At 65.3% G+C, this 57,671-nt stretch carries 42 protein-coding genes, 3 other RNA genes and 1 pseudogene (1 of these 46 cut by a window edge); 17 read left to right on the top strand and 29 right to left on the bottom strand.

Translation table 11 applies throughout. The features are described 5' to 3' along the window. From ABQU90_RS13795 to ABQU90_RS13775, 5 genes are all read right to left on the bottom strand, one after another. Positions 1 to 198, bottom strand: partial view of a DUF484 family protein gene (locus tag ABQU90_RS13795; RefSeq protein ID WP_323521531.1) — the 5' end (the start) only. The gene continues 474 nt to the left of window position 1, outside the view; 198 of the gene's 672 nt are visible here — the first part of the coding sequence; the start codon lies at positions 196 to 198; the stop codon falls past the left edge of the window. Continuing rightward, positions 198 to 1,049 (bottom strand): diaminopimelate epimerase, encoded by an 852-nt coding sequence (gene dapF / locus ABQU90_RS13790; RefSeq protein WP_323521530.1) that lies wholly within the window; start codon positions 1,047 to 1,049, stop codon positions 198 to 200. Before dapF ends, ABQU90_RS13795 begins: the two co-directional genes overlap by 1 nt. After that, a complete protein-coding gene (lptM, locus tag ABQU90_RS13785) occupies positions 1,039 to 1,275 on the bottom strand; it encodes an LPS translocon maturation chaperone LptM (protein WP_323521529.1) in 237 nt (78 codons plus the stop codon). Before lptM ends, dapF begins: the two co-directional genes overlap by 11 nt. A gap of 39 nt (positions 1,276 to 1,314) precedes the next feature. Then, positions 1,315 to 1,713 carry a YbaN family protein gene (locus tag ABQU90_RS13780; protein ID WP_115552883.1) on the bottom strand — a complete coding sequence of 133 codons (399 nt, stop codon included), beginning with the start codon at positions 1,711 to 1,713 and terminating at the stop codon, positions 1,315 to 1,317. A gap of 443 nt (positions 1,714 to 2,156) precedes the next feature. Continuing rightward, on the bottom strand, positions 2,157 to 4,268 hold the full coding sequence (locus tag ABQU90_RS13775) for a S9 family peptidase (protein WP_323521528.1): 2,112 nt from the start codon (positions 4,266 to 4,268) through the stop codon (positions 2,157 to 2,159). A 109-nt stretch (positions 4,269 to 4,377) separates the two neighbouring features. Here ABQU90_RS13775 and ABQU90_RS13770 point away from each other — a divergent pair, with 109 nt between their 5' ends. Then, a complete protein-coding gene (locus ABQU90_RS13770) occupies positions 4,378 to 5,562 on the top strand; it encodes a pyridoxal phosphate-dependent aminotransferase (RefSeq protein ID WP_323521527.1) in 1,185 nt (394 codons plus the stop codon). A gap of 484 nt (positions 5,563 to 6,046) precedes the next feature. On the opposite strand, the gene ABQU90_RS13765 is transcribed toward ABQU90_RS13770, so the two are convergent. Together ABQU90_RS13765 and ABQU90_RS13760 are read right to left on the bottom strand one after the other, a co-directional pair. Then, complete coding sequence (locus tag ABQU90_RS13765) at positions 6,047 to 8,140, bottom strand: prolyl oligopeptidase family serine peptidase (protein WP_323521526.1); 2,094 nt, start codon at positions 8,138 to 8,140, stop codon at positions 6,047 to 6,049. Between the two features lie 69 nt (positions 8,141 to 8,209). Further along, positions 8,210 to 8,521, bottom strand: a complete 312-nt coding sequence (locus ABQU90_RS13760; RefSeq protein WP_055850542.1) for a hypothetical protein — start codon at positions 8,519 to 8,521, stop codon at positions 8,210 to 8,212. A gap of 376 nt (positions 8,522 to 8,897) precedes the next feature. Between ABQU90_RS13760 and ABQU90_RS13755 the strand changes: the two genes are divergently transcribed. Further along, complete coding sequence (locus ABQU90_RS13755; protein WP_323521525.1) at positions 8,898 to 9,467, top strand: lipocalin family protein; 570 nt, start codon at positions 8,898 to 8,900, stop codon at positions 9,465 to 9,467. A gap of 5 nt (positions 9,468 to 9,472) precedes the next feature. Then, positions 9,473 to 9,838, top strand: coding sequence for an ankyrin repeat domain-containing protein (locus tag ABQU90_RS13750; protein ID WP_323521523.1), 366 nt, complete (start codon positions 9,473 to 9,475; stop codon positions 9,836 to 9,838). 409 nt (positions 9,839 to 10,247) lie between these two features. On the opposite strand, the gene ABQU90_RS13745 is transcribed toward ABQU90_RS13750, so the two are convergent. Continuing rightward, on the bottom strand, positions 10,248 to 11,213 hold the full coding sequence (locus tag ABQU90_RS13745; RefSeq protein WP_104617524.1) for a helix-turn-helix transcriptional regulator: 966 nt from the start codon (positions 11,211 to 11,213) through the stop codon (positions 10,248 to 10,250). 277 nt (positions 11,214 to 11,490) lie between these two features. On the opposite strand from ABQU90_RS13745, the gene ABQU90_RS13740 reads away from it, so the two are divergent. Then, positions 11,491 to 12,291 carry a DUF481 domain-containing protein gene (locus tag ABQU90_RS13740; RefSeq protein ID WP_055850532.1) on the top strand — a complete coding sequence of 267 codons (801 nt, stop codon included), beginning with the start codon at positions 11,491 to 11,493 and terminating at the stop codon, positions 12,289 to 12,291. A gap of 432 nt (positions 12,292 to 12,723) precedes the next feature. Here ABQU90_RS13740 and hemC read toward each other — a convergent pair whose 3' ends face one another. From hemC to ABQU90_RS13700, 8 genes are all read right to left on the bottom strand, one after another. Further along, the gene (gene hemC, locus ABQU90_RS13735) at positions 12,724 to 13,638 is read right to left on the bottom strand and encodes a hydroxymethylbilane synthase (RefSeq protein ID WP_115552875.1); all 915 of its coding nucleotides are present in this window, start codon (positions 13,636 to 13,638) and stop codon (positions 12,724 to 12,726) included. Between the two features lie 30 nt (positions 13,639 to 13,668). After that, entirely contained in the window at positions 13,669 to 14,406 is a 738-nt protein-coding gene (locus tag ABQU90_RS13730; protein ID WP_055851383.1) for a LytR/AlgR family response regulator transcription factor, read from the bottom strand. 30 nt (positions 14,407 to 14,436) lie between these two features. Further along, positions 14,437 to 15,489, bottom strand: a complete 1,053-nt coding sequence (locus ABQU90_RS13725; protein ID WP_055850527.1) for a sensor histidine kinase — start codon at positions 15,487 to 15,489, stop codon at positions 14,437 to 14,439. A 4-nt stretch (positions 15,490 to 15,493) separates the two neighbouring features. Next, positions 15,494 to 16,162 (bottom strand): alpha/beta hydrolase, encoded by a 669-nt coding sequence (locus ABQU90_RS13720; RefSeq protein ID WP_115526996.1) that lies wholly within the window; start codon positions 16,160 to 16,162, stop codon positions 15,494 to 15,496. 250 nt (positions 16,163 to 16,412) lie between these two features. Then, positions 16,413 to 18,350, bottom strand: a complete 1,938-nt coding sequence (gene mdoH, locus ABQU90_RS13715; RefSeq protein WP_055850522.1) for a glucans biosynthesis glucosyltransferase MdoH — start codon at positions 18,348 to 18,350, stop codon at positions 16,413 to 16,415. Positions 18,351 to 19,101: 751 nt separating this feature from the next. Further along, positions 19,102 to 20,748 (bottom strand): M28 family metallopeptidase, encoded by a 1,647-nt coding sequence (locus ABQU90_RS13710; protein WP_323521521.1) that lies wholly within the window; start codon positions 20,746 to 20,748, stop codon positions 19,102 to 19,104. Between the two features lie 152 nt (positions 20,749 to 20,900). Beyond that, a complete protein-coding gene (locus tag ABQU90_RS13705; RefSeq protein ID WP_161964605.1) occupies positions 20,901 to 21,881 on the bottom strand; it encodes a GGDEF domain-containing protein in 981 nt (326 codons plus the stop codon). Positions 21,882 to 22,127: 246 nt separating this feature from the next. Continuing rightward, entirely contained in the window at positions 22,128 to 23,615 is a 1,488-nt protein-coding gene (locus ABQU90_RS13700) for a SulP family inorganic anion transporter (RefSeq protein WP_115552872.1), read from the bottom strand. Positions 23,616 to 23,826: 211 nt separating this feature from the next. On the opposite strand from ABQU90_RS13700, the gene ABQU90_RS13695 reads away from it, so the two are divergent. After that, positions 23,827 to 25,284, top strand: a complete 1,458-nt coding sequence (locus tag ABQU90_RS13695) for a cellulase family glycosylhydrolase (RefSeq protein ID WP_323521520.1) — start codon at positions 23,827 to 23,829, stop codon at positions 25,282 to 25,284. Between the two features lie 360 nt (positions 25,285 to 25,644). Further along, positions 25,645 to 27,777 carry a methyl-accepting chemotaxis protein gene (locus ABQU90_RS13690; protein ID WP_323521812.1) on the top strand — a complete coding sequence of 711 codons (2,133 nt, stop codon included), beginning with the start codon at positions 25,645 to 25,647 and terminating at the stop codon, positions 27,775 to 27,777. A gap of 616 nt (positions 27,778 to 28,393) precedes the next feature. On the opposite strand, the gene ABQU90_RS13685 is transcribed toward ABQU90_RS13690, so the two are convergent. Beyond that, positions 28,394 to 31,093 carry a PAS domain S-box protein gene (locus ABQU90_RS13685; protein WP_323521810.1) on the bottom strand — a complete coding sequence of 900 codons (2,700 nt, stop codon included), beginning with the start codon at positions 31,091 to 31,093 and terminating at the stop codon, positions 28,394 to 28,396. Between the two features lie 7 nt (positions 31,094 to 31,100). Beyond that, positions 31,101 to 31,176: non-coding RNA, sX9 sRNA (locus ABQU90_RS13680), on the bottom strand. A 516-nt stretch (positions 31,177 to 31,692) separates the two neighbouring features. On the opposite strand from ABQU90_RS13680, the gene ABQU90_RS13675 reads away from it, so the two are divergent. After that, positions 31,693 to 34,572, top strand: coding sequence for a M16 family metallopeptidase (locus tag ABQU90_RS13675; RefSeq protein WP_323514369.1), 2,880 nt, complete (start codon positions 31,693 to 31,695; stop codon positions 34,570 to 34,572). Positions 34,573 to 34,579: 7 nt separating this feature from the next. On the opposite strand, the gene ABQU90_RS13670 is transcribed toward ABQU90_RS13675, so the two are convergent. Further along, positions 34,580 to 35,047, bottom strand: a complete 468-nt coding sequence (locus tag ABQU90_RS13670; RefSeq protein ID WP_323521518.1) for a hypothetical protein — start codon at positions 35,045 to 35,047, stop codon at positions 34,580 to 34,582. 298 nt (positions 35,048 to 35,345) lie between these two features. Between ABQU90_RS13670 and ABQU90_RS13665 the strand changes: the two genes are divergently transcribed. After that, positions 35,346 to 36,263: a GAF domain-containing protein gene (locus ABQU90_RS13665; protein ID WP_323514370.1), complete on the top strand. Its 918-nt coding sequence runs from the start codon at positions 35,346 to 35,348 to the stop codon at positions 36,261 to 36,263. A gap of 383 nt (positions 36,264 to 36,646) precedes the next feature. Here ABQU90_RS13665 and ABQU90_RS13660 read toward each other — a convergent pair whose 3' ends face one another. Further along, positions 36,647 to 37,660, bottom strand: coding sequence for a hypothetical protein (locus ABQU90_RS13660; RefSeq protein ID WP_323521517.1), 1,014 nt, complete (start codon positions 37,658 to 37,660; stop codon positions 36,647 to 36,649). A gap of 222 nt (positions 37,661 to 37,882) precedes the next feature. Here ABQU90_RS13660 and ABQU90_RS13655 point away from each other — a divergent pair. Beyond that, a pseudogene (locus tag ABQU90_RS13655) lies at positions 37,883 to 38,260 on the top strand (DUF72 domain-containing protein); the annotation flags it as partial. 480 nt (positions 38,261 to 38,740) lie between these two features. Beyond that, on the top strand, positions 38,741 to 40,414 hold the full coding sequence (gene treA / locus ABQU90_RS13650) for an alpha,alpha-trehalase TreA (protein WP_115561196.1): 1,674 nt from the start codon (positions 38,741 to 38,743) through the stop codon (positions 40,412 to 40,414). Positions 40,415 to 40,940: 526 nt separating this feature from the next. Here the strand turns inward: treA and ABQU90_RS13645 are convergent. Next, entirely contained in the window at positions 40,941 to 43,040 is a 2,100-nt protein-coding gene (locus ABQU90_RS13645) for an NHL repeat-containing protein (protein WP_323521516.1), read from the bottom strand. A gap of 205 nt (positions 43,041 to 43,245) precedes the next feature. Here ABQU90_RS13645 and ABQU90_RS13640 point away from each other — a divergent pair, with 205 nt between their 5' ends. After that, complete coding sequence (locus ABQU90_RS13640) at positions 43,246 to 43,944, top strand: AIM24 family protein (protein WP_115552864.1); 699 nt, start codon at positions 43,246 to 43,248, stop codon at positions 43,942 to 43,944. Between the two features lie 51 nt (positions 43,945 to 43,995). Then, positions 43,996 to 44,071, top strand: a non-coding RNA gene (locus ABQU90_RS13635) — sX9 sRNA. A 174-nt stretch (positions 44,072 to 44,245) separates the two neighbouring features. On the opposite strand, the gene ABQU90_RS13630 is transcribed toward ABQU90_RS13635, so the two are convergent. After that, complete coding sequence (locus ABQU90_RS13630; RefSeq protein WP_055850483.1) at positions 44,246 to 45,157, bottom strand: CorA family divalent cation transporter; 912 nt, start codon at positions 45,155 to 45,157, stop codon at positions 44,246 to 44,248. A gap of 570 nt (positions 45,158 to 45,727) precedes the next feature. Between ABQU90_RS13630 and ABQU90_RS13625 the strand changes: the two genes are divergently transcribed. After that, positions 45,728 to 47,500: an expansin EXLX1 family cellulose-binding protein gene (locus tag ABQU90_RS13625; protein ID WP_323521515.1), complete on the top strand. Its 1,773-nt coding sequence runs from the start codon at positions 45,728 to 45,730 to the stop codon at positions 47,498 to 47,500. A 438-nt stretch (positions 47,501 to 47,938) separates the two neighbouring features. Here the strand turns inward: ABQU90_RS13625 and ABQU90_RS13620 are convergent, their stop codons facing one another. Continuing rightward, complete coding sequence (locus tag ABQU90_RS13620) at positions 47,939 to 48,154, bottom strand: hypothetical protein (RefSeq protein ID WP_323521513.1); 216 nt, start codon at positions 48,152 to 48,154, stop codon at positions 47,939 to 47,941. Between the two features lie 306 nt (positions 48,155 to 48,460). On the opposite strand from ABQU90_RS13620, the gene ABQU90_RS13615 reads away from it, so the two are divergent. Beyond that, complete coding sequence (locus ABQU90_RS13615) at positions 48,461 to 49,231, top strand: transporter substrate-binding domain-containing protein (RefSeq protein ID WP_323521512.1); 771 nt, start codon at positions 48,461 to 48,463, stop codon at positions 49,229 to 49,231. Between the two features lie 122 nt (positions 49,232 to 49,353). Here ABQU90_RS13615 and ABQU90_RS13610 read toward each other — a convergent pair whose 3' ends face one another. Then, positions 49,354 to 50,229: a DMT family transporter gene (locus ABQU90_RS13610; protein WP_055850474.1), complete on the bottom strand. Its 876-nt coding sequence runs from the start codon at positions 50,227 to 50,229 to the stop codon at positions 49,354 to 49,356. A 479-nt stretch (positions 50,230 to 50,708) separates the two neighbouring features. Between ABQU90_RS13610 and ABQU90_RS13605 the strand changes: the two genes are divergently transcribed. Further along, positions 50,709 to 51,560, top strand: coding sequence for a class I SAM-dependent methyltransferase (locus ABQU90_RS13605; RefSeq protein WP_115512657.1), 852 nt, complete (start codon positions 50,709 to 50,711; stop codon positions 51,558 to 51,560). Positions 51,561 to 51,626: 66 nt separating this feature from the next. Then, positions 51,627 to 52,160 (top strand): hypothetical protein, encoded by a 534-nt coding sequence (locus ABQU90_RS13600; protein ID WP_323521509.1) that lies wholly within the window; start codon positions 51,627 to 51,629, stop codon positions 52,158 to 52,160. 146 nt (positions 52,161 to 52,306) lie between these two features. Here ABQU90_RS13600 and ABQU90_RS13595 read toward each other — a convergent pair whose 3' ends face one another. Beyond that, positions 52,307 to 52,558 carry a hypothetical protein gene (locus tag ABQU90_RS13595; protein WP_323521507.1) on the bottom strand — a complete coding sequence of 84 codons (252 nt, stop codon included), beginning with the start codon at positions 52,556 to 52,558 and terminating at the stop codon, positions 52,307 to 52,309. A 386-nt stretch (positions 52,559 to 52,944) separates the two neighbouring features. Between ABQU90_RS13595 and ABQU90_RS13590 the strand changes: the two genes are divergently transcribed. Then, complete coding sequence (locus ABQU90_RS13590) at positions 52,945 to 53,487, top strand: hypothetical protein (RefSeq protein WP_115526978.1); 543 nt, start codon at positions 52,945 to 52,947, stop codon at positions 53,485 to 53,487. 4 nt (positions 53,488 to 53,491) lie between these two features. On the opposite strand, the gene ABQU90_RS13585 is transcribed toward ABQU90_RS13590, so the two are convergent. The 4 genes from ABQU90_RS13585 to ABQU90_RS13570 all read right to left on the bottom strand — a co-directional run bounded on the left by ABQU90_RS13585 (position 53,492) and on the right by ABQU90_RS13570 (position 57,177). Continuing rightward, a non-coding RNA gene (locus ABQU90_RS13585) (sX9 sRNA) lies at positions 53,492 to 53,567 on the bottom strand. Positions 53,568 to 53,703: 136 nt separating this feature from the next. Further along, positions 53,704 to 54,603, bottom strand: coding sequence for an NAD(P)/FAD-dependent oxidoreductase (locus tag ABQU90_RS13580; protein WP_323521506.1), 900 nt, complete (start codon positions 54,601 to 54,603; stop codon positions 53,704 to 53,706). Positions 54,604 to 54,706: 103 nt separating this feature from the next. Beyond that, complete coding sequence (locus ABQU90_RS13575) at positions 54,707 to 55,165, bottom strand: Rrf2 family transcriptional regulator (RefSeq protein WP_323521505.1); 459 nt, start codon at positions 55,163 to 55,165, stop codon at positions 54,707 to 54,709. Positions 55,166 to 55,308: 143 nt separating this feature from the next. Next, positions 55,309 to 57,177: a tetratricopeptide repeat-containing diguanylate cyclase gene (locus ABQU90_RS13570; RefSeq protein ID WP_407078751.1), complete on the bottom strand. Its 1,869-nt coding sequence runs from the start codon at positions 57,175 to 57,177 to the stop codon at positions 55,309 to 55,311. Positions 57,178 to 57,671: the final 494 nt, after the last annotated feature.

Here is a 57,671-nt window from a genome sequence, read left to right as displayed (position 1 = left end):
GTGCAGCCGCCGCGACAACTCGCGGTTCTTGTCGCGCAACACTTCCAGCTGATAGGTCGCCAGCGACGCGGTGGGGCCGTCGTCGCGCGGCACCAACAGGCTCACCGCCAGATCGGGGAATTGCTTGAGAAAGGTGGGATGGCGACGCAACCACGTTGCGACCTCGTGGGCACCGAACTTGTCCGTGTTGTCGCTCATCAGTTCCACTCTCCATCGAAGACGAACACCGCAGGACCAGACATCACCACGTCCTGTGCATCGGCGGGCCAGCGGATCCGCAACTCGCCGCCGGGCAACGACACGCGTACGTCGCGCTCGACGCGGCCGCGCTGCATCAGCACCACCGCAGCCGCGCACGCACCGCTGCCGCAGGCCAGCGTTTCGCCGACACCGCGCTCGAATACGCGCAAACGCACATGCGTAGGCTCCACCACCTGCGCAAACCCCACATTGACCGAATTGGGGAACGCCGCGTTTTGTTGCAGCAAGGTACCCACACGCTCCACCGGGGCGGCATCGACACGGGCCACCTCCAGCACGGCATGCGGGTTACCCATCGACACTGCGCCAAAGCGCACCGTCTCGCCATGCACGGGCAGTGCGTATTCGTCGCGCGCATGCGCAAACCCGGCCAGCGGAATCTGCGTGGGCTCGAACTGCGGCACGCCCATGGCCACCGAATAGGTTCCTGTATCCACGTGTTCCACCGCATGTGCGGTGACCGGGCTGTCGATGATGAAGCGCTCGCCCTGCGCGGTTCCATCGCGCACCAGCCAGGCGGCGACGCAGCGTGCGCCGTTGCCGCATTGACGCGCGGCCGAGCCATCGGAATTCCAGATGCCATAGGCGGCCACGGCGCCTTCGCTGCGCGGGGGCTCGATGGTCAGGATCTGATCGCAGCCGACCCCGAAGTGGCGGTCGGCCAGACGTGCTGCCAGCGCCGCGTCCGGTGGGGGCGTGCCGTCGCGCAGGTCCAGCACTACGAAATCGTTGCCGGCACCATGCATTTTGGTAAAACGCAGGCGCTCGCTGCGACCGTCAGCGCTCATTGCCGCTGCTAGCGGGCTGGTCGGTAGTGGATGCGGGCTTGGTGTCGGTCTCCACCGGCGCAGGCGCAGGCGTGGACTCATCCGGCGGCGGCGGCACGGGCTGGGCTTCCACCGGCACCGGCTTCTGCGGCATCACCAGCGGGCCCTTGTTGCCGCAGGCGGCAAGCAGGACAAAGGTCGCACCAACCAGTGCGAGACGAACGGAAGGTCGGGACATGATGCTCATGGAACGAAGTATAGCCAGAACACCCTGACTGCCGTGCGCTCAGTGCGGCGTTTGCAGCACGCGCGGCGGCGGCTCCGGACGCAGCCACAACCAGATCGCCACCACCGCCATGCTGCCGATCGACAGGCATTTCACCCAGAACACCGGCACGCACCACAACATGATGCCGGCGCAGATGGTCATCGTCAGCGTCGCCATCCACTTGGCCTTGCGACTGACCGCCCGATAGGTCTGCCACTCCACGATCGCCGGCCCGAAGCGCGGATGCGACAGCAGCCACCCATGCAAGCGCTCGGAGCCGCGCGACGCCGCCCAGGCCGAGATCAGGATGAACACGGTGGTCGGCAACCCCGGCACAAAGATTCCGACAATGCCGGTCGCCAGGCTGGCATACGCCAGCAACCACCAGGCCCAGCGAAATCGGTTCGGTCGCGTCATGCGCAAATGATACGACCAGAGCGGGGTGAGGTGGTCTGGCCTGCGCGTTGCTAGTGCAGCACTGCGGGTGCCGCTGGAGGCGTTGGCGATCTAGCTGCACCGTTCCGCGCGCCTCGCCAAACGCGGCACGGCACCCAAACTTGCTGCGCTCAGAAAAGCGCGCCTCTTCAGCCACGCGTGGCTGCGGGGATCAGCGTGCTTTCAAACGACTGGGGAGCAAGAGCGACAGCAACGAACCCAAGCGAAAGCTAAAGGCGGAAAGCCGAAGGCGGAAAGCCGAAGGCGGAAGGCGGAAGGCGGAAGGCGGAAGGCGGAAGGCGGAAGGCGGAAGCAAAGTACGGAGGACGGAAACCAACCGCCCCCCAACGCACTGCACCAACCACCAAACCCTCAGTCCGCTTTGACGAATCCCAACTCCCGACTCCCCAATCCCCGCCCCTCAGCTACTTGACGCCCAGCTGATCCAGCACAAACGCGTACGACTCCGCCAACTCGCGGTAACGGCGGAAACGGCCGGACTTACCGCCATGCCCGGCTTCCATGTTGGTACGGAACACGATCGGGGCCTTGCCGGTGTTGTCATCGCGCAGCTTGGCCACCCACTTGGCCGGCTCCCAATACTGCACCTGCGAATCCCACAGACCGGTGCCGACGAACATCGCCGGGTAGGCCTGCTTGCGCACGTTGTCGTACGGCGAATACGACAGCATGTAGTCGTAGTAATCCTTGGTTTCCGGGTTGCCCCACTCGTCGTATTCGTTGGTGGTCAACGGAATGCTGGCGTCCAGCATGGTGGTGACCACATCGACGAATGGCACCTGCGCCACCAGCACGCGATAGTCCTGCGGCGCCATATTGGCCACCGCGCCCATCAACAAGCCACCTGCGCTACCGCCGGACGCCGCCACACGGTCTTTCGCGGCGTAGCCCTGCGCGACCAGGCCGCGGGTGACGTCGACGAAATCGTTGAAGGTGTTTTTCTTGTGCAGCAGCTTGCCGTCGTCGTACCACTTGCGACCCAGTTCCTGGCCGCCGCGGATGTGCGCGATGGCGTACACCACGCCACGGTCCATCAGGCTGATCGCAGACAGATTGAAGGCCGGGTCCATCGACATGCCGTAGCTGCCGTACGCGTATTGGAACAACGCGGCAGTGCCGTCTTTCTTGAAGCCTTTCTTGTAGACCAACGACACTGGCACCTTGACGCCGTCGCGGGCCGTGACCCAGACACGTTCGGTCACATACTTGCTCGCCTCGTAACCGATCACCGGCTGCTGCTTGAGCAACTTGCGCTCGCCGGTCTGGGTGTTGAGTTCGTAGGTGGTGGCCGGAGTGGTCAACGAGGTGTAGCTATAGCGTAACCACGCGGTATCCGGTTCGGGGTTGGTCGACAAGCCCATCGAATACGCCGGCTCGTCCACCTTGACGTACTCGTGGCTGCCATCGCGCTTGAGCAGGCGCACGCGCTCCAGCCCGCCGGAGCGCTCTTCGATGGCGGTGAATCCATCGAACATCTCGAAGTTTTCGATATAGACGTTGTCGTCGTGCGCCACCCAGTCGGTCCACTGCTTGCGCGTGGTGGCATCGGTGGGCGCGGTCACCAGCTTGAAGTTCTCGGCGCCATCGGCATTGGTGCGGATCACCCAACGCCCATCGAAATGTTCCACGCTGTACTCCACGTCGCGCTCGCGCTTGGCCAGCAGCTTGAAGCTGTCCGGCTTGGCAGCCAGCGCATAACGCGTCTCCGACGACACCGTGCTTTCCACGCCGATGACGATGTACTTGTCATCGCGGGTACGCCCCATGCCCATGTAGAAGCTGTCGTCCTTCTCTTCGTAGACCAGCACGTCGTCCTTGGACGCAGTACCCAGGACGTGCTTTTTGACGCGCACGGTGAGCAGCGTTTCCGGGTCGTTTTCGATGTAGAACACCGTCTTGTTGTCGTCGGCCCAGACCACGCTCGGGGAGACGCCCTCCACGGTGTCCGGATAGACCTCGCCAGTGTCCAGATTCTTGAAGCGGATCGTGTATTGGCGGCGACCGATGGCATCGTCGGCCCAGGCAAGAATGCGGTTGTCCTGACTGACCTCCGCCTCGCCCACGTTGAAATAGCCCTTGTCCTGAGCCATCTGGTTGACGTCCAGCAGGATTTCTTCCGGCGCCTCCATGCTGCCCTTGCGACGCGCCTGGATCGGGTAATCCTTGCCGGCTTCGAAGCGGGTGTAATACCAATAGCCGCGTTTGCGATACGGCACGCTCGCATCGTCCTGCTTGATGCGCCCGACGATCTCGTTGTAAAGCGTGTCTTCCAACGGCTTGAGCGGCGCCATCACCTGGTCGGTGTAGGCGTTCTCGGCGTTGAGATAGGCCAGCATCGCCTTGTCTTCGCGCTTGTCGTCGCGCAACCAGTAGTAGTCGTCGTTGCGGGTGGCGCCAAACGGCGCTTTGACCACATGCGGGTGCTTGGCGACGTCTGGCGGCGACGGGGGAGCGGCAAAAGAGGGAGCGGATGTGGTCATCAGGCTGGCGATCAACAAGGTCAGGACAGGCTTCATCAGATTGGGGTCCGTTGGATGAACGCAATGCCATCCCAGCCACTGAGTGTGGAAGAGCCCGCCGCCAGGCGTCATGTGTCCTAGGTCATGCTGGTCTATCATCTTCGCAATGGACTCCTTGCTTTCGCCCGCGTCGGGCTACAGCCGCCGCAGCCAGGACATCGCGCCGTTCCATGTGATGTCGCTGCTGGCCCGCGCCAATGCGCTCGAACAGGCCGGTCACGATGTGATCCACCTGGAAATCGGCGAGCCCGATTTCACCACTGCCGCGCCGATCGTGGCCGCCGGGCAGGCTGCATTGGCCGCCGGCCATACCCGCTACACCGCCGCACGCGGGCTGCCCGCACTGCGCGAGGCGATTGCCGGGTTTTACGCGCAACGCTATGGCCGCAGCGTCGACCCGGAGCGGATCCTGGTCACGCCGGGCGGCTCGGGCGCGCTGCTGTTGGCCAGCAGCCTGCTGGTGGACCCGGGCAAACACTGGCTGCTGGCCGACCCGGGGTATCCGTGCAACCGGCACTTCCTGCGCCTGGTCGAAGGTGCCGCACAGCTGGTGCCGGTCGGGCCGGACACCGACTACCAACTGACCCCGGCACTGGTGGACGCGTGCTGGAACGCCGACAGCGTCGGCGCCTTGGTGGCGTCGCCGGCCAATCCCACCGGCAGCGTGCTGTCGCGCGCGCAACTGGCCGCGTTATCGCAGACCCTGCGTGTGCGCGGCGGGCATCTGGTGGTGGACGAGATCTACCACGGCCTGACCTATGGCCTGGACGCGCATAGCGTGCTGGAAGTCGACGACGGCGCGTTCGTCTTGAACAGTTTTTCCAAGTACTTCGGCATGACCGGCTGGCGCCTGGGCTGGCTGATCGCCCCGCCCGACGCGGTGCCCGAGCTGGAAAAACTCGCGCAGAACCTCTACATCAGCGCGTCGACCATCGCGCAGCACGCGGCGCTTGCATGTTTCACGCCAGAGAGCATCGCCATCTTCGAAGCGCGTCGCGCCGAGTTCCAGCAACGCCGCGATTATCTGCTTCCCGCGCTACGCCAGCTTGGCTTCGACATCGCCGTCGAACCGCAAGGCGCGTTCTATCTTTACGCCGACATCAGCGCGTTTTCGGATAACGCGCAGGCGTTCTGCGCGCATTTCCTGGAAACCGAGCACGTCGCCTTTACCCCCGGCATCGATTTCGGCTTCCACCGCGCCAATCAACACGTGCGCATCGCCTACACCCAAAGCCTGCCGCGGCTGGAACAGGCAGTGGAGCGTATTGCGCGAGGGTTACAACGCTTGTGACCGCAGATCGAGCACGTGCGGTGCTCGCACTTGAAGCGAACCCTGCGACGCAACGCATGCAATAGACACCACGTAAAAAGCCTTTCCAAGCACGACGTCTGTTGCGGTTGCTGCAATTGTTGCAGCTGCTGTTTAGGCTAAAGCTAGCGCTGTTGTAGCTGTGCTCATGCATTTCTGCTGTGCACTTGCGGTTGTTGCACTTGCTATTGCTTGTGACTTTCCTCGCCTTAAAGCGAGCCGAGCACAGGTATCGCACCGGATTGCGTCAGGCGACATGGTTTCGGTTACTTTTGCCGAAACAAAAGTAACCCGCGCTGCAAGGTGCGGAAGCCTTGCACTTGCTTGATTCTTTGGCATACGCCATCGCTCATCGAACAAGCGTCGGCTCAGCGCGCAAGCGTACCCTCATCCGCCCTTCGGGCACCTTCTCCCGAGGGGAGAAGGGCTTGCATCCAAAGCGCGCACTACCAACCGTGACGCTGCGTCAATCGGCCAACCGCTCCCACAGGAAGCTATACGCCAGTGCCGACATATGCGCTGCCTGCGCGTTATTGGCCGCGCCGCCGTGGCCGCCTTCGATGTTCTCGTAGTAGGTCACGTCCTTGCCCGCCTCGATCATCTTGGCCGCCATCTTGCGTGCGTGGCCCGGGTGCACGCGGTCGTCGCGCGTGGAGGTCAGGAAGATCACCGGCGGGTAGGTCTTCTTCGGGTCGAACAGGTGATACGGCGAGAAGGTCTGGATGAATTTCCAGTCGTCGGTATCCGGGTTGCCGTATTCGGCCATCCACGAGGCGCCCGCCAACAGATGGCTATAGCGCTTCATGTCCAGCAGCGGCACCTGCACCACCACCGCACCGAACAGCTCCGGGTACTGGGTGAGCATGTTGCCGGTCATCAGGCCGCCGTTACTGCCGCCCTGCACACCCAGGTGCTTGGTGGAGGTGATCTTGCGCGCGACCAGATCCTTGGCCACTGCGGCCATGTCTTCGTAGGCCTTGTGGCGGTTCTGCTTGAGCGCGGCCTGGTGCCAGCGCGGGCCGTATTCGCCACCGCCGCGGATGTTGGCCACCGCGTAGACGCCACCCTTGTCCAGCCAGGCGCGGCCCAATGCGCCGGAATAGTTCGGCGTCATCGAGATTTCAAACCCGCCGTAGCCATACAGCAGCGTCGGCGCGCTGCCATCGAGCTTGAGGTTCTTGGGGCGCACCAGGAAATACGGCACGCGGGTGCCGTCCTTGCTGGTGACAAAGTGCTGCTCGATGCTGTCCTTGCCGGCATCGAAAAACGCCGGCATGGTCTTGAGCGGCTGCGGCGCGCTGCCTACCTCGACCCAGGCCAGTGTGGTGGGCGTCAGGTAATCGGTGACGGTCAGCCACAGCGCGTCGCTGTCGTCGCTGTCCACGGCGCTGACATCGACCGTGCCGAATGCAGGCGCACCGACAAACGCACTTTTTTTCCAACCGTCCTGCGCCGGGGTGATGACGCTAAGCCGATTCTTGACGTCTTCCAGCACGTTCAACACCAGGTGCGACTTGGTCCATGCCACGCCGGCCAGCGAGGTGGTGTCGGTGGGTTCGAACAGCACATCGAAGCTGCGCTTGCCGGCCATGAAATCGTCAAAACGCGTGGCCAGCAGCGAGCCGGCCGTGTAGGTCTTGCCACCCACCGTCCACGGCTCGCGCAATTCCAACGTCAGCCACTGCCGCTTGACCGACTTGCTGGCCGAGTTGGGCACATCCACCTTGACCAGCTTGCCGTCGGCGCCCTTGAGATACAGCTCGTCGTTGTAGAAGGCCAGCGTACGGCTGACGAAATCGCGCTCAAACCCGGGGGTGTCATCGTGCATCGCCGCGATGTACATATCGGTCGGCTTGCCTTCGTAGACCACCGCAGCGGCGCTGAGCGGGGTGCCGCGCTTCCACTGCTTGGCAATGCGCGGGTAGCCCGAGCTGGTCATGCTGCCGGCACCGAAATCGGTGAAGACGTAGACGGTGTCCTGGTCGATCCAGCCCAGCCCGCCCTTGGATTCGGGACGGAAGAAGCCGTCCTTGACCCACTGCTTGCCGGCCAGATCGAACTCGCGGGTGACGTCGGCATCGGCACCGCCACGCGACAGCGCGATCAGGCAGCGCTGGTAGTCCGGGCGCAGGCAGTCGGCGCCGTGCCAGACCCAGTTCTCGCCCTCGGCCTTGTTGAGCGCATCCAGGTCCAGCACCGTCTCCCACTTGGGCGAGGCCTTGCGGTACTCGTCCAGCGTGGTGCGCCGCCACAGGCCGCGCTCGTGCTGCTTGTCCTTCCAGAAGTTGTAATAGAACTCGCCGATCTTCTGCACGCCGGGAATCTTGGCGTCCGAGTCCAGCACCTCGCGGATGCTGGTTTCCATCTGCTTGAAGGCCGGCGTGGTGGCCAGGCGGGCTTCGGTCTTGGCGTTCTGGGCCTTGACCCAGTCCAGCGGCTTGGCGCCGGTGACATCTTCCAGCCAGGCGTGGGGGTCGTTGGACACAGCGGTTTCCTCTGCAGAGACGGCGCCAGCGGTGATCAGGCCGGCAACCAGGCAGATCGAGGCGAACTTGGGCATGTATTTTTCCGGAAAAACCAATGCCGGAAAACCTACCACAGCCCTTTGCCCGGCCTCCCCTGCCGAAGGTCAGGCCGCCCGTGCCGGTGTCGCTGTCCGCGAAGCGACACGCCGACGCTGCGCCTGCGGACCACGCCGACGCGGCAAGGCCGGCCGCGCGCCCGGTCGGGTCAGCGTGGGCAGCGCGAAGCGGTGCAAGCTCCACCAGGCCAGCATCGGCATGCCCACCAGCCACAGCGGCAGCCAGCCGATCCACTCGCTGTGCCCACGCGCCGCCGGCCACACCAGCACCAGGGCAAGGCCAGCCAGGGCGATCTGCCGCACCGGGCGCAGCACCCGCGGATCGGGACGTTCGGAACGAGAGGAAGGACGATGCGACATGGCGGCACTCCGTGGCAGAAGGAATCAGGACAGGCCGGCAGAATTGCCTGTGTCCATCTCACCGATTGCGACCTGGCAGGCGAAAGGTTGAGCCGTGCGGGGTCCGGCGCTGCGGGATGTGCGTTGAGGCGGGGATTGGGGATTGGGGATTGAGGGATTGGGAGCGAAGACTGAGAGTGAGCCGCGCCGGCTTTCAACCCTCTGCAATACCGCCTTGCGCCGCACCGGCCGCGCCAGACCAACGTCCGTCGCGCTCCGGCCAGCAACGATCTCCTGCCGATGACGCTGTCGACGACGCCAGACCGGGCCGTTGACGCGAACTTGCCCCCTGCATGCGGTAGTGTGCTGCTCCTACTGCCCCTTTTGTGATGTTGCGATGCGCCTGACCGTTACGATCGCCCTCGCTTTTCTGCTCGTCCTTGGCCTGCCTGTGGCACACGCCAAGGACACATCCACCACCGAGCCGGCGATCGATCTGTCAAAGATCATGGGCACCTGGTACGTGATTGCGCGCATGCCCAATCCGGTCGAGCGCGGGCACGTCACCAGCCGCGACGAGTACACCCTGGACGAAGACGGCAAGGTGACGGTGCGCTATCTGTATCGCGATGGTTTCGGCGAGCCGGAAAAGGAAGTGAGCGCGCGCGCGTCGGTGGATGCGGAAAGCGGCAACCGCGACTGGCGAGTCTGGTTCTACAAGGTGATCCCGGCCAAGCAGCGCATCCTGGAAATCGCACCGGATGGCTCGTGGATGCTGATTTCCTACCCCGGCCGCGACCTGGCCTGGATCTTTTCGCGCAAGCCGGACATGAGCCGCGAGCAGTACCGCACGCTGGTCGATAAGATGCGCGACGACTATTCCATCTACACCGATAAAATCAAGCGCGTGCCGCAGCTGCGCGAACAGGTGGATCGTCTGGGGTTTGAGGTGCCGAATAAGCGTTAGGTCCCATGAAAACATTGCCGCAATTGCTTCGAGAGATCGAAAGCGTCGCCGACTTCGCAGAGATTGAAGTCGGCGACGCGAACACACGCGGCCTGTTCAACAACTATCCGTTGCACGTTGCGGCCGTTTGGGGCGACTGCGAAGCCATTCAATTGCTTGTGAGTGCAGGCGCTCGCATCAATCAGCGTGGCGAGCATGGGTTCACTCCGCTCATGGAGGCTGTCGCTCAAGATCACCAAGAGGCAGCGGCACTACTAATCTCATTGGGTGCAGAGCCTTTGCGCAACGACCATGGGCAGCTGCCGAGCGAATACGCACAAGTAGGCGGCAACAATCAATTAGCGGCCTATTTGGTGAAGCATGGGTTCTAACAATTCATTCAAACCGACGCGCCTGCGGCACGCGGCTTAATTCAGGCGTTAGGCCTCGATGGAAAGACTCAGTGCTCACTTATGCTGACGGATCGCCAATCCAAGTCGGAGACTCGGTTCTGCTGGAGCATGGTCAGACTCCAGGCACCGTTGTGCTAGTCGTCCTCACGACCGCCGAGATGGAGAGCATTGGTGTCGAGGAGCCAGGCGTCATGCTGCTTTCCCCACCATTCGGACGCGTCTACCTGCCAGAATGGTCCTTGCAAAATGAGCTTTTGCAGTTTGTTTCTCACGGGCCATCGGCCTAACAATTCATTCAAGCCGAACCCGCTTCGCGGGTCGGCTTAATTCAGGCGTTAGGCGTGATGGACCGCATCCACACGCACAACGACCCAACGGTCGGCCAAGCTCAGTCGTAATTGCTCAGCGCCAATGACAGCAGTGCCTTGGTCTGCTCGCGCAGCGAGACGGGTTCGACGATTTCCGCGTCCGAGCCATAATGCAGCACGTCCATCAGTAGCTCGCGCGAATTGCTGTATGGCAATTTGAGCTCGTAGCGGCCGTCGGGCAGAAAGCGGCCCTGCTGCTTGGAGTGCCAGTGTTCGTCGGCCACCCAGCGCGCGGCCTTGGCGCTGAACACGATGGTCGCCCAGCCCTTGGGCGCGCCCGAAAAGATGCCGTAGCTGGCGGCAAGTTGCTCATCCAGCTCGCTGTCGGGAACATCGCGCGGGGCGGTATCGAGCAGGCGCGCATGATTGATGCGGTCCACCGCAAAGCTGCGCACGCCATCGCGACCATGGTCCCAGGCATCCAGGTACCAGTTGTCGCGGTAATGGGTGATGCGCTGCGGGGACACGGTGCGCTTGGTCGATTCGTCGGTAGAACGCGCGCGGTAGTCGAAGCTCAGTTGCTTGCGCTCCAGCACACCGGAGGCCACGGTGCGGAAGCTGGCTTCGTCCAGCTTGCGGCCGCGATGCGGGATCACCCGCACCCGGTCCACCGGCCATTGCGAGACGCCGGCCTGCGCCGCCAGCAGCCCTTCGATGCGCTGCTGCAACGGCGCCAGCATCGAGGACAACACCCCGCCGCCGGTACGCGCGAGCAATTGCTGGGACGCCAGCAGGGCATGCAGTTCTTCCGAACTCAGCCACAGGCCAGGCAGCTCGAAGCGATCGCTTTCGCCGGACAGATAGCGAAAGCCCGATTCGCCGTCGCCTTCCACCGGCGCCATCAGCGCGTCGCGCAAAAACGCCAGGTCGCGATACACGGTGGCGCGGGAGCAGCTCAGCTCATCCTGCAGCCGCGCCACCGTGACCGGGTAGCGCGCTGACTTGAGCAGGCGATGCAGGGAGTTGATGCGTTCATAGCGGTCCATGCCCCGATTATGTCCGGTTCTTCGTGCCGCGGGGTGAGCGTCGCTATGCACTCCCGTGCAGAACAAGGCCCGTCCGCGTTGGTCGGCTTGCGCCGGTTGCGAAGACGCCGCGCGCCAGGCTTGCGTGGTGCCCGCGACCGGACGCGACAGCACACCCTCCGGGGCTAGCGCCAGAACCGCCAATGAAGCGCGGCATTCACTTGGTTATGACGTGCCGCACAGTCCGTTATCATGAAATCGCTTTCACCCTCCCGCCCTGCCCTCAAGCGAGCTGCCCATGTCCCGCCGTGCCCCGTTGTCTGCCCTGCTGCCGTTGTTATTGATCACGCCTGCCGTCTGGGCCCAGGCAGTTGCACCGACGCCAGTGGACCCTGCAGCTGCGCTGATGCCCTCCCCTTGGGGCGGCAGTAGCGGCGAGCTGGGCTATGCCGCTGCCCATGGCAACAGCACCACCGACAGCCTCAACGGCCGCGTGCGCCTGCGCTACACCGACGGCGACTGGATCCACAGCCTGGATGCCACCGCACTGCGTTCGAGCTCGGAGTACACCAATACCAACGACGACGGCAGTACCGAACGCGAGCGCCAGACCACCGCCGAGCGTTACACCGGCAGCGCCGGCAGCGCGTTGCAGTTGGGCGAGCACCGCCAGCTCACCGCCACCGGCCGCTACGAACATGACGACTTCGCCACCTACGATCGGCTGGCCACCTTCGGTATCGGTTACGGCACGCGCCTGATCAACGCCGACCGGTTCTATCTGGACGCGCAGGTCGGCCCGGGTATCCGCCGCGCGCATAACAGCGACGAAGACCGCAACGAGACCGGCCTGATCGGGCGCGGCCTGTTCGATCTCAAGTACACCGTCACCGACAACACCGATCTGATCAACACGCTGCTGGTGGAATCGGGCGAATACAACACCTACGCGCAGAACGATTTCGGCGTGCAGGTGAGCATGAACTCGCACTTCGCGTTGAAGGCCGCCTGGCAGATGCGTCACAACAGCGATGTCAGCGACGGCGACAAGAAGACCGACACGCTGACCACGGTGAACCTGGTTTACACGTTCAAGTAAGCGATTGGGCGGTTGTGGGGCGGGTTTGGTAGCGGGGGCGGGTTATCGGTAATGCGCTCGCGGCCGGGGCCGCTCCTACAGTGAGGTGGCGGCTGCCGGCGATTACGCAATTGCGTTCTCGTAGGAGCGGACCTGGCCGCGACGGGGCTTCCCCGGTAATGCCCTCGCGGCCTAGGCCGCTCCTACGATGCGGCGGCTGCCGGCGATTACGCAATTGCGCTCTCGTAGGAGCGGACCTGGCCGCGACAGGGATTCACCGGTAATGCCCTCGCGGCCTGGGCCGCTCCTACAGTGAGGGGAGCGGCTGCCGGCGACTATGCAATTACGCTCTCGTAGGAGCGGACCTGGCCGCGACAGGGCTTTCCCGGTAACGCCCTCGCGGCCGGGGCCGCTCCTACGGTGCGGCGGCGGAGGTGCGGCGGCGGATCGGCGTTACAGCTCGGCCAATAGCTGTGCGGCGCCCTTGTCGAACAACCCTTGTGCGACGCGGCGACCTAACTCTTCGGTGTCGTCGGGGCTGCCGTGCGCATCGGCATGGATCAGGCGGCCATCGCTGGCGCTGCCGACCATGCCCTGCAGGTACAGGCTCTCGCCTTCCCAGGTGGCGAACGCGGCCACCGGTACGTGGCAGCTGCCGTGCAACGCGCGATTCATCGCCCGCTCGGCTTCCACGCAGACCCGGGTGGCGGGCGCATCCAGCACGGCCAGCAGCGCGTGGATGCGCGCATCGTCGCCACGGCATTCCACTGCTACCGCGCCCTGTGCCGGTGCCGGCAACCATTCCGGCGCGTCCAGCCGCGCACTGATGCGCGCGTCAAAACCCAGCCGCTGCAGGCCGGCGCAGGCCAGCACGATGGCGTCGTAGCCGCCGTTGTCGAGTTTGGCCAGGCGCGTGTTGACGTTGCCGCGCAGGTCGATCAGCTCCAGATCCGGGCGCGCGGCACGCAACTGCGCCTGACGCCGCAACGACGAGGTGCCCACCCGCGCGCCCAGCGGCAGCGCCTGCAGGCTGGCGTAGAGATTGGACACCAGCGCATCGGCCGGGTCGCCGCGGCCCAGGATCGCCGGCAGCACGAACGGATCGTCCAGTTCCATCGGCACGTCCTTGAGCGAATGCACCGCGCAATCGGCCTCGCCGCGCAGCATGGCCAGCTCCAGTTCCTTCAGAAACAGGCCCTTGCCGCCGATTGCCGCCAGCGAGCGGTCCAGTACTTCGTCGCCGCGGGTGCTCATCGGCACCAGCACGACCTCCAGGCCGGGATGGTGCTGGCGCAGCGCGGCGGCGACGTGTTCGCTCTGCCAAAGGGCGAGCGGGCTCTTACGGGTAGCGATGCGGAGCGTGGTCATCCGGCCATTATCGCGGACCGGACCGGTAACTCATACATGACGCAGTTGATCGCGCAGGCTGGCCACGCAACGCCGGCTCACTTCCAGGGTCTGCGGCACGTTGCGCAGCACGGCGTGCACCTGGCCATCGCCGCTGCGGCGCAGCTCCACCAGCTCGTCGCGGGCGACCAGGCAATTGCGATGGATGCGCACCAGACGGTCGGCGAATTCGTCTTCCAGCGATTTCAGCGACTCTTCGATCAAGTCCTCGCCACGGGTGTGGTGGACGATGACGTACTTCTCTTCGGCCTGCAGGTAGCGGATATCGCCGATGGCGATCAGCCGCAGACTGCCACGCAGGCGCGCGCACAGATGGGTGCGCAATGGCCGCGGTGCGGCGCCGGGTGCGCGCCCGGCCAGGAACGTGGCCACTTTTTCCAAGGCGGCGGCCAGGCGTTCCGGGCGCACCGGTTTCATCAGGTAATCCAGTGCGGCGGCGTCGAAGGCGGACAAGGCATGCTGGTCGTAGGCGGTGCAGAACACCACCGCCGGTGGCGGCTGGCTCTGGCGTAGCAGCCGCGCGGTTTCCAGGCCATCGACGCCGGGCATGGCGATGTCCAGCAACACCAGATCCGGGTGCAGGTGTTCGCACTGCTGCAGCACCTGCTGGCCGTTTTCGGCCTCGCCGATCACCTCGACCTGCGGATGCTCGCCCAGCAGCATGCGCAGGCGCTCGCGCGCCAGTGGCTCGTCATCAGCGATCAGCACCCGCACTTGCGTGGCCGTCATGGACATCCCCCTCGCTGCAGTAACTCCCCGTCACGGCAGCGGCAATGTGATCTCGCAGGCATAGTAGCCTTCAGCCCAGCTGGCCGCCATCCGTGCCCCGGCACCGAACTGAAACGCCAGCCGGTGCGAGATGCTGGCTTGCGCATGCCCGGCCCCGGCAAGCAACGGCAGTTGGGTTCCCGGTTGCGGGGCCGGGTTGACGATGCGGATCTGCAACTGGCTGCCGCGCTGACGCAGCGACAGATACAGCGTGCCGCCCTCGGGCATCCGCGAGACCCCGTGCAGCACCGCGTTTTCGACCAGCGGCTGCAGCACCAGGCGTGGCATCGGCAGCTCCCACGGTAATGGCTCCTGGCGGTGCCAGCGCACCTGCAGGCGCTCGCCCAGGCGCAAGGACTCGATGGCCAGATAGCGCTCGGCCAGTTCGCATTCGGCGCGCAAGGTGGACAGGCCTTCGCCGGCGCCGAGCGCGGCGCGAAACAGATCCGACAGATCCAGCACCGCCTGCTCGGCCACCACCGGGTCGCGCCGTAGCAGGCTGGCAATCAGATTCATGCTGTTGAACAGAAAGTGCGGGCGGATGCGTGCCTGCAAGGCATCGGCCTCGGCACGCGCGTTGGCCTGCACCTGCGCTTCCCAGCGATCACTGACGTAGAAATAGCGCAGCGCCAGCGCGGTGATCAGCACCACCGTGGCCGCGCTGCCCAGGGTGAAGCGCCAGAAGCCGACCAATGGGCCAAGCGGCGCCTGCTCCAGTACGGCATACAGCGCGTGCACGATGCCGGCGCCCAGCATCGCCACCAGCGCGGCGATCAGCAGCGCGGCCAGCCCACCCAGCTTGGGCGGCAGCCGCGACAGCCCCGGCCGCAGCACGCACAGCAACACGGTGACCGCCAGCGCCAGCCATAACGCCAGGCCGCTGGCCGAGACGAAGCGCGACAAGGTGAGGCTGCGCGCGGCGCCGGCATCGGGCACCAGGGTCACCACCAGCACCACCAGCTCGGCCAAGCCCAGCATGGCGCCCAATCGCGGTAGCCGGCACAGGTCCGGCATCCAGGTGATCTGCGGGGCGCCGGTGGCCATGGGCTCAGGCGGCGGTGAAGCGCGCCTGCATCCAGTTGCGCAGCGCTTCGATTTCTTCCAGACAGACCTGATGGCCCATCGGGTAGGTCTGCCATTCCAGGTCGAAGCCAAGTGCGCGCAGGGCCTGCATGCTGGCCTGGCCGGCAGCGAACGGCACCACCGGGTCGGCGCTGCCATGCGCCATGAACAGCGGTTGGCGGATGGCGGCCGGCTGCAACTGGCTGGCGGCCGCTGCCGGGTCCGGCAGGTAGGTCGACAGCGCGATCAACCCGGCCAGCGGCACGCTGCGCTGCAGGCCCACGGCCAATGTCACCGCACCACCTTGCGAGAAGCCGGCCAGCAGGATGCGCTCGGGCGGCGTGCCACGCGCCTGCTCATGGGCGATCAGGGCTTCGACCTGTGCCACCGATTCGGCGATGCCGACCTTGTCGGCACGGCTGGCGAAATCCATGCCGACGATGTCGTACCAGCCGCGCATGCGCACGCCGTTGTTGATGGTGATCGGGCGGATCGGCGCATGCGGGAACACGAAGCGCAGCGCCGGCCACTGCGGGCGCACCAATTCCGGCACCATCGGCGCGAAGTCGCTGCCATCGGCGCCCAGGCCGTGCAACCACAGCACGGTCCACTGCGGGTTGGGTCCGGTCTCGCGTTCGATCACTTCCAGCATCATCCAGCTCCGCTTGGGGGCCGGGCATTATGCCTTGCGCACCGGCCCTGCCCCGATCACGTGGGCTCGAACGCGCCGGTCACCCGGATCGCATGCGGCGATTTGCCGTCGCGCAGTGGCCATGTGCTGCGCGCGGGTCGCGCGCTTCGGCAATGCAGACGCTGCCGGCGTAGCACCGGTAACGGCAACACAGCGTGGCCGGCGAGCAGAGGCGCAGCACGCTGGGTCCAATCGGGCCAGCAGGCCCAGCCGCTCAGATCAGCGAAGGTTCCAGCGCGGCGGCGCGGCGCAGTTCGGACGCACGCACCAGCACCTTGGGCGGGTCCAGCTCTTCGGGGATGCAGAAGATGCCGGCACGTCGCAGCGCCAGACCGCTGCGACGCAGCGAGGTCAGCGCCACCACCGGGATCGACACCGCCATGCCCACGATCACCGGCCCCATCCAGGCGGCCAGCGACGGCGAGACGGTGTACGCCACCGCGCCCATGAACAGGCCGAACACGGTCAGCCCGCCGTAGCTGCGCAACAGCGCCGGCCACGACAGCTTGCCGTCGTCGCGCACCTGCGCATCCCAACCGGAGTCCTTGCCGGCCAGCACTTCGAACACGCCGCGCGACTGCAGGTACATCACCACCGGCGCCATCAGCGCGGCCAGCACGGTTTCCAGCAGGATGCTCAGCAGCGCGCGAATGGCGCCGCCGCAGGCCTTCATCTCGCGCGGGTTGAGCAGCAACGCGATATAGCCCAGCAGCTTGGGCGCCAGCAGCACGAACATGGTGCAGATGAAGATCCAGATCGCATTGCCCTGGCTGCTGCCATGCCAGTAGCGCGCAGGCGAGAACGGCAGGTCGCCGGCCAGGTCGATGCCGCCGCCGGCCAGCGGAATGCCGATGCCGATCAGCATCAGCAAGCCCCACATCGGCGCGGTGAAGTAATGGCCGATGCCGATCAGCATGTGCATGCGGCTGATCCAGTGCAGGCCCTTGGCGCTCACCACCTTGGCGTGCTGCAGGTTGCCCTGGCACCAGCGGCGGTCGCGGATCAACAGGTCGGTGAGCGTGGGCGGGCCTTCTTCGTAGCTGCCCTGCAGGTACGGCACCATGTGCATGGCCCAGCCGCCGCGGCGCATCAGCGCCGCTTCCACAAAGTCGTGGCTGAGCACATGCCCGCCGAACGGCTTGCGCCCGCGCAACGACGGCAGGCCGGCGTGATCGGCGAACGCCTGGGTGCGGATGATGGCGTTATGGCCCCAGTAATTGCTTTCGGCGCCATGCCACCAGGCCACGCCGAAGGCGATGATCGGCCCATACACACGGCCGCCGAACTGCTGCATGCGCGCAAACAGCGTCTGCCCGTTGACCACGGCGGGCAGGGTCTGGATCAGGCCCACGTCCGGGTTGTTTTCCATGCCGGCGACCAGCCGCACGATGGTGTCGCCGGTCATGACGCTGTCGGCGTCCAGGATCAGCATCTGCGGGTAGCTGCCGCCGAAGCGGCGCACCCAGTCGGCCACATTGCCGGCCTTGCGCGCGGCATTGTCGGCGCGGCGGCGGTAGAAAATGCGGCCATGCCCGTCGACGCGGTCGCACAGCTCGTTGTAGACCAGTTCTTCGGCACGCCCGATGTGATCGCGGGTGGTGTCGCTGAGCACGAAGAAGTCGAAGTGCTCCAGCTGGCCGGTTTCGGCCACCGATTCGTAGATGGCCTGGAGGCCGGCCAGCAGGCGGCGCGGATCTTCGTTGTAGGTGGGCATCAGCAGCGCGGTACGCGAGCGCAGCGTGGGCAGCGGTTGTTCTGGGTCGATGCCGAGCTTGCGCCCTGCGCGCGCCACCACGGTGATGAAACCGGCCACGGCGCTGGCGAAGGACATCGCGATCCACGCGAACAGCAGCACGAACAGGCCAAGCAGGCAGCCTTCCAGCACGCTGACGCCGTCGGGCCACAGCACGCTGAGCATCACCCACACCGCGATGGAGGTGGTGACGAAGGTGCCGCCGATCAAATAGAAACGGCGCACGCCGATGCCGACCGGCGAGGTGCGCTGATGGCGCACCTGCAGGCTGCCTTCGCGCAGGCTCTGTTCGGGCATCGCCAACGGCGCTTCCGGTGGCAGCGTGGGCTGGCCGGCGTCGAGGGCGGATAGGGGGGGGATTGCAGTTGGTGCGGGGGGAAGGGTCACGGTGCCGTCCATCAAGGCTGCCCGTCGCACGCGTGCGACAGTGCGGTCTGCAGCGGGAGATCCATCCCCGCCACGCGTAGCGAGCGTACAAAGCGCGTCGCACGGGCAAGGTGCCCGGCGGCGTGCGACCAGGTCGCGGTATTGGCAGCTATGAAACCACTCCGATGCACAAACTCTCCTGGCGGCGACGCAACGTCGCGGCTCATCCTAAAGAATCGACCGTTAAAGGAAACGAAGGCCATCGTGCAGTCTTCGCCCCTCCCGACGAAGACCGCGCGGCAGACTACGCGGTAACGACCGAACGCAACCCCAACAGATTGCAGTCTGGGGCGCGTGCTGTCACGGCCTGCAAATCACGCAATGGCCGTTGTCAATGCAAGCGTTGTGCCATCCGTGGCACACAGCAGTGCAATCGGTTGCAGGATGTCTGGCGTGCCGGAAACGCGATGAAGCGGACTATCGAAGCGACGTGCTGCGCAGATCATGCCGCGTGGCGCGATCTCGCGTTGAGCTGCATGGCATCGGCGCGACGGTTGTTCGGCCGCTCTTGCGGTTTGCGCTGGAGCCATGACGCGCAGTGTGCTGCGGCGATGCTGCGTATCCAATCTCGCGCTGCGCTGCGGCCTGCCCCACGCCAGGTATCGCGTGCGACACACTCTCCGCGGCGCGGCCTTCTGCGTGCTGCGAGAAAGACGACTGCGGCAAGGATGGGAGCGGCGATGCTTGGTCGCGCGCTCCCGCCCTCCCGCGTCAACAGGGCTTACTAGCGCGCGGCCTCGCTGGCATCGCGGGTGGCGCGGAATTCCGAGTCGCTGCTCCAGTTCGGCCACTGGCGCGAATCGGCCAACTGCTGGCCCAGCGTGTACAGCAGGCCCAGATCGCGCGCGGCACCGGCGAAGGTCCAATCCGGCTTCCACTCATCGCCTTGCTGGTGATAGCGCTTGGCGGTGTAGTCGTCCGATGCTGCCTTGCCTGCGGCAATGCCGCCCACTTCCCAATCCTGCCCGGCCGCATACGACAGCGCCGGCACACCACGCTTGGCGAAGGAGAAATGATCGGAGCGGAAGAAATAGCCCGCCTGCGGCTTGGGGTCGGGCGTGTAGCGCAGCTTGGATTGTGCCGCCACGGTCTTGAGCTGATCGAGCAACTCGAGTTTTGCGGTGCCGTAGATGCCGAAATCGCGCGAAGGCACGAACGGGTTCATGCCGTCCATGTTGATCACCGCCACCGTGGTGTCCAGCGGATACAGCGGTTTGGAGGCGTAGAACTCCGAGCCCAGCAAGCCCTTTTCTTCGGCAGTGACCGCCAGAAACACCACCGAGCGCTCCGGCTTGGGTCCGCTGGCAAACCCGCGCGCCAGCTCCAGCAACGCCGCCGTGCCGCTGGCGTTATCCAGCGCGCCGTTGAAGATGGTGTCGCCGCGCGCGTCCGGCTTGCCCACGCCGATATGGTCCCAATGCGCGCTGTAGATCAGCGTCTCGTCGGGGCGTTTGCTGCCTTCCAGGCGCGCGACCACGTTGTGCGAGGTGATCACGTCGGACTTGACCTGGTAGCTGGCACTCAGGCCCTGGCCCTTGAGCTCGACCGGCTTGAAGCCGCGGGTCTGCGCCTGCTTCTTCAACGCATCGAAATCCAGCCCGGCGCGCTTGAACATCGCGGTGGCCAGATCGCGCTGGATCCAGCCTTCCACGGTGGGATGCGCGGCGCGCGGGTTGTCGCGCACCACGTCGAACATGGTGTTGGTGTTGGAGCTGGCCACAGTGTCCCAGCCATAGGAGGCCGGCGCGGTTTCGTGCACCACCAGCACGCCGAGCGCGCCCTGCCGTGCGCCTTCTTCGTACTTGTAGGTCCAGCGGCCGTAATAGGTCATGCCGGCGCCGTCGAAGGCGCCCTTGCCGGTTTCGAAGTCGGGGTCGTTGATCAGGACCACCGCGATCTTGCCCTTCAGATCCACGCCCTTGAAGTCGTCCCAATCGCGCTCCGGCGCCTTGACGCCGTAGCCGACGAACACCAGTGGTGCGTTGGCGATGTCGACCTTGGACGAACCATCCAGCGCGGCGCGGATGGCGATCTCCTTGCCTTGCGTCAGCGCCTGCGGCTTGCCGGCAGTGGCCAGCGCAAGCGTCGGTGCACCGACGATATCGGCGCGGCGCAACGGCACCGCCTGGGTCCACAGGCGCTTGCCATCCTTGAGATCGCCGCCAGGCTGCAGGCCCGCGTCGGCAAATTGCTTGCTCAGGTACGCAATGGTTTTTTCTTCGCCGGCAGTGGCCGGGCCGCGGCCTTCGTAGGCATCGGAGGCCAGCTCCTTGACGTCGCGCGAGATGCGCGCGCCATCGAACGTCGGCGCCTGCGCCATCACTGCGGTCGAGACCGCCATTGCCAAAAGTCCCACGGCAAGTCGCTTCATTGCATACCCCCAGATATCAGACAGCCCTGGAGTGTAGCCACCCGCGCGTGCAAGCGGCGGCATGTCGCGGGATGGCCGCCTGCGATGACCGAGCTGCGCCGGACCAGCTGTCGGCACGCCTGCACGCGGTAGGGCTAGGGCGATGCGCGCGCTTAAAACAGGTCCACGCTGCCGGTCTGTTGCATGGTCTGCAGCAATTGCCCGCTGGCGATCAGCTCGGCGTACACCACGGCGCGATTGCGGCCGTGCTGCTTGGCCCAGTACAGCGCCTTGTCCGCTTCGTCCAGCTGCTGGCTGATCAGGCGCCCGTGCGTCAGCTCCACGATGCCGGTGCTGAGCGTGACCTGCCCGACCTGCGGGAACACATGCTCGGCAACGGCAAGACGAAACCGCTCGAACAGACTGATCGCAACATCGCGCTCCACGCCACGCAGCACGATCACGAATTCTTCGCCGCCGAAGCGGAACAGCAGATCGTCCTGACGGAACGCGCGCTGCATCAATTGCGCGACCAGCAATAGCACTTCGTCGCCATACAGATGACCGAACGTGTCGTTGACACGCTTGAAATGATCGATATCCACGATGCCCAGCCAGACGCTTTCGTTGGCCGGCGTTTCTGCCCCGCCTGCGAACAGCCGCAGGATCACATCGTCGAAGGTCTTGCGGTTGCGCAGGCCGGTCAACGCGTCGCGCTGCGCGTCGTCGAGCAGGCTGCGGTAATTCTGGAAGAAGCGTGCAAAGCCCTGCAGCATCGCCTGTTCGGCGGCACCGGGCGCGCGTGCACCGCCCACCCGCAGGCAGGTGCGGATACCGCGCGCTTCCATCATCGGATAGACCAATAGCGCCTGGCCATTCTGGTGCAGGTGCACCACATCGCCGGGGCCATGCACGTCGACCAGCTGGGCGCGCATCTGCGCATCCTTGAGCTCAGCCACCGTCAACGACAAGCGGCCGTCGTCGTGCAGGCGGGTTTCGGCCATGGTGCGGCCATCCGGGGCAATGCGCAGCAGCGACAGCTCTTCGGCGGTGCAGAGCTCGCGCATTGTGCGCAACAGGCTCAGATCGAGCAGATCGGCATCGCGGATGGCGGTCATATCCACCATCCGTTCCAGCAACGGCGTGGCGCTCATTGGCGGCTCGGCCGGTACGCAGATGCAGACGCAGGCCCGCCTTGCCGGACACGGCGGGCTGGCGGACAACTGGAGTGGCAATGCGCAGGCTTCACGACAACGACCGGCAATCAGGATGCCGGTTCATCGGCGCCCCAGCCGCAAACTTGAGGTCGGCGGCCGCCAAGGCTCAGCGCGCGGCCAGCCGCCGCTGGTCAGCGGACACGCCCGCCCGCGACACCGCTGGGGACGGCTGCCCTGGAATGCTTAAGGCAACGCGGATTCCAGCGCGTCTTCGCCCAGCGCATGCCGCTGCATCAGCCGGCGGCTGCCGGCATTCAGGCCCTTGACCTGCACGTCCAGGTCGTGATGCCGCAGCCGCTGCACCACTTTGTCCAACGCCGCCACGGCGGTGATGTCCCAGAAATGCGCGCGGCTCACGTCGATCACCACGCCGCGGCCAGGCACCTCGCGCGCGTCGAAGGCGTCGATGAACACATCGGCCGAGGCGAAGAACACCTGCCCGCGCACGTTGTAGGTGCGCACGCCATCTGCGCCATCGCTATGCGCGATCTGCAGCAGCCCGGCCACCTTGAAGGTAAAGAACACCCCGCTCAGCACCACGCCCACTGCCACGCCGGCAGCCAGATTGTGGGTGGCCAGAGTCACCGCCACGGTGGCCAACATCACCACGCTGGAGGTACGCGGGTGGGTGACCACGGTGCGCAGCGAACGCCAGTCGAAGGTCTCGGCCGACACCATCACCATGATCGCCACCAATGCCACCACCGGCACCTGCGATACCCACGGCTTGAGCAACACCATCAGGATCAGCAAGAACACGCCGGCGAACAACGTCGACAGCCGGCCACGGCCGCCGTACTTCACGTTGCCAACGGTCTGGCCGATCATGCCGCAGCCAGCAATGCCGCCGAACAGGCTGGCGGCGGTGTTGGCGATGCCCAGCCCGGTGCACTCGCGGTTCTTGTTGCTGGGGGTATCGGTGAGTTCGTCGACCACCCGCGCGGTCATCATCGATTCGAGCAGACCCACCATGGCGATGGCCAACGCCGGCAACGCGATGATGCGCAGCGTCTCCAACGTCATCGGCACGGCCGGCCATTGCAGGAACGGCAGCGCATTGGGCAGCCTGCCCAGATCGGCCACGGTCTTCAGCGGCAGGTGCAGGGCGCTGCCGGCGATGGTCAGCAGCAGGATGCACAACAGCGGCGAGGGAATCGCCGACAGGCCGGGCACGCGCAAGCGCGGCAGCCCGTAGATGATCGCCAGGCCCACACCGAGCATCACCCAGCTGGTGAGGTTGGCGCCCAGCAGATGCGGCAGCTGTGCGGCGAAGATCAGCACCGCCAGCGCATTGACGAAGCCGGTGCGCACCGAGCTGCTGACAAAACGCATCAGCACGCCCAAGCGCAGCAGCCCGAACAGGATTTGCACCGCGCCGGCCAGCAGCCCGGCCGCCAACAGATACGGCAGCCCGTGCGCCGCCACCAGCGGTGCGGCCACCAACGCCACCGATCCGGCCGCGGCAGAAATCATCGCCGGGCGTCCACCGCAAAATGCAATCACGATGCCGATAACGAAGGACGCGAACAGGCCGACTTGCGGGTCGACGCCCGCCACGAAGGCGAACGCAATCACTTCGGGAATCAGGGCAAATGTTGCGACCGCACCGGCCATCAGTTCGCGCGCAGGTGAAGCACGCCATTGCGCCAGTTCGGCACGCAGGAAAGACATTGGGGGACACTCCGGGGACAAAAAGGACAGCCTGCGGACAGTGCGCAGCGACGATAGTGTGCGGGAAAGCGACCGCGCCCGCAGCCCACCTGTGATCTGTGCGCCAATGCGCTTTTCTGTGGCTGCGATCACGCCGCGCGACGCGGACGCAGACCAAGATGCCCCCCTCACCGCGCTCGGGTGTCGAGTTCGGTTATCTAGGGAGATCACCATGTCCATTTTCAGGACCGCAAGTACGCTCGCACTGGCCACCGCGCTGGCCTTGGCCGCCGCCCCGGCGTTCAGCTATTCCATCAGCAACAACCGGGTTGTCGACGACAGCGGCAAGGTGGTGCAGCTCAAGGGCGTCAACGTGTTTGGCTTCGAAACCGGCAACCATGTCATGCATGGCCTGTGGGCGCGCAACTGGAAAGAGATGATCAATCAGATGCAGGGCCTGGGCTTCAATGCCGTGCGCCTGCCGTTTTGCCCGGCCACGCTGCGCAGCGACACCATGCCGAGCAGCATCGATTACAGCCGCAACGCCGACCTGCAGGGCCTGACCTCGCTGCAGATCCTCGACAAGGTGATCAACGAATTCAACGCGCGCGGCATGTACGTGCTGCTGGATCACCACACCCCCGATTGCGCCGGCATTTCCGAGCTCTGGTACACCGGCTCCTACACCGAAGCGCAGTGGCTGGCCGATCTGCGCTTTGTGGCCAACCGCTACAAGAACGTGCCGTACGTGCTCGGCCTGGATCTGAAGAACGAGCCGCACGGCGCCGCCACCTGGGGCACCGGCAACGCCGCTACCGACTGGAACAAGGCCGCCGAGCGCGGTTCGGCCGCCGTGCTGGCGGTGGCGCCGAAGTGGATCATCGCGGTGGAAGGCATCACCGATAACCCGGTGTGCTCGACCAACGGCGGCATCTACTGGGGCGGCAACCTGCAGCCGCTGGCCTGCACCCCGTTGAACATTCCGGCCAACCGTCTGCTGCTGGCACCGCATGTGTACGGCCCGGACGTCTACGTGCAGTCGTACTTCAACGACAGCAACTTCCCCAACAACATGCCGGCCATCTGGGACCGTCATTTCGGCCAGTTTGCCGGCAAGTACGCGCTGCTGCTGGGCGAGTTCGGCGGCAAGTACGGCGAAGGCGATGCGCGCGACAAGGTGTGGCAGGACGCGCTGGTGAAGTACCTGCGCAGCAAGGGCATCAACGAAGGCTTCTACTGGTCGTGGAACCCCAACAGCGGCGATACCGGCGGCATCCTGCGCGACGACTGGACCACGGTGCGCCAGGACAAGATGACGCTGCTGCGCACCTTGTGGGGCACCGTGGGCAGCACTACGCCTACCCCGACGCCGACGCCCACACCAACCCCAACGCCTACTCCGACACCCACTCCGACACCCACGCCAACCCCGGGCACCGGCACCTTCAGCACCAAGGTCATCGTGGACAGCAGCTGGAGCGGCGGCGCGTGCAACCGCGTGCAGGTCACCAACACCGGTACCGCCAGCGGTACCTGGTCGGTGACGGTGCCGGTGACCGGCACGGTCAACAACGCCTGGAATGTGGTGTGGTCGCAGAGCGGCAGCACCCTGCGCGCAAGCGGTGTGGATTTCAACCGCACGTTGGCCGCCGGAGCAACGGCCGAGTTCGGCTTCTGCGCCGCAAGCTGATGTGAAAGGCGGTCGCGCGTTGCGTGGCCGCCGTCGTATCGCGCGTTCTACCGCCTGGATGTTCAGGAGATGGCGATACGCCGCGATTGATTGACCAAGCAAGTTGATCGATGTGTTGTGCCTGCGATCTGTCTAACGACAGCAGGCCTTTAGTTAGGAGCGCACCTGGGCGCGATGAGGCCTCATCGGTAACGCCGCATCGCGCCCGGGTGCGCTTCTACGTTGCATGGGCGCTGCGATTTTTATAAGCAGACGCTGCCGCAATCAGTGTTCAACCCGCATGTGAATCAGCCGTTATCCATGACATAGCGCCCTGCGCGGCGCGTTCTGGATGCTGTTGCCATGCCCGTTGTCTCCCTGTTGCGTCGCCATGTTGCCAATCTCCCGCTGACTCGCAAGTTCGTCCTGTTGTGCACACTGTTGACGGTGGGCGTGATTCTGCTGGCCGTTGCCGCGGCGCGTCTGCAATATCTGGATCTGGTCGAGGCGCGCAAACTCAGCGTCAGGACCGAGGTCGAGATGGGCCTCACGGTGATGCAGCATTACGCCGACAAGGTCAAAGCCGGCGAGCTCAACGTCGATCAGGCAAAAGAAGCGGCACGCACGACGCTGGCCGACATGCGCACCAACGATGGCGTGGATTACTTTTTCATCGTCGACCCGCAGATGCGCATCCTGATGCATCCCAAGCGCCCGGTCGGCACCGACATGTCCGATTACAAGAGCGATGCCGGGCAGTACGTGTATCGCGACATCAAGACCGCCATCGACAGCGGCGATGGCTTCAGCTATTATGACGCGCCCAAGCCGGGCAAGAAAGAGCAGCTCCCCAAGATCAGCTATGCCAAGACGTTTCCGGCGTGGAACTGGGTGCTGGTGATGGGCGTGTACGCCGAAGACATCCAGGTGCAGGCGTGGGGCTTTACGCGGACGCTGACCTTGATCGGCGGCGCTCTGGTGGCGATGGTGATCGGTCTGTGCTGGTTGATCGCCTCGGCGATGGCCGCACCGTTGCGCGCCGCCTCACGCACCGCCGAGGCGATTGCCTCCGGCCGCTTCGACAACGACATCCGGGTGGAATCGCGCGATGAAACCGGGCAGTTGATGCACAGCATGCAGCAGATGCAGAACCAGCTGCAGCGCTTCAACGGCGAGATGCAGACCATGATCCGCCTGCAGCAAGGCGAGAACATCGCGCACCGCATCCCGGAGGATTTCCCCGGCGATTACGGCAGCCTGGCGCATGGGGTGAACACGGTGGTGTTCGAACATCTGGACGCCATCAACGAGGCGATGGATGTGATGAGCGAATACGGCCGTGGCGATCTGCGCCGCGACATGCGCCGCCTGCCCGGCCAGCGCGCGGCATTGCATGAAGCGCTGGATACGGTGAAGAGCAACCTGTCGGCGATCAACAGCGACATCGCGCGTCTGGCCGACGCCGCCGCGCGTGGCGATTTTTCCGCACGCGGCGAGCAGTCGCGCTATCAGTTTGCGTTTGCGGAAATGGTGCAGGCCTTGAACCGTCTGATGCATCAGGCCGATGCCGGTCTGGACGATGTCGGCCGCATCATGGCCGCCATTGCCGACGGCGATCTGTCGCAGCGGGTGGAATCGCATTACGAAGGTGCTTTTGGCCGCTTGGCAAATGCCGCCAACCGCACCGCAATCCAGCTCACCAGCATCGTGCAGGGCATCCAATATTCGGCCGAGATGATCAATACCGCGGCCGGCGAAATCGCCAGCGGCAACACCGACCTGTCCACGCGCACCGAACATCAGGCCGCGAATCTAGAAGAAACCGCAGCATCGATGGAAGAACTGACCTCTACCGTGCGACAGAATGCAGACAACGCGCGCCAGGCCAATCAACTGGTCAAAGGCACCGGCGATGTCGCCGAAAGCGGCGGCCGCGTGGTGCAGCAAGTGGTCACCACCATGCAGGCGATCACGCAATCGTCGGCGCGCATTTCCGACATCATCGGCGTCATCGATGGCATTGCCTTCCAGACCAATATCCTGGCCTTGAATGCGGCGGTGGAAGCGGCGCGCGCCGGCGAACAAGGCCGTGGCTTTGCGGTGGTCGCAACCGAGGTCCGTGCATTGGCGCAGCGCTCGGCCGGTGCGGCCAAGGAAATCAAACAGCTGATTTCCGACTCGGTGGAAAAGGTGGAACAGGGCTCTGAGCTGGTGCAGCAGGCCGGCAGCACCATGACCGAGGTGGTCAGTTCGGTGAAGCGCGTGACCGAGATCATGGCCGAGATCACCGCCGCCAGCACCGAGCAGAGCGCCGGGATCGAACAGGTCAGCACCACGGTGATGCAGCTGGATGAGATGACCCAGCAGAACGCGGCGCTGGTGGAAGAAGCCACTGCGGCGGCGCGCAGCCTGGAAGATCAGGCAGCGGATCTGACGCGCGCGGTGGCCGTGTTCCAACTGGCACCGACGCAGCCTGCGTCGATGCAGCGCCATGGCGTCGGGCAAGCGGCGTAGCAAGCGGAATAGCGTGTGCGGGTGCGCTTCGCGCAACGCACCCTCATCCGCCCTTCGGGCACCTTCTCCCGAGGGGAGAAGGAACAGCGCAACACGCTTCGCTGTTCAAGCCCCTCTCCCACCGGGAGAGGGGTTGGGGTGAGGGTGCCCCATCGGCCGATATACGTCGACAAACAAAGATGCGCATTGCCAATCAGCACACGTGCATCATCAACCCAGAGGTCGATACATGTCACATCATCAGATGGGCATCGGCACTCAACTGATCAGCTCCGGCGCAGTCTGCGTGAACGCAGCGCTACCGCGTCGAACAGGCTGCGTAGTGCTGCAGTACTACCACTTCGTTTAGCCAAATAATGATGCGACACCACCGCCTGGAGCAGGCCGCGTGGTGATGCAATGCCATCACGTCAAGCAAGCCGCGTAGTAAGCGGGATGGCTTGCAGTTGCGCTTCGCTGACGTCCCCTCACCCGCCCTTCGGGCACCTTCTCTAGAGGGGCGAAGGAACAGCGCAACATGCTTCGCTGTTCAAGCCCCTCTCCCACCGAGAGAGGGGTTGGGGTGAGGGTGAGGGTGCCCCATCGGCCGATAAAGGAATCGCGGTTGCCGCTTTCCTCAACGCGCAGCCTCGCGGCCGTTCAGTGCTGCGTCCTTGCTGAAGCGCGCATTCTTTGCGGCATACATCGCTTTGTCTGCGGCATGCATCAGGCTCGCCGCCTCGACCTGGTCGCCGTGCTGCCAGGCGATGCCGATGCTGGGTTGGATCGGTAGCCGCTGCTCGCCAAACAAGGCACCAGCGGAGGCTGCGTGGCGGATGCGCTCGGCAACCCGGGCGCAGTCGGCGTCGGGCGTCTGCAGATTGTCCAGCAGCACCACGAATTCGTCGCCGGCCAGACGCGCCACCAGGTAACGGCCTTCCACCGCGCGCTGCAGGCAATGACCGAACTCCACCAGCACCGAGTCGCCGGCGCGGTGGCCATAGGTGTCATTGATGCGTTTGAAGCCATCCAGATCCAGAAACATCACCGCCACCGCGCGCTGCAACCGATGCGCCTGCAGCACAGCGGTCTGCAATGCCTCGGTCCAGGCATGGCGGTTAGGCAGGCCAGTCAGCGCATCGCGGGTGGCGCGCTCGTGCATCAGGCGGTGCAATGTCTTGTGCGCGGTGACGTCCTGCGCCATCAGGAAAAACCCTTGTGCACCGTCCAGCAGGCGTCGAGTTTCCGGTACCAGGGTGATCTCCACATCGCGTGCGCTGCCACCCACATGCAACACATGCTCGAAACTGGCGCGTTGTCCTTCGGCCACCTGCGCCAATGCGGTGCGTGCAGTCGCGCTGAGCGACGCGCCCAGTAGATGCGTGATCGGCGCGCCGACCAGGCTGGCCGGCTCCACGCCCAGCCAGTCGCGGTGCGCTTCGTTGGCGAACAGGCAGCGTTGGCTGGCATCGAACTGGCTGACCAGCGCCGGGGTGGCATCGCTGATCGCGCGCAGCCGCGCCTCGCTTTCTGCCAGACGTTCGGCGGCAACATGGCGCTCGGTAACGTCCTGGATCTGCGAGACAAAATGCACCGGCGCACCGCTGCCGTCGCGCACCAGCGACACCGACAACTGCGCCCAGATCACCGCGCCTTGCTGGCTGATGTAACGCTTGGCCAGGCTGTAACTATCGCGCTTGCCGGCGATGAGTTCCTGCACCAGTTGCAGGTCCATTTGCAGATCGTCCGGGTGGGTGATCTGCTGGAAGGTCGTGCGCAGCAATTGCTCGCGCGGGTAACCGAGGATGCTGCACAAGGATGGATTGACGTCGCGCCAGGCGCCTTCCAGCGAGACGATAGCCATGCCCTGCGGCGCGGTTTCGAAGGCGCCGGTGAAGCGTTCGGCGGCCAGCTGCGCGGCAGCCTGCGCCTGCAGTTCGGCGGTGACGTCGATGGCCATGGCCAGATACCCGGCCAGGCCTTGCTGCGCATCGTGGATGACGTTGAAGCACAGCCGCACTCGGCGCAGCTCGCCGTCCTTGCGCACCAGCGTCCACAGTTCTTCGGCCAGCACATTGCCGGCAGCGGCCGCAGCCAGTTCCACATATGCCGGCGGCGACAACGCCAATGTGGCCATGTGACGCTCCAGCTCGGCCTGCAGATGGAACCGCGACGGGCAGCTGCCCAGCACTTCGTCGGCCGCGTAGCCCAGCAGTTGTTCGGCACCGGGATTGAACAGCTCGATGCGTCCCTGCGGGTCGAAGGCGATGATCGCCACGTCCTGCGAGGCATCCACCAGCGCCTGCAGCCGCGCGCGCTCGGCAGACAAGGCCGCCGACGCACCCCGGAGCTGGGTGATGTCGTGCATCACGCACACCGCGCCCAACGCAGTGCCCTTGTCGCCGACCACCGGGTCTGCATTGCATAGCACGCTGCGCGGAGGCTGACCGTTGGCACGGATCACCAGTTCGGCATTGCGCACGTGCTCGCCGCGCCAGGCACGCAGCAGCGGGATGGCCTCGGTGGGCAGCAGAGCGTTGCCGTCTGCGCTGTACAGATCGAAATGCTGCGCCCATTGCGCCGGTGGCAGCACGCGGAGGTCGGTGCCATGCCATTGCCTAGCAGCGTTGTTGAACTCGCGTAGCAGGCCGTCGGTGCCGCAGGCCACCACGCCGTCGGGCATGGCTTCCAGCAACATGCTCAACGTCTGCCGCTGCGCCTGCGCATCGCGCCGATCGCGGCGCGCTTCCAGCTGGCTGACCGCCTGCCGCGCGAGACGGATCAGCGCCTGTTTTTGATGTTCGTCGAGCACGCGCGATTTGGTGCTGAGCGTGCACAGGGTGCCGTAGGCATAGCCTTCGCGACCGATCAGCGGCACCCCGACGTAGGAGCGCACACCGGGTGCGGCGGTCACCAACGGGTTGTTGACGAAGCGTGGGTCGGCCTCGGCGTCGGGGACCTCCATCAACTCGGTGCCCATCACCGCGTAGGAGCAGAACGACACGCTACGCGGCGTGCCCTCCAGGTCGGTGCCGCAGCGCGCCTTGAACCATTGCCGGTCGGCATCCAGCAGCGACACCAGTGCCATCGGGGCGCCGCTGACATGCGCCGCCAGCCAGGCGATGTCGTCGAACTCGGCCTCGGCCTCGGTGTCCAACACCCCCAGCCGGCGGACCGCGTCCACGCGCAAGGCGTCGTTGGCGGGAATCGGCACGGGCGGCAACAGAACGGTCATGGCGTGATGGGCGGGCGGCGTTTGGGCAAGGTAGGTCGCACCAGGTAACGGCGAGGCGAGGATCAACTTGAGTGCAGCCAGCCGGGCCCGCTTGCGGCCGATTAAGAGTGGCTAACAAAACGTAACGAGAACTCGTGAGGTGGTTATGGACGGCGCGGAGGAACCGGGGTGTACGCGTGGTACATGCCGCACCGCGCACCGGCCGCGCGCCCCTGGCGGCTGCACAATCGCCTTGTTAGCTGATCCAAACCCTTGGCGGCCTGTGGGAGAGGGCCGCAGTGGCGAAACGATCATGCTGGCGTGTGCACCTGGCCGCTGCAGCCGTGCGTCGTGGGTTTACGTCCTTACGGGCACGTGGCGAGGCTCGGTCGCCAGCCGTCGTGGCGTCCACGCCGGATCCCGTGGTTTCCGCGTGCCGGTGGCGCGACGTCAACACGGCCCAGGCGAGCCACTCACCGTGCGGCCTTGCTGTCCGTAGCACCTGCGATGCCAGCGTTGCCCGCCCGAGCCAGACGGCTGCCCGCTGCGGCCTGCACGCGCCCGATCTCACGCCACCCATTCAACTCAACACGGCCTGCCGTCACCATGTCCGCCGTTCCGGCAGCCCGCCAGCGCTGCCCACCACCCCCATGCCGAACAGCATTTGCGGCCTCGCCAAGCAGCCACTACCCTCGGCCGATTGTCCTGCTCTGGAGTGTCACATGCTGCGTCCGCTGTCCCTGTTGATCGCCGGTGTGCTCGGTGTCGCCGCCGGTACCGTTGCCCCCGCTGTCGCCGCCGCCCCGGCCAGCCTGTCCAAGACCGCGGACAGCAGCGCCATTCCGGACATCGCCTACACCCGCTTCACCCTGCCCAACGGCCTGACCGTGGTGGTGCATGAAGACCACAAGGCGCCGGTGGTGGCGGTGAGCATCTGGTACCACATCGGTTCCGGCGACGAGCCGGCCGGCAAGACCGGCTTTGCGCATCTGTTCGAGCATCTGATGTTCTCCGGCTCGGAAAACAACAAGGGCAGCTTCTTTGCGCCGCTGGAACAGGTCGGCACCACCGACATGAACGGCACCACCTGGTTCGACCGCACCAACTACTTCGAAACCGTGCCGACCACCGCGCTGGATACCGCGCTATGGCTGGAATCGGACCGCATGGGCCACCTACTCGGCGCCATCGGCCAGGAGGAACTCGACACCCAGCGCGGCGTGGTGCAGAACGAAAAGCGCCAGGGCGAAAACCGCCCCTATGGCCGCGTGGACCAGAACATCCTGTCCAACCTGTTCCCGGCTAACCACCCGTACCAGCACGACACCATCGGCTCGATGGAAGATCTGGACGCGGCCTCGCTGGGCGACGTCAAACAGTGGTTCAACGACAACTATGGCGCCGCCAACACCACCCTGGTGCTGGCCGGCGACATCACCGTGGCGCAGGCGCGCGCCAAGGCACTGCAGTACTTCGGCGATATCCCGTCCGGCAAGCCGGTGGCGCGTCAGCAGCCGTGGGTCACGCCGCTGGCCGCGCAGAAGCGCGGCGTGCAGCACGACCATGTGTCGCAGCCGCGCATCTACCGCACCTGGGCCGCGCCGCAGCTGGGCACCGACGACATGATCCAGCTGGACCTGGCCACCACCGTGCTGGGTGGCGGCAAGACCTCGCGGCTGTATCAGCGCCTGGTCTATCAGGACAAGTTGGTCGATGACGTATCCGCCTCGGTGCAGCCGTTTGCGCTGTCCAGCCAGATGCAGATCCAGGCCGACGTCAAGGACGGCGTGGACCCGGCCAAGGTCGAGGCGGTGATCGACGAAGAACTCAAGAAATTCATCGCACAAGGCCCGACTGCCGACGAATTGCAGCGCGCGCAGGTGGCCTACCGTGCCGGCTTCGTCCGCGGGCTGGAAAAGGTCGGTGGCTTCACCGGCAAGGCCGTGCTCCTGGCCGAGGGCCAGGTCTATCGCGGCGACCCGGGTGCCTACAAAAAAGATCTGCAGCGCGGCCAGGCCGCCACCGTGGACAGCGTCAAGCAGGCCTCCGCCACCTGGTTCGGCAAGGGCGACTATCTGCTCACCGTGCTGCCGGCGAGCAAGGACTTCGACCCGGCTGCCGAAGACAAGGCGGTGGTCGCGCGCGCCGCCGAACCGGGCAAGCCGGCGCCCAAGCTGCCCGCCGCCGGCAAGTACAAGGTCACCGCTTCCAACGTGGACCGCAGCACCGGCGTGCCCAAGACCACCCAGTTCCCTGACCTGAGCTTCCCCAAACTGCAGCGCGGCAAGTTGAAGAACGGCATCGAAGTGGTGCTGGCCGAGCGCCACACCATCCCGGTCACCCAGGTCGAGTTGCTGTTCGACGCCGGTTACGCCGCCGACCAGGGCAAGAAGCTCGGCACCGCCAGCTTCAGCGCCGCACTGATGAACGAGAGCACCGCGTCGCTGGATTCGGTGGAAGTGGCGCAGCGCAAGCAGCGCCTGGGCGCGATCACCGGCGTCGGCTGCGATCTGGATAGCTGCAGCGCCTCGCTCAATGCGCTCAACGACCAGCTGCAGCCGTCGCTGCAATTGTTCTCCGACATCGTGCGCAACCCGGCATTCAAACCGTCGGACATCGAACGTATCCGTGGCCAGTGGCTGGCCGGCATCGCGCAGGAAAAGACCAAGCCCACCAGCCTGGGCCTGCGTGCGCTGCCGCCGCTGCTCTACGGCGACAAGCATCCGTACGGCATCCCGCTCACCGGCAGCGGCACCGAAGCGGCGATCAAGAGCCTCAATGCCAAGGACTTGCAGGCCTTCCACGGCCAGTGGCTACGCCCGGACAACCTGCGCATCCTGGTCGCCGGCGACACCACGCTGGCGCAGATCATCCCGCAGCTGGATGCCGCATTCGGCGATTGGAAGGCCCCGGCCAGCCCGCTACCGAAGAAGAACCTGGTCGACGTGGCCGTGCAGCCCAAGCCACGTGTGTACCTGATCAACCGGCCGGATGCCCCGCAGTCGGTGATTCTGGCCGGCCTGCTAGCACCGTCGACCAAGACCCAGGACAACCTGGCCATCGGCGTGGCCGACGATGCGTTCGGCGGCACCTTCACCTCGCGGTTGAACATGAACCTGCGCGAGAACAAGCGCTGGGCCTACGGTGCCGGCACTCGTCTGATGGATGCGCAGGGCCAGCGGCCGTATCTGTTCTCTGCACCGGTGCAGACCGACAAGACCGCCGAGTCGGCCAACGAGATCCTCAAGGAAGCCCGGGCCATCGTCGGCGACAAGCCGTTGACCGGCGAGGAGATCGAAAAGATCAAGAACCAGAGCATCCGCGCCCTGCCCGGCAGCTACGAAACCACCACCGCCGTGCTGAGCGCGATCGAAGGCATCGTGCAGTTCGACCGCCCCGACGACTACGTGCAGACGCTCAAGCCGCGCCTGGAAGCGATCGACCAGCCGGCCGCGCAGAAGGCCATCGCGCAGATCATCAAGCCCGACGCGATGACCTGGGTGATCGTGGGCGACCTGAAGAAGATCGAAGCCCCGGTGCGCGCGCTCAAGCTCGGCGAAGTGCAGGTACTGGACGCCGACGGCAAGCCGGTCAAACGCTGAGGTTTCGCTAATGCCCTGCACCCACCCGCTTGCGATGCGTAGGCGGGTGAGTGCAGGCAAGCTGGGCGAGATGCACGTGCTCGATACCGACGGCAAGCCGGTCAAGTGCTGAGTTTTCACGGCTGCCCTGCACCCACCTGCTTGCGATGCGCAGGCAGGTGGGTGCAGGGTAGCTGCGCGTTGCTGGGTGTGCGGTGGTTTGGGTGATGCGCCGATCGATTGTTCGATTGGTCGGTTGTTCGTTTGCTTGGTCGGTACTCCGGTCGATTGATTGATTGATTGATTGATTGATTGATTGATCGGTCGGTCTGTCGGTCGGCAAGTTGACCGCTTGGTTGACCGAATGCACGTTGCGGACTGACCGCCGGCTCGAGTGGTCGAGCGTTTGGTTGACCGGCTGTGAACTCGCCGATTGGCCGAAAGCCGAAGATCGAATGTTGGTTATCCGGTTATTCGATTGCCCGGCTGTTCGCATGGCCGATTGATTGGTCGGCCCACGGTTTGCAGTCGGCTCGGTCCGTTGTTCGCGCTAAACCGCAACGGCTGGCCGGTTGTTTGATTGGTCGATTGATCGTTGATTGACGGTTGGCCGCAGCAACAACTGAACCATCGGCAGATGGCAACACAGTTCGCTAGGCCTGATCAACAGCCCGCAGCCCGCGCGTCACGTCAGCACGTCAATTTCCGGCGGCGGCAACTCTCATATCGACGCCATGTTATCGGCCATTCCGGTAAGGTTGGACCCTCTCCTCGACAGGTGCTTGGCTGATCCGATGAAAGAGATGCCGACGGCAGATGAAGCCTCCCGCCAGCAGGTCCTCGATGGTTACCGCATCGTCGACAGCCTGCCCGAAGATACGTATCAGGACATCGTGCAGGTGGCCGCATCGCTCTGCGATACGCCTATCGCGCTGATGTCGTTGGTAGACCGCGACCGCCAATGGTTCAAGGCCCAACTTGGCCTGGGGTTGCAACAGACCGACCGCAGCCAGGCCGTTTGCGACCACGCCATCCGCGACCCCGGCCACCTGCTGGAAGTGCCGGACCTGACCCAGGACCCACGTTTCCGCGATATTTCCGTGGTCACCGGCGACACCGGCGCACGCTTCTACGCAGGCATGCCGTTGGTGACGACCGAAGGCGTGGCGCTAGGCACTGTGTGCGTGCTCGATACCGAACCGCGCACGCTCAACGAACTCCAGCGCACCGGATTGCAGGCGCTGGCTCGCGTCACCATGAACCTGCTGGATGGGCGTCAGGAAGCATTGCAACAAGAACGCAACGCCATCCTGCAGCCGGCCGCTGCCGCGGATACCCAGACTCCGTACCGGCTGGTGATCCTGGAAGTGCAGGAACTGGCCGCCTTGGCAGAACGCCAGAGCGAGCGGCTGCTCGGCCGTACCTTGCAACAGCTCGACCAGGCGTTTGCCGCACTGGTGCAGGGGCCAGGCAACAGCATCGACCGGGTCACCGACAGCGCGGAATTCATCGCCGTCTTGCGCGACCCCGATGCCGAACGCACGTTGCAACACCTGCGCGACGTCGCGCAGTTGCAACATGCGCTGGGCCTGACGGTGTTACTCGGCGAAGCGCAAGCCACCCGCGCCGACGAACCGATCGGCCAGGTCTTTTTACGCGCGGAAATTGCGCTGAGCGCAGAGAAGGATCGCTACCGGCAGAGTCTGGCGTAGGCCGCTGCTTCGCTGCCGTACCCTCACCCCAATCCCTCTCCCGCCGGGAGAGGGGCCTCACGGCAGCGATCGTCGGACTGCCTTCCCCCGCCTGCGGGGGAAGGTGCCCGAAGGGCGGATGGGGGCAAGCCGTTGGCCGATCCAGCCAACTGTTCTCACCCTGATGGGCACAACGCCTTTGCAAGGTAAAACTCAGTGTTGGGTGCGTGGCTTGAGCGGTGAGGGGTGTCCTGGCGCGTTTCCAGCGCATGCCTACGCTGTGCTCAGATGGCAGTCTGTCACCGTGCCCTTACCCCGACACCATGAGCTCTCCCGCAGGCGGGAAAGGGGCTTGAAGCGCATGACGTTCTCTAACGTGGAATGGGGCACCGCAAACACCCCACCTACCCCACCGCGCACTGCTTCAATTGCCGGTCGGCATACCACAGCGCGCGGCGTGCCAGGTCGTAGGCGCTGTCGGCCTGACGTGGCAACAGCTGCGCAGCCAATACCGGGTCGGCACCATTATTGAGCGCGTGTTCGGCACGCTCCAGGTCGGACAGATGCGTGCGGACCGGCGACAGCAACGATTTACGCTTGGACGCGTCGCAGCGGGCACTGCGCTGTTCCAGCGTTGCCAATGCCTCGCGGATGCGGCGGCTGGCTTCGCCCTTGAGGTCGGGCAAGGTTTCGTGCGCGATCGGCGCGGCCTTGTACGCATCGCCTGTGGCTTCGCTGCCCATTTCGGCCTGATTTCCGGCCAGCGCAGGATTGAAGCGTACATCCGGCGGCGGCCGTGCCTTGGCTACCTGCGTCTGCGGCCCGTTGAGCATGTCGTTGAACTTTTTCATGCCGCGATTCATTTCCTGCATCGCCACATCGCCCAGCGTGCCGTCGCTCTTCCAATCCTTGGCAAAGCGCGTGTCCTGGTACTGCACCGGGTTGACCCGCTCCATCACTTTGCGCGCCTTGGCCTGGGCCCGCGCATCGGTCATGCCCGGCGGCACTGCGCCGCCTTGCGCCATCGGGTCAACCTTGGTGTCGAGTGGCATGCGCAGACGGCCTTCGCGGGTATACAGCTGCGCTGCCATCGATGCATCGGCCGGCGCATTGGCGGCGGCGACCTGGCGTTGTGGCGGCGGAGTGCGCGTGGGCGGTGGCGCACGACGGGCAGCCGATGCGGAAGCGGCGGTGGCGCGCTGTTGCCGCTTGGGCTGCTCCTGCGGCGGCTCGACCGGCGCCGGCGGCGTCACCTGCGGACGCGGCAGGAAATACACCTGCAGGCTTTCATCCTGCTGCACGGGCAGACGCGGAGCCGGCATGTACAGCAACAGGCACGCAAGAAAAAACAGGATGGCGCCCGTGCATGCGGCTGCAGCAACATGCGGGACAAGCGCTTCCTTCCTGCGGGTAATCACAATGCGGGAGACCGATAAGGGGAGAGACGGGCACCGCACCACCAACCCCGGTCCGGAGCGCGCAAATCTAGCCGGCGCGGCGTTTACGCGCGTTTGAAATTCGTTGTCTGCTCAATAGGGACCAGCCGCCATTCACATTGAGCGCATGCCTGGGCTGAACGTAACGCCTCACCGGCTGGCGTGCGCGATTGCCGCCCAACGTCACCTTCGATGCACGGGTGGCGGCGCTGGCAGAGCGCTGTGGTCTGCGAGCCGCGCCACGCCAGATTGGTCCTGCCACCCGCGGTGGCGCTGCTGACGCGCCACCGCATCGCGCGCTGCGCCACCGACCCTGCGCAAGTACCCCAGGCAGCAGTACCGGACACGAACGTCGGCCCGTCTTAATGGCGCTGGCATGGCAGCCCGCGCGTCTACTGCAGCAGCTACGACGAGCGCGCGCTGCAGGCGCTGGACGATGCGGTGTGCGCTGCGCCGCACGTTGCGCGGCAGCCGCCAGCCGAACGCTGGGTGATCTTCGACAACACCGCCGCCGGCCTGGTCGTGCCCAACGCGCGCAGGCTGCAGGCGCTGTTGGGGATAGAACAGGGGGCGTGGGTCTGAGGCAGTGCCCGCTGCATGCCGGGCGTCACCCGCCACGACGCTTCGGCGTCGTCGCCGGCCGATGCTTGTTGCATGTCGGCACGTCGGACCCAGCCGCACAGACCAGCGCGTCAGGGTGACCACCGCTCAGGTCCTACATGCGCCCGGTCACTGCCACGCAGACCACGGGTGCGGCGGATGGTCCCAGTGTCTCCATTGACGGCGCCCCCGATGCCGGCGCAGTAACGCTGGCCGCTGCCATGCCCTGGCGCGCTTCTTGCAGCGATGGCATCTAACTCAGCACGCCGTCGCTGCACTCAAGCTGCCTGGATCCGCGCCGATACGCCTGGATTGGCGCTCGTTGCGGCGGTGCGCCGGATCACCTTGCTGAATCCCGTTGTCACCGCGCGAAGTCTGTCGGCGTTCCGGCATCTCACGCAGTCCCGCCCGCCACTTTGGTCGTTTACCATGCCCTACGCCACTGCCCGTTCTGGAGATGCCATGAGTTCTGCCGCGCCCCCGTGTTGCACGTCGCTGCTTGGCCTGTCGCTGAGCATGTTTGTTGCGCCGTGCACGCTGACTGCCGCGCCGCTGGATACTCCGGTCGTCAACGCGCCTGCGTCCACGCCGCCGACGCCCGATGTGGCCTACCCGGAACTATTCCAGGCGGTGCAGAGCGGCGAGCTGTTCGACGACCAGAAACATTTCGTCGACTTTTTGCCGCTGCGCGACCCGGCCCTGATCAACGCCGACTATCTGGCGCAGCACGATCACCCGGGCTTTGATCTGCGCAAGTTCGTGGACGCCAATTTCGAAGAGTCGCCGCCGGTGCAGACCGACGCCATCCGCCAGGACACCGCGCTGCGCGAGCACATCGATCTGTTGTGGCCGAAGCTGGTGCGCAGCCAGAACCACGTGCCGCCGCACAGCAGCCTGCTGGCGCTGCCGCACCCGTACGTGGTGCCGGGCGGCCGCTTCCGCGAGGTGTACTACTGGGATTCCTACTTCACCATGCTGGGTCTGGTGAAGAGCGGCGAGACCACGCTCAGTCGCCAGATGCTGGACAACTTCGCCTACCTGATCGACACCTACGGGCATATTCCCAACGGTAACCGCACCTATTATCTCAGCCGCTCCCAGCCGCCGTTTTTCTCCTACATGGTGGAACTGCAGGCCGGCGTGGAAGGCGAGGCGGTCTATCAGCGGTACTTGCCGCAGCTGCAAAAGGAATACGCGTACTGGATGCAGGGCAGCGACGGGCTCAAGCCCGGCGAAGCCGCGCGTCATGCGGTGCGCCTGGCCGACGGCAGCGTGCTCAACCGCTATTGGGACGAGCGCGACACGCCGCGCCCGGAAGCCTGGCTGCACGACACCCGCACCGCCGCCGAAGTGAAAGACCGCCCGGCCGCCGAGGTCTACCGCGACCTGCGTGCCGGCGCCGAAAGTGGCTGGGATTACACCAGCCGCTGGCTGGCCGATGGACAGAACCTGCGCACCATCCGCACCACCGCCATTATCCCGATCGATCTCAACAGCCTGCTGTATCACCTGGAGCGCACCCTGGCCCAGGCCTGCGCGCAGCCGGGCGCCGAGTGCACGCTCGATTACGCCGCATTGGCGCAGCAGCGCAAGCAGGCCATCGACGCGCATCTGTGGAATGCGGCAGGCTACTACGCCGACTACGACTGGCAGACCCGCACGCTGAGCGACCAGGTCACTGCCGCCGCGCTGTACCCGTTGTTTGCCGGCCTGGCGTCGGACGCGCATGCCAAGCGCACCGCCACCGTGGTGCGCGCGCGTCTGCTGCGTCCCGGCGGCCTGGCCACCACCGCGGTGAAGACCGGGCAGCAATGGGATGAGCCCAACGGTTGGGCGCCACTGCAGTGGGTGGCGGTGGACGGCCTGCGTCGCTACGGCGAAGACGCGCTGGCGCGCACCATCGGCGAGCGTTTCCTCACCCAGGTGCAGGCGCTGTTCGCACGCGAGCACAAGCTGGTCGAAAAATACGGCCTGGACGCCGCTGCGGCTGGCGGCGGCGGCGGCGAATACGCACTGCAGGACGGCTTCGGCTGGACTAATGGCGTCACCTTGATGCTGTTGAATCTGTATCCGGGTACCGACAGCAAGACCGCGCCTGCAAAGCGCACGCGCAAGCCGGAAGCGGCAACACGCTGAGTGTGCCGTCGTCATGCCGGGTAATGCTCGGCATGACGGCGCTATCGGGTTGTGGATCGCAAGCAGGCCAGCAGATGCTTGTCATAACGAGCCTGCACGCGCGCCTACTCTCCGCCTTGATGCGGCAACATCGCTTGAAACGGTGATTGCACGCGGCATCAGTCCGCATACCCAGGCGCTAACCAGCAATCAGACGCAGGCTTGCCGGAGCGCCGATACCTTGCAGCGGCTGTTGTCGGCATGCGTCCGGCGCAGGCCGCAGTAGCGACATGCATCTTTCACGGGGTGCTGTTCAACGCAGCATCTGCACCCGGCAGCCAGCGGTGCAACTGCGTCGGCGACTGCGTGCTCAGGGCGACTGCATCAACGAGGCGACACCAGAGCGGGGCGAGACACCAGCGCCAAGCATTGAATTGAATTGAATTGAATTGAATTGCACTGCACTGCACTGCACTGCACTGCACTGCACTGCACTGCACTCACAGCATCCCGCATGGCCGACGATCACCGCCGCCATCGATGCAGATCATTCCACCCGCACGCGCAGATCCCGATTGGTCGTCGCTGTATTGCCGCTGTAATCGCGTGCGGTAATGCGCAGCGTGTAGTCGCCCGGCGCCAACGCACCGGCCTGCCACTGCCCGTTGCCGAGACGGCCATCGCGCACCGTGTTGCTGACCAGATAGCGGAACCGCGTCACCGCGCTGCCATGCACGGTGATGCCGCTGTCGGGCGCATAAGCGGTGAGTACCGCAGCCGGATCGGCGGGCATGCGGTCGAACACGATCGTCATGCGTGGCGCGGCCTCGCCCGGCAATGCCACGCCCTGCGCATCCAGCACCTGATAGCCCAGTGCGTACAGGCCCAGGCGCCGACGCGGCAGATTGCGATCCACCTGATCCCAGGCCTCCACCACGATCTGCACAGCCGCCGCGCGCGGCATCTGCACCACGCCGTTGGTCACCGGTAATGGCTGACCCGCAGCATCGAGCAGGCTCACCTTGTCGATGCGCGGCGCCACATGATCTGCGTAGCCAACAAACCCCAGCTGCACCGCATTGCGCTCGAAGCCGTTGGCGCCCATGGTCAGATGCACATGCGCCATGCCATTGAGCGTACCTAGCGCATCGCCGGCGCGAAATCGCGTGCCGCGCAGCAAGCGCATGCGTTCGGGCTTGCCGTCCACATCGCTCACCAACTGGAGACGTTGCGGGTCCAGCGGCTTGCCTTGCGCGGTACGACCCACGCGCAGATGGATGTAGCCGATGGTGTCCAGCGCCATGCCTTCGCCCAGTTGCCCCAGCCCCCAACTGGCATTGGGGCTGGACACCTTGGCATCGGCAATCGCGAAGACCGTCTGACCGACATCGCCACGAATGTCCAGGCCCGCATGCAGATGATCGCGGCTGAGTCCCTGGTAGTTGCCGCGCACTTCGCCGAGCGTGCCCACCACCTCGTGCCAGCCGGTCTGCGGCTGCAACGGCCAACGGCCTTGGGTGACGGGCAAGGGCTGCGCGTCGGCCGGCCCGACCACGGGCGTGTCGTCAACGTTCGTCGCCGTTGCCGGCACCAGCCGATGCACGCGTGCGCTTCCCGCGTCGCTGACATACACCGCGCCCTGCGCATCCACCGCAATCCCCGCCGGGCGCGACAGGCGTTGCATCACATTCTCGCCGCTCATCGTCACCACATGCCCGGCGCGCGTCACCTGCAACACGCGACCGCTTGCATCGCCCACGTACAGCACGCCGTCGTGGGTGATGGCGAGTGTCATCGGTCGATACAACAGCGGGCTGAGGTCGGCAGGATCGCCGCCGACCAAGGTACTGACGCTGCCATCGGCGTCGATACGGCGGATCGCATCGTTGCGCATGTCCGCCACCCACACCACACCGTGGGCATCCACCTTGAGATCGGTCGGGGTATCGAAGCGCGCTTGGTCGCCGACGCCATCGGCCATGCCGGGCAAGGCGCCACCGGCTAGCGTGCGCACCTGACCGCCAGGCTCAATGACGCGAATGCGGTCGTTGTAGGTATCGGCGACATACACGCGCCCCTGCGCATCCACCGCCACGCCGATCGGCCCATTGAAGCGCGCCTGCGCCGCCGCGCCATCGCGAAATCCTGCACTGCCGTCGCCAGCGAGGGTGGTCACCACGCCTTGCGGCGTGCGCTTGCGGATCGCGTGATTGCCGGTATCGGCGATGTACAGATTGCCGGCCGTGTCGAAGGCGATCCCCGAGGGCGTATTGAACGCTGCGGCCGTGCCGATGCCATCGGCAAAACCTTCCCGCCCGCCAGCAAGGGTCTGCACGCTGCCGTTGGCGAGCACGCTGCGGAGACGGTTGTTATCGCCACCATCGGCGACGTACAGCGTGCCGTGCGCATCGATCGCCAGGCCGTAAGGGTCGGCAAACTGCGCGTCGGCCGCGCGGCCATCCTGCGCGCCACGCACTCCGTTGCCGGCCACCCACTGCAGCTGCGCCGACCAACCCAATGGCGTCGCAACCGGACCCTGTCCCTGCGGCACTGCCGTTGGCGCCGGCACCCGCCACCAGGTCGCCAGCACGGCGGTCGTGGTTGCTACCAGCACTGCACAGATCCACAGCTTGCGTCGTGTTGCCATGCCAGTCGCGTGCGTGAGAGGAACCGCACTTTAAACGCGTTCGGCAACGTGGAGCGTTGAGTGCAGCGCCACGCGTGCGCCGAGGCAGCGCACTCAATGCTGCGTCGACCCGCGGCAACCGCAAGCAGCAGGCGTGCGCACGCAGGAACTGCCGACACGCAGGCCGCGTATCATGCGCACTCTTTCACGTACTAGGGATGGACCCATGGCCGTACGCACGCTCAACGAATTTCTCGCCCACTCCAAGGAAAAGGACGTCAGCCCCGATCCGTTCGAGCTGGAAAACCCGCATCTGCTGGAAGTGCGCCTGGATGGCATGGTCTGGTCCAAGGCCGGCGCCATGGTTGCGCGCACCGGCAACGTCAAGTTCACCCGCGAGGGTTTGCTGGAACAGGGGCTGGGCAACCTGCTGAAAAAAGCCGTCAGCGGCGAAGGCATGCAGCTGATGAAGGCCGAAGGCCAGGGCCGCGTGTATCTGGCCGACCTCGGCAAGCTGGTCACGCTGCTGCGTTTGAATGGCGAGGCGATCTTCGTCAACGGCAACGATGTGCTGGCGTTCGAATCCGGCGTCGAGCACAAGATCACGATGATGCGCAAAGTGGCCGGCATGCTCTCCGGCGGCCTGTTCAACGTGCGCCTGAGCGGCCACGGCATTGTGGCGATCACCTCGCACTACGAGCCGCTGACCCTGCCAGTGACTGCCGCCAGCGGCCCGGTGTTTACCGACCCGAATGCCACGGTAGCGTGGTCGGGCACATTGACCCCGGAGCTGGTGACCGATGTGTCGATCGGCACGCTGTTCGGCCGCGGCTCGGGCGAAAGCCTGCAGATGCGCTTCGCCGGCGAAGGCTGGGTGGTGGTGCAGCCGTACGAAGAAGCCAGCTTCCAGGCCAAGAGCAGCTAACAAAACTACTGTGCAGCCGCCAGGCGGGCGCGGCCGGTGCTCGGAATCCTCATGTACCACTCGTACACTCCGGTTCCTGCGCGCCGTCCACACCCACCTGACGACTGCTCGCTACGTTTTGTTAGCCACTCTAAAGGCTGATGTCGGAGTGCCCAGCCGCGCGGTTGCGTGGCTGGGCACTCTATGTGCATGCGCAGTGCGTTGGTGGCGCATGTGCTGTATGAAGCGCAGTTGGACGCGATGTGGGTTTATCGCGACCGCCCTCGCGCCCGGGTGCGCTCCTACGAGGTAGCGGCGTGCATTACACCCAGCCGCGCTTGCGGAACCATGCCAGCGGAATCACCACGCTCAGCGCGATGACGCCCAGCGCCCAGAAATATGCATCGTGCCCCTTGAGCTCGGGCATGTAGGCGAAGTTCATGCCCCAGATGCCGACCAGCACGGTGGGCGGAATGCCGACCACCGATGCCACCGCCATCACCTTCATCACATTGTTCTGGTCCATGTTGATCATGCCCAGCACGCTGTCGAGTAGAAACTCGATGCGGTCGTCCATGTGCTGCTGAAATTCGCTCAAGGTGGTCAGGTCCTTGTGCAGCATTCCGATGCGCTTGGCCGCATCGGCGGCGAACCAGTCCGGCGCGGCGCCGTCCAGATAGGTGATCAAGCGCAGCATGCCCTGCCCGGCGTTGTGCAGCCCGCCGAGCTGGCGGCCCATACCGCCCACCTGGTGCAGCATGCGTTCCAGATCCTTGGTGGTGTGCGGGTTGTCGAACACCTGCCGCGTGGTCTCGGTGACCTGGGCTTCGAGCGCTTCCAAGCGGTCTGCCAGGCGCCCGACCAATTGATCGAACATGCGCAGCAGCAAGTCGTCGGAGCTGTGGCAGGGCTCGTGCTCCAACCGCGCGACCAACGCGTCCAGCGAGCCAATGCGCTGCTCGCGCTGGGTCACCAGCATGCTCGGCGACAGCGCAAACCCTAGCGGCGCGGTCGGGCCATCGTCGTCCTGGAAACGCGGCACATTGAGAAACAGCACATCGCCCTGGCGGCGCACCCGGCTGCTGAATTCAATCTCGCCGATGGCCGCCCGGTCGGGCAGCGCAAACCCTACCTGCTTGGCGGCGTCGGCCAACTCTTGCGGACTCGGCTGGCACAGGTCGACCCAGTAACCTTGTGCGTGGTGGGTTCCGGCAATCGGGTGGGTCGTGATCATGCGGCAGGCCGTGACAGTGGATGGCCGCGAGCATCCGGCTCCGCCTCATCGGCGTCAACGCCAACGCACCGGCACGCTCAGCTGACAGTAGCCTTCATCGCGACGACGTGCAGCCACTCAAGCAATGGACTCGCATTGCGAAGCCTGCTTTGCTTTGCGGCACAGATCGAGCGAGCCAACCAGATTCGCTGCCTGCGCGCGGTGCGCGGCCTGTTGCATGTGCCAGCGGCGTGCTTCGATGCGAGCGCCGAAACCCTCGGCGTCATTAGCATTGCCATGCGCCGCCGCTGCACTACGCTGCCGGCCCACATGTTCACCGACTGTCATCCAAGCATTACAGCGTGTGGCTGTCATGCAATCGGCAGCAGCCGGTCATACGCCGGCCATCTGGTACGACTATGCCGAGCCAGATGACATTGGTGCGGCATCTCGCACAAACAGCGATCCCCATTCCAGTGCGACCGTCTGCTCACGGTGGCATACATACTCCCGTCCGCTTCCTTGACTGCGCGCACGGACCGGGCGTGGCAATTGCTGCTCTCCTGCGCAGCCGCCACCCAGGAGACTTTCATGCAAACTCGCACCCATCTATTGCTCGCACTCGCATTGCTGGCTCCCGTGACCGCGCTGGCCGTGCAGGTCGATCCGCAGGGCCGACTTGTCGATGCGCAAGGCCAGACGCTGCAGATTCGCGGGGTGACCTGGCCCGGTTTTGACCGCGCTGCGCTGGCAGCTGCCGGCTTGCGCGACAGCACGCTGGCCCAGGTACTGGATCAGATACAGGCCGCCGACATCAACGCCGTGCGCTTGCCAATCTGCGCGGCGGCGCTACAGCCCACGCCAGTGGCGGCTGCAGACGTTGCCGGCGACCCGGCATTACGCGGTCTCACTGCATCGCAGCTGCTCGATGCGGTGGTGCGCGCCGCATCCCAGCGCGGCATGCAGGTGATGTTTGCGTTTGCCGATGGCCGCTGCGATGACAGTGCACCGCAGCTGGGCACGCAGCAGCAGGCATGGATGCGCGGCCTGACCAGACTGGCACGTGACTACCGCGACACCGCGGGTGTCATCGGCATCGATCTTGGCAGTAGCGGGTATCGCAATGCTAACTGGGCCGGAAACGCCGCAGAGGCGGACTGGAATCGCGTTGCAGCGCGCGCAGCCACCGCCGTGCTGGCGCAGGCGCCGCGCTGGGTGGTGGGCGTGGAAGGTGTCGGCAGCAATGCGCTGTGCAGCGATTCCGCACGCAAGGCCGCTGGCAGCAATCTGCAGCCACTGGCCTGCGCACCGCTGCGCATCGCATCGCAACACCTGGTGTTGATGCCCAAGCTGGCCGGACCGGATCGCGATGCGGCCACTGCGTTTGCCGCGCCGGATTTTGCACAGGCGTTGCCTGCCACGTGGCAGCGCGACTTCGGGCAATTTGCGCGCAACCACGCCGTGGTTCCGGTCAGCATCGGCGGTGGTCTGGGCGATGGCGATCCGCGCGACCCGGCATGGCAAACCGCGCTCAGCGCCTATCTTGCCAACAGCGGATTGCGCAGTGCGTTTCTCGGCAGCTGGGAGGTGGGCAACGCCAACAATGGCGGCCTGCTGGCGCAAGATGGCAGTCCGCGTGCAGACAAGCTGCAGGTGTTGCAGCAGGCCTGGGGCATCGCACCTGCAGCGTCGGTAACTGCATCGGCACCGCGTGCTGGCGCAAAGAATGTCAGCAAGGCAACGACGTGGGACAGCACCTTCACCGGCACCGCGACGTATACCGGCTCCGGCTACTCCGGCGGTGCGCTGCTGCTGGATCCGATCCCGAGCACCGCGTTCATCACCGCACTCAACCCGACGCAGCTGAACTTCGGCGGCGTCAAAGCCGCGATGGCCGGCGCCTATCTGGAAGTGACCGGTCCCAAGGGCAAGACCACCGTATATGTCACCGATCTGTATCCGGAAGGCGCTTCCGGTGGTCTGGACCTGTCGCACAACGCCTTTGCGGCGATCGGCAACATGGTGGACGGGCGCATCCCGATCAGCTGGAAGATGGTGCGCGCCCCGGTCACCGGCAATGTGCAGTACCGCATCAAGGAAGGCAGCTCACGCTGGTGGGCGGCGATCCAGGTACGCAACCATGCCTACCCGGTGGTCAAGTTCGAAGTGAAACAGGGCAGCACCTGGAAGAGCCTGCAGAAGATGGATTACAACCATTTCCTCGGCGAACAACTGGGTAATCAGCCGCTGTCCATCCGCATTACCGATATCCGCGGCAAGGCGATCCTCGACACCATTCCCGCGCTCTACGAAGACGGCAGCCACCCGGCATATTTCAAGCCTGGCAGTGTGCAGTTTCCGTGATTGGGGAGTCCGGAGTTGGGACTTGTAGTGACGTAATGGGTGGCTGACGTGTTGCGCGCTTAATGGTCGCGTGCAAATGCGTGACTCACCATAGCTCCGCACCACGACCTACATGCGGCGAAGCGATCGAAGCCCCTCTCCAGCCGAGGCGAGGGGCCTCTGCTTGCGCCGCTGACTCGCAAACCTCGGAGCGCCCGCGCCACACGCGGGCCGGGGACTCACGCGGGAGTGCAGTAAAGAGTCAGGACGAAGCATCTGCGCTTTCGCCGTTGGTTGAAGTCGTCTCTGCTCACTTCGCAAAGGCGCCTTCCACACAAAACCTCTTGATTTGGCGACATCACAGCAAGCGCCGCATCAAGAGCTCAATTAGCCCGGCAGAGCACCACTGACCCGCTTCAACCTGCCATCAGCATGGCTACGCAGCTTGCCATCACGCCCTCACCCACCAGCAAGGCCGCCGCCAACACGGCCGGGTAGCGCGTTGCTGTCGTCCTCTTCGAGATTGCCCACCTCCTCGCGCAAGCCGCCTTGTTGCGGCGGCTGCTCTTCGACCGGGATCTCGTCCCCGTTCGTATCCGGATCGGGGGTGCCATGGGCCGACATGCCTGCCTTAAAAGCGCTCATCGGGCGTGCAGTGCGTGGAGTGACATGCATGGGTGGCTCCGTGCGTTCGAGTGATGCATCGACGCTAGGCCGCGCGGTGCTACCGGGTTGTGAGCCAGACGGTGGTGGCCGTAACGCCGTGTTGACGTCGCTCAGCAACGAAGCGCGGCTGCCACGCATAGCGCATAGAGCAAGGCATTTCGCCTCTCGTCTCTGTGGATACTGCGGTAACCGACAGCAAGCAGCGCTCAGGCGCAGACGCACCACATGCCACATGCCACCGTCTGCGTCGCAACGATCCAGCGCCCTGCCCTGACGACCATCGCTATCATGCGTGCTCATCTTCGAGGCCATGCCATGCGCTGTCGCATCTTGCTCGCATTCCTGCTGACCTGTGGTGTCGCGCATGCCGCCACGCCGGTGTCGCGCCTGGACGCAGTGCTGCACGCCGGGGTAGTGCGGGTGTGCACCACCGGCGACTATCGCCCCTACACCTTGTTGCGCGACGACGGCAGCTTCGAAGGCAGCGATATCGCGCTGGCGCACTCGCTGGCCGATAGCCTCGGCGTACAGGCCAAGTTTGTGCGTACCAGCTGGCCACAACTGCTACCGGATCTGCTGGCCGACCGATGCGACATTGCGGTTGGCGGCATTTCGGTGACCTTGCAACGGCAGCGCCAGGCCAGCTTCAGCACGGTGCTGGATGTGGACGGCAAGATCCCGCTGGTGCGCTGCGCCGACCAGGCGCGCTATCGCAGCGTTGCGCAACTCAATCGCCCGGAGGTGCGCGTGATCGAACCGCCGGGCGGCACCAACGAAGCCTTTGCACGGCGCGAATTGCCGCGCGCGCAGCTGCGCCTGTTTGCCGACAACACCACCATCTTCCAGGAGCTGCTGGACCAGCGCGCCGACGTCATGATCACCGACGCGTCCGAAGCGCTGTACCAGCAAGCCCGGCTCCCCGGCCTGTGCGCCATCGCTCCCGAGCAACCGCTGCAATACAGCGAAAAAGCCTTCCTGCTTCCGCGCGACGACACGGCATGGAAAGCCTACGTCGACCAGTGGCTGCACCTGAGCAAGGCCAGCGGCGAGTATGTTCGTCTTGTTGAGGCCTGGCGGAGGCCTTGAATCGGGAATCGCAAGTGCAAGAGCAAGTGCTTTAGCTCACTGCGACACGAGCGCAGCCGCGCCGTTGCGATTCCCCATTCCCCATTCCCGATTCCCGATTCCCGCGGCGCACCGCGCCGCCATCAAACGATCTTGGTGCGGCGCCACCAGCGCGATACCTGTTCTTCGCGGATCAAGGTAAACAGGCCGGCCCCTAGAATCAGCGCGATGCCCACGCCCATCGGCCAGTCCAGATGGTCGTGGAACAGAAAGTAGCCGAACGCGATCGCCCACAACATCTGGCTGTATTGCGTGGGCGCCACCACGCTGACCGGCGCCAGACGCGTGGCGTACATCATGCAGATGGCAGCCAGCCCCGCGAGCAGGCCGTAGCCGGCCAGCAGACCCCACTGATACAGCGACGGCCATACGAAGCTCGGCAGCATCAAGATACCGCCCATCACCAGCGGGCCGATCACGCCGGCACCGTACAGCGTCAAGCGTTTTTCGCTATGCCCGGCCATGCGCAGGGTGATCACCGAGATCGCACCGACCAGGCCGCACACGATGGCCGCGACGTGTCCGTGGGTGAGATGCCGAAAGCCGGGGCGCAGCACGATCAGCACGCCGATGAAGCCGATGATCACCGCCGTCCAACGCCGCCAGCGCACTTCTTCCTTGAGAAACACCACCGACAGCACGGTGACGAAGATCGGCATCAGGAAGATCAACGCGAATGCCTCGGCCATCGGCAAAGTGGTGAAGGCGATCACCGAGGTGAGATTGCCGATGGCACCAGTGAGCGCACGCAGCAGCCACAATGCCGGCTGCTTGGCCATGACCAGTTCGCGCAGCTGGTCGTCGGGCTTCTTCAGGAAGGGCACCGCCAACAGCATCAGCAAGGCGCCGAGGAACAGTACCTCGTAGACCGGCAGCGTCCCTTCGAGCAGTTTTACGAAGGCATCGCTGATCGAATAGGCCGCATAACACGCAAAACCGAGCAGCACACCTTTGAGCATCACGCGCCTCTTGAATTCGATGACACCCCTCGCGGAAGGAGCGCGGGGAACGGACGCATTATGCAGTGCGACTGCAGCCTGCTGGCCGGAGGATCCCGCGACCGGCTCACAACGCCTCCAAGCTCGATCCTGCCAGCACTGCTGGCTCACGCGCCGAACCGCAGCCCGCGGCCAGGCAGACAGCGGCCTGCTGGCAAGACCACGTTCCACAGATCCTGGGCGGAGTTCGCGCCAGGGCTGCGCAGGCGCGAGGTCCTTGCGCGCGACGGCCGTCATCGCAAGCCGGGGCCATCATCGCTGGGGCCAAGCCGGGCGCATGGGTCGCCCACTCCCCCGGCCAGCGCAGGCAACCGTGGGGCTGCATCGCGCATGCTCCACTGCGTTTTTAACTCGTGGCGCCGTCGGTTACGATGCCTTGCGCCTATCATCTCTTCATTCGACACGTCGCCATCGGCGGCAAGCGACAACATAGCGACCACGTGACCCACTATTCCGGACCGTTGCTCACCCTTCCCGATGCCCAGGCGCTGCTGGCAGCACGCAGCGCCGGTCTCGCCACGTGGACCGGGTCGCTGGATCTGGGCCGCAGCAGCGATAGCGTGCAGCTCGATGCACAGACCTGGCAGTGGCGCGGCATGGGCTTTCCCTATCCGGGCAAGCTCAAGGACCGCACGGTGTATTTCTGGGGAGGCGATGATTTCGCGCCGATTTCGCGCTTTGGCAGTGCGCTGATCAAACTGGTGCCCACCGAATGGGGGGCGCCCACCTTCGAGATCGATGGCATCAAGATGCTGCCGTCTGCGCAAATCTCGCCGTTCGAGGATGCGCGTCGCAAGGTGGCGCTGGTGAACCCGCGCGGCAAGATCGTGCTGGACACCTGCGGCGGCCTTGGATATTTCGCGGCCTGCGCGCTGGAAGACGGCGTGGCGCAGTTGCTTTCCTTCGAAAAGAACGCCGACGTGCTGTGGTTACGCACGCTCAACCCGTGGTCGCCGAATCCGGAGGCGGCCGATGCCGGCGGGCGTCTGCATCTCACGCATGCCGACGTGTCGCAGCAGATCGCCATGCTGGCGGACGATTCGGTCGACGCCATCCTGCACGACCCGCCGCGTTTCGGTATCGCCGGCGAGCTGTATTCGCAGGTGTTCTACGATCACCTGGCGCGCGTGCTGCGCCGTGGCGGGCGGCTGTTTCATTACACCGGCGCACCCAACAAACTCACCAGCGGGCGCGATGTGCCCAATGAAGTGGCCAAGCGCCTGACCAAGGCTGGCTTCGCCGCCCAACTCGCGCTGGATGGCGTGCTCGCCACCCTGCCTGTGCGGCGCTAGTCTCCTCGCCCGGCATTGCCGCCGGGCGGATCTGCGATACTGCACCGCCCTCAACACGGACGTTGCATGCGCACTCACCTCGGTACTTTCTCTTTGGCCGCGTTGTTGATGGCGCTATGCGCGCCGGCCTACGCGCAGACTGCGCCGGCACAGCCCATTTCCGACGTCACCACGCGGTATCCGGTGACCACCGCAACGTTGGCCGGGCGGCTGATCCGGCTGGGCGAGCGCGATGGCAAATGCGCCGTGTTGCGCGGCGACGCGGTGCTGCCACTGGGTGTGCACGCCCCGTGCTACTTCAGCATCAACCGTGAGCACGGCGCGCAGGTCCACCACTTCAATGGCAGCGACATCGTGCTGGTGCAGCATGCGCGCCCGACCGTGCGCGCAGATTGGGATGTCGCACGCGATGGGCCTATCTGCGCATTCGAGTCGCAAGCAGTGCGCGAAGTCGATGGGGTGCTGGAGCCGGGCATCGTTGCCAACTCGTGGCATTGCGATCCCACCGCTGGCGCCGACCAGAAGCAATTTGTCTACAGCTACGACATCTGGCCCAAACGCGACGCGCAACCACCTGCGCGCAGGCAACGTACGCCCTAAGGGCGGCGACATGCACGTGTGCGCTGCGGCAACGCACCTGCCGCGTTCGTACGCCGCGTTGGTTGCCACCGCCAACAGATGCATGCATCCCTGCAACACATCACTGCATCTGACACGTCACGTGCAGGCGCGTGCTGGCGGGACGATCACCGCGCTCGCCAGCGTTGACGGCGATGCGTTTTCCAGCCCGCATAAGCGAACCAGACGATGAGTGCCAACAGCGTGCCGGTCAACGCGGCATCCCAGCCGATGGATATCCAGAATCGCTGCGGGTCGCTGTCGGCATAAAAGATCCTGGTCGGGCGACCACGGATGACGCTGACATAGCGCTGCTTGAAGACCGCATCCAGCAGCAGCCAGAGCCGTCCAACACAAGCGATCGCCACCGCCAGCACCACTGCGCGCACCAGCCATGTCTGGATGGTCGAGTCCGCACGCGTGGGCGCCGGTGGCGAGACAGTGCGACGCTTTTTCAGGCTAATTCCAGACCGTTGCGGGGCGCGCAGTGTACGTGGGGCAGCGCAGGCGACGCCGCCGTTGACGGTTCTCTGTGCGTGTTGGCAGCGATACGCGCCGCCACTGACCTGTCGTTGCAACGTGCTTGCACAAGGTGTGCCGCTATACTGGTGACGCAGCGCACGCGACCGCGTGCATGGAACGCACCACGCTGCATTCGTCTCAAGGAAGATGGCCTGCAACACCGCGATGCCGATGTCCGGACGCTTCCTTGAGTTACTGCGGGTTTGCCACTGCATGGCAACCGCGTTGTATCAAGGATCTCCCTTTGAAGACGTTCACCACCCTTTTGCTTGTCTCTCTCGGCCTGCTGCTTTCGGCGTGCGGCGGCGGCGCCACGTCCGGCGCATCCAAGCTCTCTTCCAGCGATTACCTGCTGCACAACGTGTCGGTCTGGAACGGCGCCGTGACCATCATCGACCCGTGGGTGTCGGGCGATCGCGGGCAGAGCCTGATCACCGATGCCGTCGCGCACAAGCCGCTGGACAGCTACAAGACCGCACTGGGCAGCCAGCGCAAGGCATTGGCTGCCAATGCGCAGGCCAATACCGCCATGGCCTCGGGCGTGCCGGACAATGCCAAGGACCTGGACACCAAACTGTCGGCGTATCTCAAGAGCGCCGACGCAATGATGGCCGCGCTGGAGCGCGTCGCCGCGTTGCCCAATGGCTACACCAACGCCGAACTGGAGCCGTTGGCCAAAGATCTGGAAGCGGTCTCCACTCAGCTCAACACCGATATGGAAGCCTTGAATACCGCACAGCGCGCGTATTCCACCGAGCACAAGATTCCGCTGCGCGAATCCCGCTAAGAGTGGCTGACAACACCTAGCGAGCAGTCGTCAAGCGGGTGGGGACGGCGCGGAGGAACCGGAGTGTACGCGTGGTACATGCCGCACCGAGCACCGGCCGCACACGCCTGGCGGCTGCACAGTCTTTTCTTTAGCTGCTCCAAGAACACCTGCGGCCATCGGTCACCTGCGTAGGTCAGCATGGCCTGCGCAGGTGACCGATGGCCGCGTCAGCGATCAGTGGTGCAAACCGAACATCAGCGTGCGATGGGTCACTGCACCGGCCATGGCGCCGCTGGCAACAGCAAATGCCACCGACGCCGCCGGGCTGGCGATGTCGCCGCAGCCAAACACTCCCGGCACGGTGGTGGCTTGCATCGCGTCCACGGCAAGATGGCTGCCCAATGGCCCGTCGCTGGTACCGCATCCGAGCTGTGCCACCAACGGACTGATCTCGGTCTGCGGGGTGATGAACACCCCTTCCAGCGCAAAGGTCTGTCCGTCTCGCAGTACCAATTCAAGCGTGTCGCCCTCGCCTTGCAGCGCCGTCACCGCGCCGTTCACCAACTGCACGCCGCGCGCCTGAAGTTGCGCGTGTTGGGCCTGATCCAACACCAGCGTGTCGTTCAAGAACAATTGGGTTGCACCCCAATCCGGCAACATGCTGGCCTGGTGCGCGGCAAACGCCGTTGTCGCCACGACGCCGATGCGTCCCTGCTGCAGCTCGTAGCCATGACAGTACGGGCACACGAACGCCTGCCGGCCCCACCGTTCTGCCAGGCCTGCAAGCGCAGGCAAACGGTCGACCATGCCCATTGCCAGAATCAGCCGCCGCCCGGTGTGGACGCTGCCGTCGGCAAGCGTGACTTCGAATGCATCCGCCTGGCCGCGTAGCTGCGCCACCGTTCCATCGGCCCATTGCACGCTGGGATAGGCGAGCACCTGGGTTCGCGCCTCATCGGCGATCTGCGCAGGCGATGCCCCATCGCGGCTCAGAAAGCCGTGCGAGGTGGCGGCAAACCGGTTGCGTCGCTGGCCACTGTCCACCAGCAGGACGGTGCGCCGCGCGCGCGCCAATTGCAGTGCGGCCGACAGCCCCGCGTAACTACCTCCAATGATGATGACCTCATGCTGCATAGCGTCTCCCCGCTGTATCGCTTTATGTACTTTTAGATGTTACATGAAAAGACAAGCAACTCACTACCGCACCCACCGATGCGCGACACACTGCTGCCGTAGTTCAGCGCTGCTGCGTGCGCTTGCGCTTGCGCTTGCCGGTGGCCTTGCCGGCAGGTGGCGCGCCAGCGCTGCACAGGCTGTCGAACTCGCTGGCCAGTGCGGCCAGGGTCACGCTGCCCAGGCGCTGCAGCAGCAATGCCTCGGCTTCGGCCAGTGCATCGGCAATCGCCGCGTTGACCACGCGCTCCACCGCGCACTGCGGGTTGGGATGATCGGCACCGATCGCGAACAGATGCGGGCCGCCGACTGCGCGATGCACATCCAGCAGCGTCACCTGGGCCAGATCGCAGGCGATCTGCCAACCCCCGTTGTGTCCCTTGCTCGATTGCACGTAACCGGCGCTGCGCAACCCGGCCATGGTCCGGCGCACCACTACCGCATTGGTCGACAGCATGCTGGCGATCTGCTCGGAGGTCATCGGTTGCGCGCTTCTGGCCATGTGCAACAGCACATGCAACATGCGGGAAAGGCGGCTATCGGTTCGCACGCGGTCTTCGGCTTCGCTCGATCGGTTCAGAGGGACGGCATGCCGTCGTCACGCCTGGATTGTGCCGTAGCGTTACGCAATTGTCGCAGCGCAGATTCAAACGGTGCGCCGCAGGCTCAGCACACCGCCCATTGATCGCGCCCGGCAGTCTTGGCGGCATACAGCGCCAGATCGGCCTGGCTCAACAGCACGTCCAGTCCTGCCGCCGGGGTCACGCTCACCGCGCCCATGCAGAACCGCACCGGCTGTTCTGCGGGCAAGCCAGGGATCTGGATCGCCGCCACCGCAGTGCGCAAGCGCGCGAATACGGCCGGGATTTCGTCCGCACCGCAGCCCGGCAGCACCAGCAGGAATTCTTCGCCGCCCAGCCGGCCCAGGCGATCCTGGGCGCGCAACGCCAGCAGCGAGGCACTGGCCAGCGCGGTGAGCACCGCATCGCCGCTGGCATGGCCGTGCACATCGTTGATCAGCTTGAAGTGATCCAAATCGATCAGCGCCAGCATGCAGGGTGTGTGGGTGCGCAGGGCATGGTCGATCTGTTGCTGCGCCTCGGCGCGGATGGCGCGTCGGTTCGGCAGGCCGGTGAGTTCATCGCGCATGGCCAGCCGCGAGAGTTGTCGGCGATGGCGTGCGACAAACGCCAGCACGATCAACGCACCCACCAGCAGCAGGCACGCAGCGCATAGCGCGATCCACAAGGCGCGCTGTCCGGCTTCGCGCGCCTGCAATGCCAGCTGCGCGGTTTCGCTGCGTCGGCGCAACTCGGCATTTTCCGCCTCGCGCCGCGCGTCTTCATAACGGGCCTGCAGCCGCAGCATCACCGTGTCGCGCTGGCGGTCAAGGTTCTGCGCGCGCAGCGCGTTGGCGCGCTGCAGCTCCTGGTAGGCCTCGGCATAACGCCCTTCCACCGCCAGCGCCTGGGCAATGGCATCGACCAGCTCCGCACGCCCGCTCAAGGTCAGGTTCGGGTCGTCGGCCGCTTTGGCCGCGACGATCGCGCTGCCCAGGCTGGACGACTGCAGCGCGGTCAGGGCCTGCAACAGGATGGCGTGGCAGGCAGCCACCCGACCGATATTGCCCTGCGCCTGCATCAACGGCAGCGCCTCGCGCGCCATCGCCAGCGCCGCTGCGGCATCGCCGGTCTTGATCAAGGCTTCGCTGGCGCTGGTCAACGCTGCCGCCACGCCGGCCTGATCGTTCAGCTCGCGGCTGAGCGCCAGCGCGCGCCGGAAGTGCAGCAATGCGGCGGCGGGTTGCTGCACTGCCAGCGTGGCACCGTATTCGTATTCGATCAGGCTGCGCTGAAAGCGCGCCGGTTGGTCGTGCAGGCGCGCCAGGGCGCGCTGCAGGTAATCCTGCGCATCGTTATCGTCGGCCACGCGGCCTGCGACGCGACTGGCCAACGACCCCAGCTGGGTCAGGCCATCCAGCTCAACGCTGAGCAGGTGTTCGCGCACGGCGCATTGGTAGCTGGTCTGCGCGGCGCTCCAGGCCTCGTCGCTGCTGCCGGAGGCCAGCATGCTCCACATGTCGACCGCTTCTATTTCGCACAACAGATCGCTGCGCCGCAGTGCGCGCGCCTGCTGACGTAAGCCATTCAGCCGCGCCACCATGCTGCGATTGGGGTTTCCGCGCACGTCGCTGAGCGCCTGCACGATGTCCAGCCACAACTGCGCCTGCGCCACATTGCCATGCAATTGGTCCAGCAGGCCGTGGGCCTCGGTGAGCGCGGCCAGGCGCGACTCGCTGTCTTCCAGCGAGATCAACACGCGCGACTGCGCCAGCAGCGCCCAGAACTGCGCATCGCGGTCGCCATCGACGCGGGCCTGTTGCAGCGCACGCTGGGACATCTGCAACGCCCGCATCGGGTCGTCGAGCGTGGCCAATTCAATGGTTTTCCAGGGTTGCGGCTGTGCCCAGGCCACAACGCCGAACGACAACAACAAGCACGCAGCGAGCAGGCGGCGCCAGACCATCGCAGGCATGCTCATTGGCGTATCACGGGGAGGGTGGACCACACTGCATGCGCACGCTCTCCACGGCACTGCACCTGACCTGGCCGGGGCTAGCTGTTTGCTGCGGCATCTGAAGGCACTCCCGTGGTCGGACAGCGGTGGAATCGCGTGAGCTGCACGGCAATGCGCGCGCTCGATGTCGTACGGCTGCAAGGGTGACCGGCGAACACGGCAGACGCCGTGATCGCTTTTGATGGTCGAGCCCGTTATCGGCCGGGATGCGCAAGTCTTGAATCCGCTGGATGACGCGGTTGGGCGCGCGCGGTGGCCGGCAGGCCGAGCGAGCAGGCGTTGGGCGCACGGGATGCAACGGCGTTGCGAGTGGGCGCGGTTGGTTTGCGACGCGCACTGCCAGGTCGCCGTCCTGCCAGCGCTGCCTGCCTGCAAGGGCTGCGTGGGCCGCAGTGGATGCGCGACGAGCGCTTGTGATCGATACGGCTTGCTGCCGCACGCGATGCCGATGC

This window comes from Xanthomonas sp. WHRI 10207 (assembly GCF_040202975.1).
Classification (GTDB): Bacteria; Pseudomonadota; Gammaproteobacteria; order Xanthomonadales; family Xanthomonadaceae; genus Xanthomonas.
The sequence above is the reverse complement of the archived record's forward strand: the minus strand, read 5'-3'. Positions and strand labels throughout refer to the sequence as shown.

What these genes read in the sequence shown, in the direction of transcription:
- ABQU90_RS13670 (WP_323521518.1), bottom strand. Translation starts at nt 35,047, where the DNA reads ATGCGAACAGCCGGGCAATCGAATAACCGGATAACCAACATTCGATCT.
- ABQU90_RS13630 (WP_055850483.1), bottom strand. Translation starts at nt 45,157, where the DNA reads ATGATCACGACCCACCCGATTGCCGGAACCCACCACGCACAAGGTTAC.
- dapF (WP_323521530.1), bottom strand. Translation starts at nt 1,049, where the DNA reads ATGAGCGCTGACGGTCGCAGCGAGCGCCTGCGTTTTACCAAAATGCAT.
- ABQU90_RS13705 (WP_161964605.1), bottom strand. Translation starts at nt 21,881, where the DNA reads ATGAGCGCCACGCCGTTGCTGGAACGGATGGTGGATATGACCGCCATC.
- ABQU90_RS13700 (WP_115552872.1), bottom strand. Translation starts at nt 23,615, where the DNA reads ATGTCTTTCCTGCGTGCCGAACTGGCGCAATGGCGTGCTTCACCTGCG.
- ABQU90_RS13765 (WP_323521526.1), bottom strand. Translation starts at nt 8,140, where the DNA reads ATGCCCAAGTTCGCCTCGATCTGCCTGGTTGCCGGCCTGATCACCGCT.
- ABQU90_RS13750 (WP_323521523.1), top strand. Translation starts at nt 9,473, where the DNA reads ATGAAAACATTGCCGCAATTGCTTCGAGAGATCGAAAGCGTCGCCGAC.
- ABQU90_RS13640 (WP_115552864.1), top strand. Translation starts at nt 43,246, where the DNA reads ATGGCCGTACGCACGCTCAACGAATTTCTCGCCCACTCCAAGGAAAAG.
- ABQU90_RS13625 (WP_323521515.1), top strand. Translation starts at nt 45,728, where the DNA reads ATGCAAACTCGCACCCATCTATTGCTCGCACTCGCATTGCTGGCTCCC.
- ABQU90_RS13645 (WP_323521516.1), bottom strand. Translation starts at nt 43,040, where the DNA reads ATGGCAACACGACGCAAGCTGTGGATCTGTGCAGTGCTGGTAGCAACC.
- treA (WP_115561196.1), top strand. Translation starts at nt 38,741, where the DNA reads ATGAGTTCTGCCGCGCCCCCGTGTTGCACGTCGCTGCTTGGCCTGTCG.
- ABQU90_RS13760 (WP_055850542.1), bottom strand. Translation starts at nt 8,521, where the DNA reads ATGTCGCATCGTCCTTCCTCTCGTTCCGAACGTCCCGATCCGCGGGTG.
- ABQU90_RS13740 (WP_055850532.1), top strand. Translation starts at nt 11,491, where the DNA reads ATGTCCCGCCGTGCCCCGTTGTCTGCCCTGCTGCCGTTGTTATTGATC.
- hemC (WP_115552875.1), bottom strand. Translation starts at nt 13,638, where the DNA reads ATGACCACGCTCCGCATCGCTACCCGTAAGAGCCCGCTCGCCCTTTGG.
- mdoH (WP_055850522.1), bottom strand. Translation starts at nt 18,350, where the DNA reads ATGGACGGCACCGTGACCCTTCCCCCCGCACCAACTGCAATCCCCCCC.
- ABQU90_RS13770 (WP_323521527.1), top strand. Translation starts at nt 4,378, where the DNA reads ATGGACTCCTTGCTTTCGCCCGCGTCGGGCTACAGCCGCCGCAGCCAG.
- ABQU90_RS13575 (WP_323521505.1), bottom strand. Translation starts at nt 55,165, where the DNA reads ATGTTGCATGTGCTGTTGCACATGGCCAGAAGCGCGCAACCGATGACC.
- lptM (WP_323521529.1), bottom strand. Translation starts at nt 1,275, where the DNA reads ATGAGCATCATGTCCCGACCTTCCGTTCGTCTCGCACTGGTTGGTGCG.
- ABQU90_RS13695 (WP_323521520.1), top strand. Translation starts at nt 23,827, where the DNA reads ATGTCCATTTTCAGGACCGCAAGTACGCTCGCACTGGCCACCGCGCTG.
- ABQU90_RS13755 (WP_323521525.1), top strand. Translation starts at nt 8,898, where the DNA reads ATGCGCCTGACCGTTACGATCGCCCTCGCTTTTCTGCTCGTCCTTGGC.
- ABQU90_RS13730 (WP_055851383.1), bottom strand. Translation starts at nt 14,406, where the DNA reads ATGACGGCCACGCAAGTGCGGGTGCTGATCGCTGATGACGAGCCACTG.
- ABQU90_RS13775 (WP_323521528.1), bottom strand. Translation starts at nt 4,268, where the DNA reads ATGAAGCCTGTCCTGACCTTGTTGATCGCCAGCCTGATGACCACATCC.
- ABQU90_RS13675 (WP_323514369.1), top strand. Translation starts at nt 31,693, where the DNA reads ATGCTGCGTCCGCTGTCCCTGTTGATCGCCGGTGTGCTCGGTGTCGCC.
- ABQU90_RS13665 (WP_323514370.1), top strand. Translation starts at nt 35,346, where the DNA reads ATGAAAGAGATGCCGACGGCAGATGAAGCCTCCCGCCAGCAGGTCCTC.
- ABQU90_RS13615 (WP_323521512.1), top strand. Translation starts at nt 48,461, where the DNA reads ATGCGCTGTCGCATCTTGCTCGCATTCCTGCTGACCTGTGGTGTCGCG.
- ABQU90_RS13570 (WP_407078751.1), bottom strand. Translation starts at nt 57,177, where the DNA reads ATGCCTGCGATGGTCTGGCGCCGCCTGCTCGCTGCGTGCTTGTTGTTG.
- ABQU90_RS13600 (WP_323521509.1), top strand. Translation starts at nt 51,627, where the DNA reads ATGCGCACTCACCTCGGTACTTTCTCTTTGGCCGCGTTGTTGATGGCG.
- ABQU90_RS13725 (WP_055850527.1), bottom strand. Translation starts at nt 15,489, where the DNA reads ATGGCCACCGGCGCCCCGCAGATCACCTGGATGCCGGACCTGTGCCGG.
- ABQU90_RS13720 (WP_115526996.1), bottom strand. Translation starts at nt 16,162, where the DNA reads ATGATGCTGGAAGTGATCGAACGCGAGACCGGACCCAACCCGCAGTGG.
- ABQU90_RS13710 (WP_323521521.1), bottom strand. Translation starts at nt 20,748, where the DNA reads ATGAAGCGACTTGCCGTGGGACTTTTGGCAATGGCGGTCTCGACCGCA.
- ABQU90_RS13745 (WP_104617524.1), bottom strand. Translation starts at nt 11,213, where the DNA reads ATGGACCGCTATGAACGCATCAACTCCCTGCATCGCCTGCTCAAGTCA.
- ABQU90_RS13780 (WP_115552883.1), bottom strand. Translation starts at nt 1,713, where the DNA reads ATGACGCGACCGAACCGATTTCGCTGGGCCTGGTGGTTGCTGGCGTAT.
- ABQU90_RS13610 (WP_055850474.1), bottom strand. Translation starts at nt 50,229, where the DNA reads ATGCTCAAAGGTGTGCTGCTCGGTTTTGCGTGTTATGCGGCCTATTCG.
- ABQU90_RS13580 (WP_323521506.1), bottom strand. Translation starts at nt 54,603, where the DNA reads ATGCAGCATGAGGTCATCATCATTGGAGGTAGTTACGCGGGGCTGTCG.
- ABQU90_RS13620 (WP_323521513.1), bottom strand. Translation starts at nt 48,154, where the DNA reads ATGCATGTCACTCCACGCACTGCACGCCCGATGAGCGCTTTTAAGGCA.